The sequence below is a fragment of the Mycolicibacterium sphagni genome, assembly GCF_002250655.1.
Taxonomy (GTDB): Bacteria; Actinomycetota; Actinomycetes; order Mycobacteriales; family Mycobacteriaceae; genus Mycobacterium; species Mycobacterium sphagni.
In genome coordinates this window covers 173,015-230,685 of record NZ_NOZR01000007.1, presented here as the reverse complement: position 1 = coordinate 230,685, position 57,671 = coordinate 173,015, and the positions used below count along the sequence as shown (strand labels likewise).

Here is a 57,671-nt window from a genome sequence, read left to right as displayed (position 1 = left end):
GTGCGGCAAGCAATTGCCTACTGTGCGGATCCGTCGTGGTCAGATTTTCCAGGTCGACCCTCGCGCCGCCGTAGCCACGCCCGATACCCGTCTTGCCACCGTCGGCGCGGGTCACCGGTCCGATCAGTTTGACCGGCCCCAGCAGGTTGCGCACCGTCCGCGCCATCTCCGGCCGGGGGCCGGCGATCAGCTTGGTGACCAGTTCGGTGGCCAGTTGGTCCGCGTCGGCCACCGCGACATAGCGCGGATCGGGAACGACGGTCTTGCCGGTCGGATCGACGAAATACAGGGTGTTGCGTTTGTAAGTGGCCTGGAACTGTTGCCAATCCAAGAACACCCCGTTGGGCAACTTGTCGATTCGCCACCCATCCGGGGTCTGCGCCAGCTCTATCGTTCCGGGGTTGGGGAGCTGGCCCCCGGCGGTCTCGAACACCCCGACATCGGACAGCGACCCCAGCATGTCGGCCTTCATGGTGACCGAAACCCGGTCGGGAGTGCGGGTTTCCACGAACACGACGTTATCGATCAGCAGCGCGCTGCCCTGGTCGTCCCAACTGCTGGACGCCGACGCGGTGAGGAATTGGCGAGCGGCCAGATGCCGGTTAGCCGGATCGGCGGTGGCCTTGAGGAATTCGCGCAACAACTGGTCGGGATCCATGCCCGGCGTGGGCTTGGGCAAGCTCTTGGGTTGTGGTCGTTCGACGGTCCCGATCGCCTGCGGCGCCGAGGAATTAGGCACACCAGCACATCCGCCGAGGAAGACCGCGACCAGTCCGGCCACCAGCACCGCCAGCAACTGGCGTCTCACACGCTCTCCCCCGCCGGTTCGCGCTGTCGAACCTGGCGTTGGTCTTTGCGGCCGTCAACACGTTCTGCCGCAATCGGTCTCAGCGGCAACGGGCTGGTAGTGACCTTGTGCCCGCGCACCAGAGGTAACGTCAGCCGGAAGCAGGCCCCCTTACCGGGCTCGCCCCACGCTTCCAGCCGGCCTTGGTGCAGCCGGGCGTCCTCGATGCTGATCGCCAGACCCAGGCCGGTCCCGCCGGAGCGGCGCACGCGCGAGGGGTCCGAGCGCCAGAACCGGCTGAACACCAGCTTCTCCTCGCCGGGGCGCAGCCCGACGCCGTAGTCGCGCACCGTCACCGCGACGGTGTCCTCGTCGGCGGCCATCCGGATTCGCACCGGCTTGTGTTCGGCGTGGTCGATCGCGTTGGCGATCAGGTTGCGCAGGATGCGTTCCACGCGGCGAGCGTCGACCTCGGCGATGACCTCGTGATCGGGCAGATTCACCATAAGCTCGATACCGGCCTCGTCGGCCAGGTGACCCACACTGCCCAGCGCGCTGTTGACCGTCGAGCGCAGATCGACTGCCTCCACCGAGAGTTCGGCGACGCCGGCGTCGTGGCGGGAAATCTCCAGCAGGTCGTTGAGCAGCGTCTCGAACCGGTCGAGTTCGTTGACCATCAACTCGGTAGAGCGGCGCAGCGCGGGGTCCAACTCTTCGGAGTGGTCGTGAATCAGATCAGCCGCCATCCGCACCGTGGTCAGCGGCGTGCGCAGCTCATGGCTGACGTCGGAGGTGAACCGGCGCTGCAGATTGCCGAACTCCTCGAGCTGAGTGATCTGTCGCTGCAGGCTTTCGGCCATGTCGTTGAACGACACCGCCAGCCGCGCCATGTCGTCCTCACCGCGCACCGGCATCCGCTCCGAGAGATGGCCCTCGGCAAAGCGTTCGGCGATCCGCGATGCCGAACGCACCGGCAGCACCACCTGCCGCGACACCAGCAGCGCGATCCCGGCCAGCAACACCAGCAGCACCAGCCCACCGGTGGCCATCGTGCTGCGCACCAGCGTGATCGTGTTCTCCTCGCTGTTGAGCGGGAAGATCAGATACAGCTCGAGATTCGGGATGTGCGACTGTGTCGGCGTACCGATCAGCAAGGCCGGCCCCGTGAAGCTGTCGGTGTGCACCGTCGAATACTGGTAGCTGACCTGACCCGCTTTGACGAAGTCGCGCAAGGACTTCGGGATCTGGTCCACCGGCCCGGCAGCCGTGGCCGCCCGCGGTCCGTCGCCGGGCACCACCAACACCACGTCGAACGTGCCGGCCAGCGCCGCCCCCGACGACTGGCCGGTCTTGGAGATCAGTGTGTTGCGGGCCAGCTGCAGGCTGCTGTCCAGCGACCGTGCCTCTTCACCGCTCACGGTGCCGCTGACGGTATTACGAGCCCGGTCCAGTTCCTCGGTCGCCGCGTGGACCTTGACGTCGAGTACCCGATTGGTGATCTGACTGGTGAGTACGAAGCCGAGCACCAAGATGACCGATGCCGACAGCCCCAGCGTCAGCACAACAACCCGCAACTGCAGTGAGCGACGCCAGATCAAGCCCAGCGCTCGACTCAGCGCGCTCAAGCCGCGCACCAGAGGACCCGATCGTCCCCACGGGCCGCGCTGTTTCGAACCGACTCGGATCATGTGCGCCGCTCCTCGTCAGCGCGCAGCGCTGCATCGTCGCGGACGCAATTCACGAGCGGCGCTCCTCCTCGGAGCCTCGAACGATCACGGGGGTCCGGCCTTGTAACCCACTCCTCGAACGGTGAGCACCACCTGCGGGTTCTCCGGATCCTTCTCAACCTTGGCCCGCAACCGCTGGACATGCACGTTCACCAAACGAGTGTCCGCGGGGTGGCGATATCCCCACACCTGTTCGAGCAGCACATCTCGAGTAAACACCTGCCGCGGTTTGCGTGCCAGCGCCACCAGAAGGTCGAACTCCAGCGGCGTCAGGGAAATCTGTTCGCCCTCGCGGGTGACCTTGTGGGCCGGCACGTCGATGTCGATGTCGGCGATCGAGAGCATCTCGGCCGGCTCGTCCTCGTTGCGCCGCAGGCGGGCACGCACGCGCGCCACCAACTCCTTGGGCTTGAACGGTTTCATCACGTAGTCGTCGGCGCCCGACTCCAGGCCCAACACCACGTCCACCGTGTCGGTCTTGGCGGTCAGCATGACGATCGGCACGCCGGAGTCCGCCCGCAGAACCCGGCACACATCGATGCCGTTCATGCCGGGCAGCATGAGGTCCAGCAACACCAGATCCGGGCGCAACTCACGCACGGCCGTCAACGCCTGCGAGCCGTCGCCGATGACCGCGGTGTCGAAACCCTCGCCACGCAAAACAATGGTGAGCATCTCGGCCAGCGATGGGTCGTCGTCGACTACGAGAATCCTTTGCCTCATGGTGTCCATGGTGTCACCGAATTGGGACAAACCCCGGCTACCACACGGGCGAGTTGCGACATTTCCGCTGCGTGGGGGTGCCCTAACGGGTCAGCGAGGCCGCCAAGGCGGCCGGATCGACGTCTGGAGCGACGATTGACCAGGGTCCGCCCCAATTCGCAGCACCCAGTTCGGCGTACACCGCGCCGGTACGCCGTTGCAGTCCGTCGTCGCGCTCGTAGGCGTCACGGGCCCGGTCGGCCTCCTGCTCGGCTCGCTGCTTGGCGCGCTGCGCGGCCAGCTCCACCGAAGCGTCGAGCAAGATCTGCCGATCCGGCTTCGGCAGGCCGAACCGTCCGTATTCGAGGTCACCGACCCAGGACACCGCCTCACCCGAGGCGTCCTGATGCAGGCGGGCCGCACTGTAGGCGGCATTTGAGGCGACGTAGCGATCGAGGATGACCACGTTGAACTCGCGGCCCAACTCGGCGATCTGATCCTTGGCCCCGGCCCGGTCAAGCGCGAACAGCGTCGCCATCGCATATACCGAGTCGGCCAGGTCGCCGTGCTGACCGTGCAGCGCCTCGCTGGCGAGGTCGGCGTGGACCGATTGGCCGTAGCGCGGGAACGCGAGCGTCGTGACCGACTTGCCGTCGGTCTCGAAGGCGCGCTGCAGACCGACCGTCAGCGTCCGCTTGCCCGCCCCGTCGAGTCCCTCGATGACGATCAGCACGCGGGCAGCCTAACGGGTCACAGGCAGGGTCTAGCGGCTGAACGTGACGAGGTTCTGGTCGAGCACCATCTCGTCGGTGTGTTCGGTGCGGGTGGCGTCGGCCACCAGTGCGAGCGGTATCCCGGTGGCTTCCGCGGCGTCGAAGGCCCCGGTGCTGGCCACTTGACCGGTGGTCGTGAATGTGTCGTACAGGTAGGGCAATCCCTGCGCGGCCAGCGGCGACGGCCCGTCCATGACATGCAGGTGTAAGTGCGGCGCAACGGAATTGCCGGAGTTGCCGACCAGACCGATCACGTCACCGCGCTTGACTCGCTCCCCGACTTTGGGTCGCACACTGCCGGGCTGCATGTGGGCGTAGTTGACGTAGAAGCCGTTACCGATGTCGAGAACGACGAAATTGCCGTCCGCTTCGTCGACCCCGATGTTCGCGGGGTACGTGCCGGGGGTCTGCTCGGGCAGATCGTTGCGCGTGCCGACGACGGTGCCGTCGGCCACGGCGTAGACCTCCTTGCCGAAGATCTGGTAGCTCTTGGGATCTTTCGGGTCACCAGTGAAGATCCGGTTCTGCGCGTCGGCCTGTTCGAAGTCGACGGCGTAGCGCTGCGCCAGATAGAGCTGACCGTTGATCGGCAAAACCGCGCGGGTGTGCCGCGGCGCATCGCAGCAGCCGTCGGCACCGATATAGCGCTCCCCCGCCAGCGGCGCCGACAACACCGGCAACGTGCGCCGGTCCACCGTGGTGGGCGCCAACTGTTCGGTCACTTGGGCGCTGCCCGGCGGCAATGCGGCCGCGGTCACCTGGACGCGATGCGTCAGCTGTTGCGGGACGAGCTTCTCGTCGGCCAACGGCACATGGATGAACACCATGGCCGCCTGGCCGGGTTGCAACACGTTGGTCGGCTGCTTCGCACCCGCCGGATACACCCGGTGCTCCAGCGACCCGGTGTCGAGCTCGCCGATCTGCTTGCCGCTGGCTGCGTCGAGCGCAGCGACGTCGCGGATCGTCAGTTCACCGCTGGTGAAGTTGGTGACCCACAGCTCGTAGACGAGGTGGGTGAGCCCGTCGGATCCCTTGAACGGGATCGGTGCGAACGGCACCGAGCCGACCAACGGTGTCATCTGCGCGACAGCGGGCGGCACCGGCGAACTCTGCGTGGAAACGCCTTTGTCAGCGCCACAACCTGCAGCAACAACCACCGCGGACAGCGCTGCGACAGCCCCGAGTCTGCGCACAGATCACGATCTCACGCGAGAACGCGATCTGCGCGCCGACTCGATTTTGACTAGTAGCGGTAGTGCTCCGGCTTGTACGGGCCGTCGACGTCGACGCCGATGTACTCCGCCTGCTCCTTGGTGAGCTTGGTCAGTGTGCCGCCAAGAGCCTCGACGTGGATACGAGCGACCTTCTCGTCCAGGTGCTTGGCCAGCCGGTAGACCTCGTTGTCGTACTCGTCGTTCTTGGTCCACAGCTCGATCTGGGCGATCACCTGGTTGGAGAAGCTGTTGCTCATCACGAACGACGGGTGCCCGGTCGCGTTGCCCAGGTTCAGCAGCCGGCCTTCGGACAGCACGATGATCGACTTGCCGGAGTCACCGAACACCCACTCGTCGACCTGCGGCTTGATGTTGATCCGCGTGGCACCCGAACGTTCCAGGCGCGCCATCTCGATCTCGTCGTCGAAGTGACCGATGTTCCCCAGAATCGCCTGGTGCTTCATCGCTTTCATGTGTTCGAGGGTGATGATGCCCTGGTTACCGGTTGCGGTGATGACGATGTCCGCCCAGCCGATCGCCTCGTCGACGGACTTGACCTCGAAGCCGTCCATCAGCGCCTGCAACGCGTTGATCGGGTCGATCTCGGTGACCGCGACGCGGGCGCCCTGAGCCTTGAGCGCCTCGGCGCAGCCCTTGCCGACGTCCCCGTAGCCACACACCAGGGCGGCCTTGCCGCCGATCAGGACATCGGTGCCGCGGTTGATGCCGTCGATCAGCGAGTGCCGGGTGCCGTACTTGTTGTCGAACTTGCTCTTGGTCACCGAGTCGTTGACGTTGATGGCCGGGAACGCGAGTTCACCCGCGGCGGCGAACTGGTATAGCCGCAGCACACCCGTCGTGGTCTCTTCCGTCACGCCCTGAACCGACTCGGCGATCTTGGTCCACTTGTCCTTCTCGGTCTCGTAGCGCGCCCGGACCAGAGCCATGAAGACCTTCCACTCGTCGGAGGCGTCTTCTTCCGTGGGCGGAACCACGCCGGCCTTCTCGTACTGCGCGCCGCGCAGCACCAGCATGGTGGCGTCGCCGCCGTCATCGAGGATCATGTTCGCGGGCTCGCCCGGCCAGGTGAGCATCTGCTCGGCGGCCCACCAGTACTCCTCCAGCGTCTCGCCCTTCCAGGCGAAGATCGGGACGCCCTTGGGCTCCTCGACGGTGCCGTGCGGGCCGACTACGGTCGCGGCCGCCGCATGGTCCTGGGTGGAGAAGATGTTGCACGACGCCCAGCGCACCTCAGCACCGAGCGCGACCAGCGTCTCGATGAGCACCGCGGTCTGCACCGTCATGTGCAGCGAGCCGGAGATCCGCGCACCCTTGAGCGGCAGCACATCGGCGTACTCGCGGCGCAGCGACATCAATCCGGGCATTTCGTGCTCAGCCAGCCGGATCTCCTTGCGGCCGAACTCGGCCAAACTCAGATCGGCGACTTTGAAGTCGATGCCATTGCGAACATCGACGGTCAGGTCAGACATAAAGAGCCCCATTTCGTTCGTCATTGCCTTCTACACGCGCAGACACGCGTTGGCGACACCCTCAGCCTGCGGGCTCGCGGGACAGGCGCTCGAAGCGCTCTGACAGCTAAGGAATATCGATAACACCGTATCGTTCGGCAAACGGCGTCATCAATCGGGCCAGGTCTAGGGCCACATCGTGGTCGGCCTCGGGCGGCATCGAGACGTAACTCATGGCCAGCCGCACGATCGCCCGGGCCAGCACACCCGAGTCCTCTTCGCTGGCGCTGACCCAGCTGTGCATGAAGGCCTCGGTCAGGCGCGCCGAGGCGCGGGTGATGATCGGCGCGCTGTCGGTGGTGATCATCTGCAGCAGGTCGGGTTTGGCCACACCGGTCAGCAACGAGATGACCAGCGGATCAGCGGCCGACTCGGTGAAGAACACCCGGAAACCCTCGGTGAACGCGGCCAGCACATTGCCGACATTGGAGGTGATCGCGTCGTCGATGGCATCCACCAGGCGGTCGGCCAGCCGCAGCGCATAGCCCTGCGCCAGGCCCTGGCGGGAGCCGAACTCGTTGTAGATGGTCTGGCGGCTGATCCCGGCGGTGCGCGCGACATCGGTCAGCGTGATCGTCGACCAGTCCTTGGTCAGCAGCTCTTCGCGCATCGCGTCGAGAACCGAGTCTCGCAGCAGCGCACGAGAGGCCTCGGGATAGGGAACCCGAGGCCTCTTCACATGCGCGACTGTAGTGGTCACGGCCTCGCGACTTCCACCATCTCGAAGTCCGACTTCGCGGCGCCGCAGTCCGGGCAGCTCCAGTCCTCCGGGATGTCGTCCCACCGGGTGCCGGGAGCGATGCCGTCCTCCGGCCAGCCTTTGGCCTCGTCGTACTCGAACCCGCACTGCACGCAGACGAACAGTTTGTAGGCAGTCATTTCATGGCTCCCATTTCTTCGAAGTCGACCTTCTCTCGGACGCCACAATCGGGGCAGCACCAGTCCTCGGGGACCTCAGCCCACGCGGTTCCGGGCGGAAACCCTTCCCGTGCAGCACCTTTCGCCTCGTCGTACACGTAGTCGCAGACCGGGCACTTGTGGGCGCTCATGCGGGCACCCCATACCGGGCCAAGATCTTCGCCCGCCGGCGCGGATCGATGTTCACCTTGGTGATGTCACCGTTGTAGTGCTCGAGCACCCGGTGGTCCATCATCCGGCGCCACACCCACGGGAGATACGTCACGCCGATCAAAGTCGCGTAACCACTGGGCAATTCGGGAGCTTCATCCATACTGCGCAGCGTCTGGTAACGCCGGGTCGGGTTGGCGTGGTGGTCGCTGTGCCGCTGCAGGTGGTACAGGAACAGGTTGGTCACCAGGTGATCGGAGTTCCAGCTGTGCTGCGGCGAGCACCGCTCGTAGCGGCCTCCTGCGGTCTTCTGGCGCAGCAGTCCGTAGTGCTCGAGGTAGTTCACCGACTCCAGCATCGAGAACCCGAACACCGCCTGGATGATCAGGAAGGGAATGACCGCCGGGCCGAACAGCGCGATGAGCGCGCCCCACAGGACCACTGACATCAACCAGGCGTTGAGCACGTCGTTGCCCAGCCAGGTTCGCGGATCCCACGGGCTTCGGCCGAGGCGGCGAATGCGGGCCGCCTCGAGCTTGAGAGCGGAACGGGCACTGCCGAACACGCTGCGCGGCAAGAACTCCCAGAAAGTCTCACCGAAACGGGCCGAAGCGGGATCCTCCGGGGTGGCGACCCGGACGTGGTGGCCACGATTGTGCTCGATATAGAAGTGACCGTAGAAGGTCTGGGCCAGGCTGATCTTCGACAGCCACCGCTCAAGTGACTCCTTCTTGTGTCCCAACTCGTGGGCGGTGTTGATGCCGGTGCCACCGAGCACACCCACCGACAGGGCCAGCCCGATCTTGGCGAACCAGCCGAGTCCACCCTCGTAGCCGAGCCAGCTCAGATTCGACGCGGTGAACATGTAGGCGCCGAAGATCACGCTGACGAATTGGAACGGCAGGAACGCGTACGTGCAATAGCGGTAGTACTTGTCGTTCTCCAGGTACTCCATCATCCCGTCAGGCGGGTTCTGGCCGTCGCGGCCAAACTTCAGGTCGAGCGACGGCAACAGCACATAGATCAGGAAAGGCCCGACCCAGAAGAAGGCCTCCGACGCCGCGGTCCACCCCAACTGGTTGAGACCCCAGATGATCGGCAGCACCACGAACAGTGCGGTCGGCGCGATCAGCCCCATCAGCCACAGGTAGCGCTTCTTGTCCCGCCATTGCGCGGCGGACGGCACGGGCGTGAAGCCGTTGTTCAGCTGTGACGTCATGACAGATACCTCCGTAGTCCGTTGATGGCTTGACTATAGAGATGAATTTGTCGGGTGTCTAGACAAACAACATTGTTTTGTAAATCAGAGGGCGCGCTCCGCCTCACGTTGGGCAAGCACCGAGTGACGGCGCCCGTAGAGCAGGTAGAACGCCACCCCGATGACCATCCACACTCCGAACCTGATCCAGGTCAGAGCGGTGAGGTTGAGCATCAGCCAGCCACAGGCGGCGATCGACAGGATGGGAAGCAGCGGCACCCACGGCGCCCGGAAACCGCGTTCCAGGTCCGGGCGGGTGCGGCGCAGCACGATCACACCGGCCGATACCAGGATGAACGCGAACAACGTGCCGACGTTGACCATCTCCTCGAGCTTGGAGATCGGGAAGACCGTCGCCGCTGCCGCGGTGAGAACACCGACCAGAACAGTAATCCGCACCGGTGTGCCATGGCTGCCGGTCTGGGCCAGCTCGCGCGGGAGCAGCCCGTCGCGGGCCATGGCGAACAACACCCTCGACAGCCCCAGAATCAGCACCATGACCACCGTCGTCAGGCCGGCCAGCGCCCCGATCGAGATCACCTTGGCCGCCCAGCCCACCCCGTTGAGCTCGAACGCGGTGGCGAGGTTGGGGTGGCCGTCCTGCCCTTTGTCCCGCAGGTCGGCGTAGCTGACCATGCCCGACAGCACGATCGACACCGATACGTAGAGCACCGTGACGATCGCCAGCGACGCGAGGATGCCCCGCGCGACGTCGCGTTGCGGGTTCTTGGTCTCCTCGGCTGTCGTGGCCACCACGTCGAAGCCAATGAACGCGAAGAACACGATGGAGGCGCCGGCCAGCAGGCCGTACCAGCCGTAGTGACTGCTTTCGGCGCCGGTGAGCAGGGAGAAGACCGACTGGTTGATGCCCGTTCCGGACCCACCCCTACCCACTTCCGACGGTGGGATGAACGGGGAGAAGTTGGCAGCTTTGACGTAAAACGCCCCGACGATGACGACCAGGACGACGACCGCGACCTTGATGGCGGTGATTACCGCGGAGACGTTCGCCGACAACTTCGTGCCCAGCGCCAGAAGCGTGGTGACCACCGCGACGATGAGCAGGGCGCCCCAGTCCAACTCCAACGGTCCGATGCTTACGACTCCGCCGGAGAACCCGAAGACGGTCCCCAGGTAACTCGACCAGCCCTTGGCCACCACAGCAGCCCCCACCGCGAACTCCAGGATCAGATCCCAACCGATGATCCATGCCGTCAACTCACCGAACGTCGCGTAGGAGAAGGTATAGGCGCTGCCCGCCACCGGCAGCGTCGAAGCGAACTCGGCGTAGCACAGCGCGGCCAGACCACACGTCACCGCGGCGATGATGAACGAGACCGAGAGGGCCGGGCCGGTGATGTTGCCGAAGGTCGACGCGGTGACAGTGAAAATGCCGGCACCGACGACGACGGACACGCCGAATACCGTCAGGTCCCAATAGGCGGCGGTAAGGCATTCCTCCACGGGAGGGCTTGCGACAGCTCTCCTTACCCTGGAGATGCCATGAAAACAGCCGTCTACCTGCGCCAATCGGTCGACAAAGACAACGACGAACTGGCCGTCACCAGGCAGCGTGAAGCCTGCCTAAAGCTGTGTAAGCAGCGCGGATTGACGCCCGTCGAATACGTCGACAATGACACCAGCGCATCGAGTCGCAAGCCACGACCCGCGTACGCGCGGATGCTGGCCGACGTTAGCGCCGGTCAGGTTGACGTGATTGTGTGCTGGCACCCCGACCGGTTGTACCGACAGCTGCGGGACCTTGAAGACTTGATTGATCTCGGTGTGCCCATCCACACCGTGAGCGGGGATCTGGACCTGACGACCGATATGGGCCGCACAGTTGCGCGCATCCTCGGTAGCGTCAACCGGGGCGAAGTCGAACGAAAATCAGCCCGCCAGATTGCCGCATTCCAGCAGATGGCCGAGATGGGCAAGGGCTGGGGACCACGCCAGTTCGGATACGACGGCAACCACGACCATCCCGCGCTGATCCCACGGGAAGCAGACGCCTTACGTCAGGCATACCTCGATGTAATGCGCGGCGACTCGCTGCTGTCCATCTGCAAGCGGTGGGACAAAGCAGGGTTGCCCACCACCTTGGGTAAGCCGTGGAACAGCGTCACGCTCAAGCGTCTGTTGCTAAATCCACGCAACATCGGCAAGCGGGCTTACCGGGGCGAAATCGTTGGCGATGGGGACTGGCCCGCCATCATCGATGTGGACACCTGGAAAGCGGTAAAGCTTCATCTCACTGCGCCCGGGCGGCATCGTGGTCAGTCGACGGTACGAATCCGGCTGTTGGGGTCGTTGATGCGCTGCGGTAGCTGCGGCCAGAAACTCATCTCGGGTATGAACAACAAACGCCCGGTGTACAAGTGCAAGAATCCGTTGTGCTACAAGGTGTCCCGACGCATCGATGAGATTGATGAGTACGTGGTGACTCTGATCCTGGCGCACCTAGCCAACGTCGGCAATTGGGTTGCGGAGAACGAAGCGGACCGGGAGGAGGCTAAGCAGCTTCATGGAGAGGCAGCAGTCATCCGCGCCCGGATTGATGCTCTTGGCATCGATTACGCCGAAGGGAATCTGACTGGCCCGCAGATGCGGGTGGCATCCGAGCGGCTAGAAGCGAAGCTGAACGATGTTGAGGACCGGATGCAGCGGATAGCGCGATCACACCTCTTTGAGGGCTTAGCGGGCGTTACAGATCTGAAGAAGGTTTGGGATGGGTTGTCCCTGTCCCGGCGTCGGAACATCATCCACGCGCTATGCCGCAACATCACCATTGAGTCGGTCGGCAAGGGCGGGATGCAGGGAAGGGATGAGGGTTTCGGTGTCCGTATCAACTGGCGTGAGGCCGATCAGATTCCCGATGTGCCGCAGTTGAGCCGTTGACAGCTTCGGGGCGGCTGCCACTTCCTGTTGGATCCGTTTCAGGGCTGCATCACTAAGAGTCACACGGCCAAGTATCTGGAGTTCTGTCGCAAGCCCTGGTTCCTCAACCGCACCTATCCCTTTTCGCTGTCCCTTTCCCTGCCTCTTTACCTCTACCTCTCCCTGCACCTATACCTAGCACCTATCTAGCGCCTTGACCTGCAGGTATAACGCACCTGTCACGCTCCATGTCACGCATGGATGCCGCCTAACGGCGGGGCCGGGAAGGGCTTGAGAGGCTCATAACAGTCCCGGTTAAAGTCAGATTTGCCAACGAACAACTAAACCGATCGGGAACATCCTCGTGATATCATAGGTATATAGGGGAATGTGTTGATTCCGTTTACCTAATTGCGCACAAGTCTGAATTCTGTTGGCGCGCACTGTTATTAACCAACCATAAGGTGTTCGATATGTCTGCTCGCCTTGCGCAGCTACTCACCACCGCCGACATGACGAGGCTCTTCGGCGTTCATCGCCGCACCATTTACAACTGGCGGAGGTCCGGAATCATCCCAGCCCCCAAACGAATTGGGCACTACCTCTATTGGCAGCAAGCCGATGTATTGGCGTTCCTACAGAATCGGGGTGCCTCGTGATTCGCACCGTTGCCGTCAACCTTGACTCGAACCCGGCGCGTTGGCTTAGCGACCAAAGGGTTCAACGGCACCTCCCTCCAGAGTATCTACTGGCTTACGTCAACCTCACCCACTATGCCCACCAGCTCACCGCTACTACCGGAAGTGCGTACGTAAACGGTGAATTCAGCTTCTCTACCGCGCTTAAGCGTGTTCAGCACCTGACCGAGGATGCGCTCGGCGCGATGTTGGAGGCGGATCTAGCCCTCGAATTAGACGGTGACTTGTGGCGTGTTGAGTACCTGACTCCCCAGACTTTGCATTCTGATCTGCAGGAACGTGCTGACCACTACGAGCATCAGGCACAAGCGCGGAAAGCTAAGCGTGATAAGAAGACTGCCGATGCAGACCGCGCACAGCAGAAGCGAGAGAATGCGGCGGAGCGGCAGCGCCGTCACCGTAAGACCGATGTCGTAGCAATCGGCGCGGAAGCTCACTCGCGGCGCGGCGAGGCCCTTGCTCATAGCGGAGCGTATTCGGGCTCACAAAACGAACAGGACCCGTGGGCATGACCATTACTGCGAATCCTCCGATGGCGACACGAGTGCCAACCCTCAGCGACGATGACCGATACATGTTGGCACTCTGGCTTATTCGTGCCTATTTGCTCAGTGATGAGTGGGAAGCCGACTTCCATATCGCCTGGATCCAGACGCAATCGGGACTGAGTGACGAGGCGTTCGCGCCTGCAGCCCACGAGGCATGGAAGTCTGCGCAGGGTTGGCGGTCGGCAGGCCGCGTAGGCGAAGCCATCGCCCTCATTGACGAGCAATTGACGACGCCATGAATTACATCCTCCCGCATCACCTGTCCGCACAGACGCTCGATGTCCTGCCCTGCGATATCGCAGTCGAAACGTGCGGCGGGCTCATCGACCTCTACGCGGACGTAAACACACCTACGTGGCATCGATGGCGGTTGACTGTAGACACCGCATTCGAGCTGTATTACCGCCTTGCACAACACCTGCCGACACCTCAACTGGAACGGGATCACTCATGAGCGAAGTAGTAGACATCGAGATTCCGGTTGTTCGTCCGATCGGTATCGGGGGTTTCGTCGGCAGGTGGAACGACCACGCTGACGCTGTTCTCACGCTGCTCCTGGAGGATGGCGACGCCGTGCACATCGCGCTTGAAGACGAACTGCTGGCCGCTGTCGAGTCCAAAGCCATTGAACTAAGGGCCGCGAAGATCGAAACCGCCGAGCTGCTGATGGAACTCGGGCTTTACCGCGAGGGCTAGATGCTCCCATGTCTTGTGTGTGGGGAATTGTCCGAACGCTCCCGCTGTCCCGACCACCGCATCCCTGACACCCGCAACAGGGGCAGGCGCGGGCGTGACAAGGGCTGGGACCGCATTTCCAGGCACGCCCGCACACTTCAGCCGTTTTGTTCGGACGAGTCGTTAGGCGGATGCTCAGGGCCTCTGCAGGCCGATCATCGACTCTCAGGGTGGGTGAGGCATTCCAAGGGTCTGCCGCTGCGTCTCGGCATCGATGTGGACGTGGTGTGTCGAAAGCACAACAACGACCGAGGCTCAGCCCGCCCGGGTATCACCACCCGTGCCGACTGACGTTTGCTGCACGCCGCTCGATGCAAGCCCAGAGTTTGCTGGGATTCGCGCATGTCAGGACAAAGTCTGACCGAAGAGACTGCGCAACAGTGCGATACGCATAACCCCAGCTCAGACCGCATGCCGACTTCACGTCCCACGCTGAACTACCTGTAACCATCCCTGCATCACCGCAGGTGGGGGGTGGAGGTTAGTGCCACCCGTCCCGGACTCCGGCCGCCCATGCGCGCAGCCCAATAATTGCACCTTTCGCGCACTTCCTATGTTTGCTGGATAGCTCAATAGAGGTTAGCCCTGATGCCTGTTTCTCGTGGCCCGAAGGCCAAGGTGTCTGTGGAGCCGTTGCCGTGGCGTCCTCGTGGTAGCGAGTCGGAGCGCTTCGTGCAGTTCTGCCGGAAGTTCTTGATTGTTCCGAATGGTCACGGTGCCGGTAAGCCGCTGGTGATTCGTGAATGGCAACGGGAGCTTGTGGCGAGTGTGTTGGACGATCCGGTGCCACGTGTGGCGGGCTGGCTGATCGCGCGCGGTAACGGAAAGAGTTCGCTTGCAGCCGCATTGGCGGTGTACAAGCTGTTCACCAGCGATATGGGCGGATCGATTGTGTGCTGTGCCCGCAATCAGTCCCAGGCGCAGATTCTGTTTCGTATCGCTCGTTCGTTTGTCGAGACTTCACCGGAGTTGTTGGCCCGCTGCCAGGTTGGGCGGGAACTCCTGTATGTGCCGCGTAATCGCACAGACTTCGAATGCCTGGTGAGTGAGCCTGAATCGCTGGCTGGCCGGAACTATTCCTTTTGCATCGTGGATGAATTGGGCGTCACACCAAGGGAAACCGTTGACGTGCTGATGACCGCCCAAGGGAAGCGGCCTGAGTCCACACTTTTGGGAATCGGGACGCCTCCGCCGGATGGCGTCGACAGCGTGATGGTTGAGTGGCGCGAACTGGCCGGGGAAACCGGTGAAGAGTTGATCACCTGGCGCGAGTTCACCGCCGACGGATTCGATCACCACGACTTGTTTTGTGAGCATTGCATCCGGCTGGCCTCGCCCGCCTACGGGGATTTCCTTGCGATGGATGTTCTCCGCAGGGATGCGAAACTAGTTGGGCCGGTTAGGTTTCGGCGTGACCGTTTGTGCCAGTTTGTCTCGGGTAACGAGAACCCCTTTATCTCACAGGATATTTGGGACAGCTTGTCGACGGGCGAGGGCATTCCCGATGGTGCTGATGTTGTCGTTGCCCTGGATGGTTCGCATAGTCGCGACTGTACCGCGCTGTTGATCGGCACCGTTTCCAGCGAACCGCATTTCGACACGCTGCAGGTCTGGGCTAAACCACCCGATTCCCCCGGCTGGCGAGTGCCTGTTCTGGAGGTGGAGGACGCCATTCGGACGGCGCGTCACCGTTGGAACGTGCGCGAGCTCACCGCAGACCCATTCCGATGGAACCGGACATTGCAGATTCTCGCGTCAGAAGGCATGACCGTATCGGAATTCCCTTGGAGTCCATCACGAATCACTCAGGCCACGACTGACCTTTACTCGGCTGCCGCCAATGGCCGCATGTCGCATAGTGGTGAGAAGACCCTGACCAATCACGTCATGGCAGCGACGGTAATCGATTCCCCTGACGGTGGTTTGAGGATTTCGAAGGTCGCTCCCTCTCGACGTAACGCCCCGAAGGTGGACTTGTGTTCCTGCCTGGTGATGGCGCATTCGCGAGCTACTTGGTTGGCCTCCAGGCCGAAGAAACGAAAGCGAGGGTTTAGCTTCTGATGGCTACCCCTGACATTCTGGCTGAACACCTCCAGGCCCTTGACGCACCGCAGCAGCGGTATGCGCAGCTTCGGGCCTACCATGAGGGGCGTTCACCGCTGGCATTCCTAAGCCCGTCGGCCAAAGAGGCCCTGAAGGACTTTGATCGTATCTCGGTCAACGTGGTGGCGGCGTCGATTCTTGCTGTGCAGGAACGTATCCGAGTGGTTGGTTTTCAGGGTGCGGACGTTTATCCGTTGTGGCTGGACTTGAACCTGGACCAGCGTATCCCGCGTGTCATCACTGACGCGTTGCTCTACGGCGCGGGATATGTTGGTGTTTGGGCTGATTCGCGAGGCAATCCGCGAGCGACGATTGAAAGCCCGCTGACGACTGTGGTTGTTCGTGATCCGGTGACGGATGAGATTCTGTCGGCGTGCAAGCGGATCCGCACCAAGACGACCACAGAGGCATGGTTGTACGAACACGACACCATCCGACATTTCCGCGCCGACAATGCGGGTGCGATGATCGCCGGTTTCGAACTTGTTGAACAGCTCGATAATCCGTTGGGGACTCCACCTGTTGCGGTCATCGGCCACGAGGCAGACCGAAGCTATGTCGCTGACCTTGTCGACGGTGGCATTCAGGACGGCATCAATAAGGTCTACCTCGATGGCCTGATTGCTTCCGAGGCTGCTTCACGTCCTCGCCGTTGGGTGACGGGCCTTGAAGTTGATGAGCGTCCTGTACTTGATGATGCAGGCCAGCTGGTGATCGGGGACGACGGCGAACCGTTGATGGAACCGATGAATCCATTCACCGAGACTGAAAACAAGATCATGCTCGCTGAGCCTGATACCGCCCGTATTGGGCAGCTGGCGGCTACCGACTTGGCAGCGTTCCGCAGCGCAACCCGCACGATGCTTGCCGCCGTCGAGATCGTGACCGGCATCCCGGCTCATTACTGGGGACAACTGTCAGAGGCCGCGCAGCCGACAAGTGCCGATTCGCAACGTGCCAGCGAGGCCGCGTTGGTGTCGAGGGTTGAGGCAAAGCACCTTGCGTATGGTCCCGGCCTGGAGAGGGTCGGCCAGTTGTTGGTAGCCGTTCGTGATGGCGTCAACCCCGAGGACGTACGAGTCCGTGTGCGGTTCGCACCGGCTGATACCCGCAGCGAGGCTCAGGAAGCAGATGCAGTGACCAAACTTCACGCCGAAGGGGTCATCAGCACGGCGGGTGCCCTGCGCCGCATGGGTTACACAGAAGACGAGATTGAGGCTGAGCGGGTCGCTATCCGTGCCGAGGCCCTTGACCGGCTGGGTGTCGGTTTGAGCGCCCCACGGGTCAGTGAGGCCCCAGAAACGACCGCCGCGTGAGCGCAGCCGACGAGCTACAGGCAGCCCTTGAGGGCCTATCGGACGCCACCAGGCGATCAGCCCTCGTGGTTTATGCGGCTGTCTTCCGTAGGGAACAAACCCGCGAGGATGGCGCACTGGCGATTGCGGGTCTGATCAACCGGTCGAACGCTGAAGGTGTCGGGCTCGCGGACGTGTTCGTTGCCCGTCAACTTGAGGAGCTATCCGGCCAGCCGGTGCCCTCTGTCGGGCTTCTCCCTGTGGATGACTCCGAACGTCTGCTGAAGGCCGCTCACACCGTGCTTGACGATCCTGATCCGACGAGCCGACTGGAACGACTGGCAGGCAACGAACCGTTGGAAACCGCACAACAGGCGGTGAGCGAAGCACTGGTCCGTCAACAGCGACGGATTGAACGGCGCACCGGTAAGTACGTCGGTTGGGTGCGGCAGATGAACGCCAATGCCTGCCAGCGGTGTGTGAACTGGGCGCAGGACGGCAGGGTGTGGCCCGCCAACTATCGAATGCCGACACACAAGGGCTGTAACTGTGTTGAGCGGATTGTGATTTCGGAGAAGCGTCCGAAGCCGGTCCGTCAGAAGGGGAAGCAAAATGAGCGAACAGACTGACACTGAAGTCACAGACGTGGAGACGGGTGACTCCGAAGTGATCGATGATGCCGATACGTTTCCGGCGCACGTCGTTAGGGATCTGCGGGAGAAGAACGGTCGGTACCGTACCCGCGCCCATGACGCCGAGCAGCGCGCAGACACCGCCGAAACACGAGCCACTGAGTTGGCGCAGCGCTTGCACACCGCTTTGGTTGAACAGACCGGGCGGCTACAGGATTCTTCCGATTTGCCCTTTAGCGCTGAGCATTTGGACGACACGGAGGCGTTGGTAGCTGCATTGGACGCGTTGCTGGAAGCTAAGCCGCACTTGAAGTCCCGCAAGGTAGCGGGCAACGCCGGGTTTGGCGTTCAGGGCGAGGAGTCTCAGCAGGTGACTTTGGAGTCAATTCTTCAGCAGTACGTCTGAGCAGGGGCCTTCGGGCTTATAATGAGAGTGTAGGCAATGGCCTTGCGCCGCAGCCGATTCACTTCGGGTCTTTGCACCCCCACACACTGGTCTTGCACCGGTTGGACCGAATCCATTTGTGGTGTAAGGACTTTCAATCGTGGCTATTCAGACCACTTCTTCGACTATCACACAGAGTGTAGTCCAGCAGCTAATCACTAATCCGCTTGAGCAGCAGTCGACTTGGCTGAGTTCAGGCGTTCCTATCATCGATTCGAGCGGGCCTGTTGTGTTGCCGCTCATCACCCCGAGTCACACCCCGGCGTACGTCGCCGAAGGTGACCTGATCCCGGACAACGCCGTGAACTGGGCGTACGTCACGGGTATGCCATTGGACCGTGCAGGCCTCAAGGGCTGGTACCCGATCACCAAGGAAGCTATCCGCACCAGCGCGGTCAAGGGCCTTGACAATGTGATCACACAGCGCGTTCTCATCGATATCGCATCGAAGGCCGACCTGAGCTTCTATGTCGGTCACGGCGACGGTGTGAGCGCGGTGCAGAAGATCACCGTTACCGCAGCAGGCGGAACATTCACCGTCACGTACAAGGGCCAGACAACTTCCGGCCTTGCTTTCGACGCTGCTGCGTCGGCTGTGCAGACTGCGATTCGTGGTTTGTCCACTGTCGGTTCGGGCAACGTCACCGTAACCGGCTCGGCGGGTGGCCCCTACACTGTCACTTTCGCTGGCGCACTGGCACACTCGCAGGTTGACGACCTGGTGGTGAACGGTGCCAGCTTGACCGGTACCGGCGCGAATGTAACCGTTGAGGTTGTCAAGGTCGGTATCGAACCGGACGGCATCACCGGCATTTTCAACCAGGCCGGTACGCAGCAGGCCGAATACGACACATCGGATTTGGATTCGCTGCTGGATGCCGTCGCCGTCGCGAAGGCCTCGAACGTCAGCCCGAACCGCTGGTATGTGAACCCGGTCGATTTCGTGGAGCTCCGTAAGATCCACAAGGGCACTGGGGATGTCAGCTATGTGCTTGACCCGGACCCGCACCAGGGAACCGTTTTCACACTGTTCGGCATCCCGGTGACGGAAAGCAATTTCGTTCCGCAGGGCAAGGCCGCGCTCGGTGATACCCAGTTCGCGAAGGTCATCCGTGACACTGACGCCGAGGTGTTCGTGACTGAGCATGCGTTGGCGCAGCGTTACGCCCTGGCTATCCGGGTTGCCTTGCGTATGGACTTGGTTGTGACACAGCCACGCGCGTGGGTGATCCTGAGCGAGTCGTAATTGTGGATACGCCAACGGTATCTGACTTGGCGGCACTCTTGAACCGCACGGTGGACAATGCTCAGGGTGCTGTGGTGTTGTCCATCGTGCAGTCAATGGCGGAGTCCTACACCCGCTCAGTTGGCTTCACAAACGGTGTGCCGAATCCTGCAATCCGCGCGGTCATCCTGACAGCCGCAGCCCGACTGCTGAGCAATAGTCGCGGCCTGCTGTTTGATGAGGCCGAAGGCCCGTCGTCGGTTTCGTACCGTTCGGCGTTCTCGGGCTGGACGCTTGCAGAGCAGGCTGTACTCAATAGGTACAGGGTGCGGGCACTGTGAGGACAGCACGGGTTTACCGGCGTGAGCTGGATTGGGCTGGCAGCCCCGTCAGCTCAGATCCTGATGACGACTACCTTGGTGATGTCGCAGGTGTGATCGTCGGAGGCCCAGCCCCGCAACCTGTTTCGGGATTCGCCGAGGTGGTTTCCACTGAGGGCATGATTGGCATCCCGCGTGCCCAGGATTCGGGAATTATTGTGGAGCAGCATGACCGACTCGTCATCGACGGCGTTACGCATGCGGTGACTGGTCCGCGTCAGTGGGACTTCCCCCATCAGCTCACGGGAACTGCACGTGCCCGTTACTGGGTTCAGGTTGAGGCCGTGCACGGCTAAGAGCAACACCGTGTCGGGAACTCCAGACCTGGGACGGTGGGGGCATGCCGCAACTCGTGCCCCAACAACTTCATAAGCGTGTCGCGCTGTATTCGTTGGCTTGAGCGGCGCGGCGCTGGGGGGACACCCCCGCAGTACGACCCCGGTTCCTTCCGATTCTCCTCGGAACGTTGAGCCGGGGTCGTCTGCCGTCTAGACCTGAGTCATGCGACTCAGCGCCGCCAACCCCTCGGCCTCGACAGCCTTGAACCAGCGCGGTCGGTAGGCCTCACGCTCGGCTTCGTCCATCCCAGCCCACACACCGACGACAGGGTTGACCATCGCCCAGTCCCGACACTTTTCGAGTACAGGGCAGCCGCGACAGATGAGGCGCGCGCGGGCTTTATCGGCGGGGCTGTCGGAGATGAACTGCATGGGGTTGTGGTCGGCGCAGGCGGATTGCTGCCGCCAATGAGCCTCGGTTTCAGTTGTCATGGCTGACGAAACTAATGCATTCGAAAACTGCTGTCTAGCAACACTTTTTAAGTGTCCACTTGCATAAGAACGTCTTCATTCGAAAGGGCACTTATAACGGAAGTGGCTTGACCAGGCGAAATGTGTTGATAGCGCGCTAGATGCGGGAGTACCGTTTCGGCACATGAGCCAGAGGAGCCGTCGAGAAGGCAGTCCGTCTGTCGCACGTGCCGATCCGCAATACCGCGAAGCACTGGCACGGCGATTTAGGTTGCTCACCAAAGCGTGCGCAGCGTTCGACGCGGGCGATGACGATCAGATAGTCATCCTCGCGGGACTTTTACGCCTGATGTTGACTGACGAGCTCATCGACAAGGTGACCCCGCTCAAGGAGATCGAATTCTCCGATTCGGCTGAACACTTCGAGGACGCCCGAACGGTGCGCGGCTATGGATACGGCATAACTCGAATCATGGTCTACGCGGACGGGCAGAGCGGTGGCCGAATTGTGGCCCCGCTGGGAGGCCCTTTCCGCGATAGCGAGCCGCCGACTCTGCCCTTTGAACGGTGGTGGGCGATCGACCACGCCGTGTACCCGACGAACGGGCCGTTTCTCACACGGGAGTACATCGTGTACGAGATGGCGAATACTGACGGCATTCACGTCGATGGGCTTCTTGATGAGAATTACGAGGCGCTCACCCAGGACAACCATGGCTTCAAATACAACGATCACCCGATCACGGGAAACCTGGCGACCGCCGCGATACGGCAGATCGCTTGGGAGACGCAACACACGCTGCACCGTGCCTTGCCTGAGCTCTGCGGCTCTGACTTCCCGGAGGCTTCACCCTGCGGTCCCGCCGATAGCTATTGGCGCGTCGCTGCGAACGTCGATGATGGTGGCGTCTGAAACCGCGTCCACTCCGTGCTGATCTAACGCGTTGACGTGCCCAAACGCACTGGTTGACGTATGCTCAGCGGCTGTCAGCAAGGAGTGCCCCAGACCGGCCTAGAGATCCCACCAGGTCAGATTCTTGCGGAGCCGGGTGCCCGGCTCTTCGGTATCGAGGATCGATCGCTCCACCGACTTGGTCCGCCAGGTTCGGGTCATCTCCATTACCCGGTAGTACCCCGGTTAGCCGATGTTGCAGCAGGGTACGAGGGTCAGCATGGGTCAACCCCGAAATCACAACCATGCGATCGTCATCGGGGCGAGCATCGCCGGGCTCTGCGCCGCTCGGGTCTTGTCCGACCATTACCAGCAGGTGACGGTGTACGACCGCGACGCACTGCCCGAGACCCCGGCCCACCGCAGCGCCGTGCCACAGGACCGTCATGTGCACATCCTCATGGCGAGGGGCGCGAATGAGTTCGAGCGACTGTTTCCCGGGCTGCTCGACGGCATGGTCGCCGCCGGAGTGGCCAAACTGGACAACCGGCCCGACTGCATCCACTTCGGCGCCGCCGGCCACGTGCTCGGCACCGGACACACCTTGCGCCACGGGTTCACCGCGTACGTGCCCAGCCGCAAGCAGCTGGAGTGGCAGATCCGCCGGCACGCCGCCGCCGTGCCCAACGTGCGGATTGTGCACCGCGACGTCGACGCGCCTCGGTTCGACGGCAAACGCCAGGCTGTCACCGGCGTACTGCTCTCCAGGCCCGGCGACCGGGAGTTCATTCCCGCCGACCTCGTCATCGACGCCTCCGGGCGCGGCACCCGGCTACCCGCTTGGCTCCGCGAGTGGGGATACCCACGTCCAGAGGAGCAGACCATCGACGTCGGAATCAGCTATGCCACACAACAGTTGCGGATTCCTGACGGACTGATCACCGAGAAGGTCGTCGTAGCGGGTGTGTCGCGGACACAGCAGGCCGGGTTGGGCATGCTGTTCTACGAGGACGGCACGTGGGGACTGACCACCTTCACAGTTGCGCACGCCAGCGCCCCCCAGACCTTCGCCGAGATGTGCACGGTCGCCGACCAGGTTCTGCCCGCGCGGATGGCCGCGGCGATCCGGCGTGCTGAACCGTTGGGCAACATTGCATTTCACCGCTATCCAGTGAGCCGTTGGCGTCGCTACGACAAGCTTCAGCGCTTCCCCGCCGGGATCCTGCCCTTCGGCGACGCGGTCGTGAGTTTCAACCCGACATACGGCCAGGGCATGACGATGACCGCGATCCAGGCCGGCCACCTGCGCCGGCTGTTGGCGTCCCAGACCCGACACCTTGCCTACGACCTTGGCCGCGCAACCGCCAAGACCACGTATCCGGTCTGGACGATGAACGCGATCGGCGACTTGACCCTGCATGGCAGCGAGGGCCCAGCCCCGTGGTGGTATCGCCGGGTGGGAGCACTGTTCGACCAGTTTTTGGGCGCCGCGGAGACCGATCCCGTTCTGGCGGAATGGTTTCTGCGCCGCTTCAGCCTACTCGACAGCCTCTATATGGTGCCGCCCGCGAGCATCATCGGCCGTGCGATTCGACACAATCTTTCGGCGTGGCGGGTACAGCGGCACGCTATGTCGCCGCTGCGCGATCCAGATCCGGTTCTAGATATATGACCTGGGCGGCAGGCACCACCGCGCGTACCGCCGCTTCGGCGTGATCGATGGTGGCGGCGACCGTGGCCAGGTCGGTCCCGGCGGCCAGCGCGATCTTGGCTCCGACGAGCATCTCCTCGGGGCCCAGGTATTGAGTGCGCAGGTGAATGACCCGGTCGACATTGGAGGTCTGTTCCAACGCGGTCCGGATCGCCCGACATTCGTCGGCGGTCGCACCCTCACCGATCAGCAGGCTGTGCATCTCGATCATCAGGATGACGGCGATGACGCCAAGCAGCACACCGATTGCGACCGTACCGATACCGTCCCAGACCGGGTTGCCGGTCAGAATCGTCAAACCCACGCCGGTGAGCGCGAATACCAGCCCGATCAACGCACCGGTGTCTTCGAGCAACACCACCGGCAACTCGGGGCTCCGAGAGCGGCGGATGAACTGCCACCAGGTGCTGTTGTTGCCCTTCAGCGGGCGTGATTCCGCCATTGCGGTGCGAAAGCTGTAGGACTCCAACCCGATTGCCACCGCAAGGATCACGACCGCCACTATCGGCGACGTGAGCGACTCCGGGTGGCCGATCTTGTGATACCCCTCGTACAGAGCGAAGATCGAGCCGAGCGTGAACAGCACCAGAGCGACGACGAACGAATAGAAGTAGCGGCTACGGCCGTAGCCGAACTGGTGCAGGCTGTCAGGCTGCCTGCGCGCCTCGCGCTGACCGAGCAGCAGCAGACCCTGATTGGACGTGTCGGCCACCGAGTGCACCGCCTCGGCCAGCATCGAGGAGCTGCCGGTGATGGCGAACCCGATGAACTTCGCGGCCGCGATACCCGCGTTGGCGGCCAGTGCCGCCAGAATCGCCTTGGTACTGCCCTCGGTCGACACCCGTTGTCCTCCTTGGCCTGAGCCCGTCAGAGGCCAACCGTAGCCCGAAACAGCTTGGACGGCTCAGTCGCCTCCAGCCGGATCGGACCGTCGTCGGCAGCCACCCAGGCCGCGGACCCACGGTCGAGTACGACCACATCGGACTTGGCACGCACCACCACCGAGCCCTCCGTGCAGACCAAGATCTGCGGGCCGTCGTGGCGCGACGGAGCATCGATCTCGTGGCCCAGGTTGCCCTCGTCGAGTATGAGGACACACGTGGCGAACTCCACCGCCGTTGTGTCGTACACAAGCTCGATACCCTCACGGTGGGTGGGGGTACGCAGCGTCGCCTCATCGGCGGGGGTGAAGTCCAAGACCCTCAGCAGCTCAGGCACATCGACGTGCTTCGGGGTGAGACCACCCCGAAGCACGTTGTCGGAGTTGGCCATTACTTCCATACCGACACCGTGGATATAGCTGTGCAGATTGCCCGCGGACAGGAACAGGGCTTCGCCCGGGGCGAGGGTGATCCGGTTGAGCAACATGGCCGCAAGCACGCCGGCGTCACCGGGATAGCGCTCCCCCAACTCGAGCAGTGTCTTGGCCTCGTTGGCGAATTCCGTTGCACCGGAACGCACGTAGGCTACCGCACCGTCGAGGACAGCGGGGATCCGCACGTCCAGGTCAGGTTGAGGAGCGGTGATCCAGGTGGTGAACAGGGCGCGCAGGCCGTCGGCATCGGACTGACCGCCGAGCAACCCGATGAACGGGTCCAGGTCCGACACGGCCAGCGCGCGCATCAGCTCGATCGTTCGGGCTACCGGCCGGAACCCGCCGAGCGCGTCGAATTGGCTCAGCGCGACCAGCAATTCGGGCTTGTGATTGCGGTCGCGGTAGTTGCGGTTGGGTGCATTGAGCGCTACACCCTGGCGATCCTCCCGCACGTACCCCTCGATCGCCTGCTCGCTACTGGGGTGAGCCTGCAGCGAAAGCGGCTCCTCGGCAGCAAGCACCTTGACCAGAAACGGCAGCACGTCACCAAAGCGGCTCCGCACCGCAGGCCCCAGCTGACCGTCGGGATCGGCCTGCACGGCATCGAGCAAGGACTTCTCGCCGTCCGGGGTTTCCAGCCAGGCCGGATCTGCCGGATGAGCACCGAGCCACAGTTCAGCCTCTGGATGCGCCGTCGGCGAAGGCCGCCCGGTGAACTCCGCTATGGCCGTTCGCGACCCCCACGCGTAGGTGCGTGTCGCCCCTCGTAGCAATTCCACTGGGAAGTTATCCCCCCACCAATCTCAAATAAACCGCGGCCATCTGCAGCCGCACCGCCAGCGTCGCGAGCTGTTGTTCGGCCCGCCCGCTCGGGACGGAAACAGCTCCCGCCTCCCCGATGTCCTCGACCCCAACCAGGTCCACATCGTCTAGTCCGATGACCCGCGCGGCGACCACCGGGCGTTCGGCCTCCAGGGTCAGCGCCAGCACCCTCGGGCCCCGGGCCAACGGCCCGTCCAGCTCCTCGTCGTGGAACAGCGCATCCACCGGGTCGCCGAATTGAGTTGTCACGCCCGCGCGTAACGCCACGAGAACGTCGGACAGCCCGGCTGCCGCGGCGGCCTTGCCGGCCACGCGCAGCAGCACAGCCGCGGCGTGCCGAGCCAGCGCGAGGGTGGCCGGACCGTCACCGGCCAGCACCACCTCCCGACCGGACATCCGCTCCGCCAACGCCTTGGCCGGGTTGGTGACCACTTCGCGGCCTACGCTGTTGCGCAAGGCCTCGGCATCGAGTTCGTCGGCCAACGTAGCCAGATTGGTCTGCAACGCCGGATCGACGGCCTGCAGCGCGGCCAGCCCGGCCGCCAGGTAGCGAGTCAGCCCGAATTCGTCGGGGGCCCACAACCGCGGCTCCAGCACCGCGGCGCGGCCGGCCGTGGCGTCACGAAGCGGTCCTTCATACGGTGCCGCGACAACGACCCGCGCACCCCGCCGCACCGCCGTCGCTGCGGCGGTCACGAGCGCCGGATCTCCGGCGTCGTCGCCGGCGACAACCAGCAGGTCGAGCGGCCCTATCCAGGGCGGGGTTTCGGCAGCGACCACAATCGGCTCGCCCGCGGCGCCACCCAGCGTGGCAGCCAGTATCGCGCCCGCGCTCTCGGCCGCACCGCGGCCGCCAACCCAGATCACCGTGCGCGGCCGATGGCCGTCGGCCACCTGTGCCAACTCGCCTTCGTCGATCGCGGCCGCGGTGGCGCGCACCTGAGCGCCGGCCATCGCCGCGGCTCGCAGCAGCCCGTCGCGGTCGGCCTCGAGCAGGCCCTCGGTGTCGTCGAGGTCGATGGTGGCGTGCACAGCGCTCACGTCGCCTCGGTCGGTTGAGCCGCAATGTCCTCGGACACTCGGCGCACAATCTCGTCGATCTCGCCGGCACTGCGCGCTTCGACATTCAGGCGTAGCAGCGGCTCGGTGTTCGAGGTGCGCAGGTTGAACCAGGCGCCCTCACCGAGATCGACCGTCACTCCGTCCAAGTGATCCAGCGAAACAACCTGGGTACCAAAGTCGTTCAGGACGGACTCGACACAGGCCGGGGCGTCCAGCACCCGAAAGTTGATCTCGCCGGAGGCCTCGTAGCGCTGATAGTTGGCCATCAGCTCCGACAACGGGCGGTCCTGCTCACCCAGCGCGGCCAGCACGTGCAGCGCGGCCAGCATGCCGGAGTCGGCCCCCCAGAAGTCCCGGAAGTAGTAGTGCGCGGAATGCTCGCCGCCGAAGATGGCGCCGGTATCGGCCATCAGCGCCTTGATGTAGGAGTGCCCGACGCGCGAGCGCACCGGCATACCGCCGCGCTCGATAACCAGCTCGGGTACGGCACGGGAGGTGATCAGGTTGTGGATCACCGTCGCGCCGATCTCCCTGCTGAGCTCGCGACCGGCCACCAGTGCGGTGACCGCCGACGGCGAGACGGGCCCGCCCCGCTCATCGACGACGAAACAACGGTCGGCGTCCCCATCGAACGCCAGCCCTATGTCAGCGCCGGTATCGACCACGAACTTCTGCAGATCAACCAGGTTGGACGGCTCGAGCGGATTGGCTTCGTGGTTGGGGAACGATCCGTCGAGCTCGAAGTACAGCGGCAACACTGTCAGCGCCTCGACGGGCCCCAAAACCGCGGGCGTGGTGTGCCCGGCCATGCCGTTGCCGGCATCGACGGCCACTCGCAGCGGCCGCAACTCGGCCATGTCCACCAGCGAGCGCAGGAACTGGCCGTAGTCGTCCAGCACATCCTGATCGCGAATCTGCCCGCACGGGCCGTCATAGCCCGGCACGCCGGCGATCACCTCGTCGCGGATCACCGCAAGACCGGTGTCCTCGCCAACAGGCTTGGCGCCGGCCCGGCACAACTTGATGCCGTTGTAGGCGGCGGGATTGTGGCTGGCGGTGAACATCGCGCCCGCGCAGCCCAGAAACCCGGAGGCGAAATACAGCTGATCGGTCGAGGCCAGCCCGATGCGCACCACGTCGAGGCCCTGTGCGGCGACACCCTCGGCGAAGGCCTTGGCCAGGGCCGGTGAGCTCTCGCGCATGTCGTAGCCGATCGCCACCCTGTCGCCGCCCTCTCCCCGGATAAGGCGGGCGAACGCCGAGGCGACGTCGGTGACGAAGTCCTCGTCGATCTCCTGACCGACCAGTCCGCGGACGTCATAAGCCTTGATCACACGGCGGACCGCGTCGGCGGGCCTGGACATGGCTGATCTCCTGACCGAGAGGGACTCTTGGCCGTCAGCCTATCTGCTTCGACGCCCCCGTACGGGCGGCTATCGCGTCAGTCTGTCGGGTCCGGCAGTACCCGCAGGTGCCCACGCCGACGCCCGGCGGTGGTCGGGCGATGCGACGCCGAGGGCATCATCGGAGTTCCGGTCGCGGGCGCGTGCGCGGCACCGCTGGGATCGGAGAAGCCAGCCATCGGCGGGCGGGCCGAAACCGTCTCACGACCCTCTCGAACCGCGTCGGCCAAGGCGATGAGGTCGTCGTCGTCGACAAACTCCGGCAGCGGCCCGGCATGGCGAACCAGGTCCCAGCCGAGCGGCGCGGTGATCCGGTTGGCATGGCCGGCGCAGAGGTCCCACGAATGCGGTTCGCGAGAGGTCGCCAGCGGGCCGACGACGGCGGTGGAGTCGGAGTAGACGAACGTCAGCGTCGCCACCGCATAATGGGGGCACCCAGGCCGGCAGCAGCGACGAGGAACATTCACGTTCGTGAGGCTATCGCGGTTCATTCAGAGGTGACCCGCGGACACGCGCAGCCGCCAACGCGCCGATTCCCAACCGTTACGATCACTCTCGTGGCCGATTCCCGCAGCTCCCGGCGAAGTGGTCGGTCCGGCGGCGGCCAGGGATCGCGCCGGGGACGCGAGATGCGGGGGCCATTGCTACCGCCGACGGTTCCGGGCTGGCGCAGCCGCGCCGAGCGGTTCGACATGGCGGTGCTGGAAGCCTACGAGCCGATCGAACGGCGTTGGCAGCAACGGCTCACCGGTCTGGATGTCGCAGTCGACGAGATCCCGCGCATAGCGCCGAAGGATCCGGACAGTGTGCAGTGGCCGGCCGAAGTGGTCGCCGACGGTCCCATCGCACTGGCCCGCCTGATCCCGGCCGGGGTCGACGTTCGCGGTAACTCCACGCGGGCCCGAATAGTGCTGTTTCGCAAGCCAATCGAGCGGCGGGCCAAGGACTCGATCGATCTGACGGACCTACTGCACGAGATTCTGGTGGCGCAAGTCGCCACCTATCTCGGGGTCGAGCCGTCAGTCATCGACCCAAATATGGAAGAGGATTAGACGCGCGTCGGCGCGTTAGATGATGCCGCGCTTGAGGCGACGACGCTCCCGCTCGGAGAGGCCGCCCCAGATGCCGAAGCGCTCATCGTGAGCCAGAGCGTAGTCGAGGCACGCATCGCGTACTTCGCAGCCCAAGCAGATGCGCTTGGCTTCGCGGGTGGAACCACCCTTTTCAGGGAAGAACGCTTCGGGGTCGGTCTGCGCGCACAGCGCGCGTTCCTGCCACTGGTCTTCGTCTTCGGCCGAATCCGGCGTCGCATCGATGATCGGTTCTGGCACCAAACTCAAGTGAGCGCGTGCCATTACCCCCATCGTCTGCGATCCGGGAATGGACTGCGGCAACCCCATTGCGCCGATTACGTGCTCATAGGACATTTCCGCCTCCTTTACCTGGGTTCGTAGATCTCTGCATGTCGCCCACTATTGAAGTGTGCCCAACTCTATTCGAACACTTGGTCGAATCACGGTCTGGGACACCGAAACCGGCAGGTCCGACCGGGAAATGACACTGATGTGATTAGACACGGCTGCGCCTGCCCGGTCAAGCGATTGAACCGAAATTAATACCATTTTCCTTGGACAATTCGGCGAGTCGATGCCCCGGCGTGTCTTGGTAGTGACGCGATCGTGACCGCGTGCGCCACCGAAAGGCCCGACCGCCTAGTGTCGGTCGGTGTGAAGATCACCGTTCTGGTCGGCGGCGTCGGAGGTGCGCGCTTCCTGTTGGGCGTGCAGCGACTGCTCGGTCTCGGACAGTTCGCCGGCCAGATATCCGCAGCCACAGGCGATCTTGATCACGCTCTGACGGCCGTGGTCAACATCGGCGACGACGCGTGGATGCACGGCGTGCGCATCTGCCCAGACCTCGACACCTGCATGTACACCTTAGGTGGAGGTATCGATCCCGAGCGCGGCTGGGGACATCGCAACGAGACCTGGAATGCCAAAGAGGAATTGGCCGCCTACGGAGTGCAACCGGATTGGTTCGGGTTGGGCGACCGGGATTTGGCGACGCATTTGGTGCGAAGTCAAATGCTGCGGGCCGGATATCCCCTTTCCCAGGTGACCGAGGCGTTGTGCCACCGCTGGACGCCGGGCGCCACGCTCCTGCCGGCCAGCGACGACCGCTGCGAAACCCATGTCGTCATCGACGATCCCGACACCGGTGACCGCAAAGCCATTCACTTCCAGGAGTGGTGGGTGCGCTACCGTGCTCAGGTCTCCACCCACAGCTTTGCCTTCGTCGGATCCGAAAACGCCACTGCCGGGCCCGGTGTCGTCGATGCCATCACCGATGCCGACGTCGTCATGCTGGCACCGTCGAATCCGGTGGTCAGCATCGGCGCGATCCTGGCCGTGCCGGGCCTCCGCGCGGCACTGCGCTCAACACCCGCGCCGATCATCGGCTACTCCCCCATCATCGGCGGAAAGCCGTTGCGGGGCATGGCCGACGAATGCCTCACGGTAATCGGCGTCGAAACCTCCTCGCAGGCGGTCGCCCGTCACTACGGCGCACGCTCGGGCACCGGGATCCTGGACTACTGGTTGATCTCCGAGGGCGATCAGGCCGAAGTGCCCGGCGTGACGGTGAGTTCGATACCGCTGCTGATGTCCGACCCGTCGGCCACCGCCGAGATGGTGCGCGCCGGGCTGGAACTGGCCGGTGTGACGCTGTGACTCTCGGCTCAGGTCCGACGGCGCCACCGAGCGGCGACCACGGGAGCGCGGCTCCCGTCGAAATCCTGCCCGTGCCCGGGCTTCCGGAGTTCCGTCCCGGCGACGATCTCGGTGCAGCGCTGGCCACCGCCGCCCCGTGGCTGCGCGACGGCGACATTGTCGTGGTCACCAGCAAGGTGATGTCCAAGTGCGAAGGCCGCATCGTGGCAGCACCATCCGATCCCGACGAGCGAGATGCACTGCGCCGCAAACTCATCGACGCCGAGGCGGTGCGGGTGCTGGCCCGCAAGGGTAAGACGTTGATCACCGAGAACCGCAACGGCATCGTGCAGGCGGCCGCCGGGGTCGACGGCTCCAACGTCGGGGCAACCGAATTGGCACTCCTGCCGATCGACCCCGATGGCAGTGCGCTGGCGTTGCGGACCGCACTGCGCGAGCGCCTCGGCGTGAATGTCGCCGTGCTCGTCACAGACACGATGGGCCGCGCCTGGCGTAACGGCCAGACCGACGCCGCGATCGGTGCCTCGGGGCTACCGGTGTTGTACGGGTACGCCGGTGCCGTCGACAGGCACGGCAACGAACTCCTCGTCACCGAGGTGGCCGTCGCCGACGAAATCGCCGCCGCCGCCGACCTCGTCAAGGGCAAGCTGACCGCGGTGCCCGTCGCGGTGGTCCGCGGCCTCGACCTCGACGATGACGGGTCCACTGCGGCGGGACTGCTGCGCGGCGGCGAGGACGACCTGTTCTGGCTGGGCACCGCGGAGTCGATCGAGCTCGGCCGCCAGCAGGCGCAGCTGCTGCGCCGGTCGGTGCGCCACTTCGCGCCCGAGCCGGTCGACGCCGAGCTCATCGAGGCTGCCGTCGCCGAGGCGCTCACCGCGCCGGCCCCACACCACACCCGGCCTGTGCGGTTCGTCTGGCTGGCCGACCGTGACCGTCGCACCGCGCTGCTGGACCGGATGAAGGACGCCTGGCGTGCCGATCTGACCGCCGACGGCAAACCGGCCGATGCCGTCGAGCGGCGTATCGCCCGCGGGCAGATCCTCTATGACGCGCCGGAGGTCGTCATCCCGTTTCTAGTGCCCGAAGGCGCGCACAGTTACCCGGACCCGGCACGCACCGCTGCCGAGCACACGATGTTCACCGTCGCGGTCGGCGCGGCGGTACAGGGGCTTCTGGTAGCGCTGGCCGTCCGCGGGGTGGGCAGCTGCTGGATCGGCTCAACCATCTTCGCCGCCGAGCTGGTCCGCGAAACCCTCGATCTGCCACCGGATTGGGAGCCGCTGGGCGCCGTCGCGATCGGCTATCCCGTCGACCCGCCACAGCCCCGAGATCCGGGACCGGTCGGCGATCTGCTGGTGCGGCGGTGACGTACTCGGGTGTGCGGGACTCGGCGATCGAGCTGCTGACCCAGTGGGACGCCCCCGACGCCGGCCAGGACGCGTTGCGTCAAGCCGTCCTGGCTTTCCTGTACGCGCGCAGCGACGCATGTGAACGCGCCTGCGTCCCAGGCCATATCACCGCATCAGCGTTGGTGGTCTCCGACTCCGGCGATCAGGTGCTGCTGACCCTGCATCCGCGGCTGGGCCGCTGGGTGCAGCTCGGCGGGCACTGCGAGCCCGACGACACCGATATCGTCGCCGCGGCGATGCGGGAGGCGACCGAGGAGTCCGGTATCGACGGCTTGCGCATCGATGCGGCGCTGGGCGCCATCCATGTCCATGCGCTCACGTGCTCACTGGGCGTCCCCACCCGCCATCTGGATCTGCAGTTCATCGCCCGCGCGCCGATGGACGCCGTCATCGCGATCAGTGACGAATCGCTGGATCTGCGGTGGTGGCCGGTCGACGCACTACCCGAAGGCATCGACGACGCGGTGGCCCATCTGGTGGCGGTCGGCCGCTCGCGGACTTAAATGTCCGAGGAGTAACGGATTCCGCAGTCCGGGAGGACCACTCCGGGCCAGACCCGGGCTCCGCGCAGCAGTTCGCAGCGCGCGCCGACGTTGGCGCCGTCGCCGATGATGGCGTCGCGCAGCAGCGCGCGCGGCCCGATGCGCGCCCCCGCGCCGATGATCGAGCGCTCCACCACCGAACCTGCCTCGATACGCGCCCCGTCGAAGATGATCGCGCCGTCGAGGCGAACCCCCGGCCCGATCTCGGCGCCGCGGCCCACGACCGTCCCGCCGACGAGTACCGCCCCGGGCGACACCGAGGCCCCGTCGTGCACCAGGCTTTCCCCGCGCCGCCCGCCGAGCGCAGGCGAGGGCGCCAATCCGCGGACCAGGTCTGCCGAGCCGCGCACGAAATCTTCCGGTGTGCCCATGTCGCGCCAGTAGCTGGAGTCCACGTAACCGCATACCTTGACGCCGTCGGCCAGCAGCGCCGGGAACACTTCCCGCTCCACCGACACCTCGCGCCCGCGCGGGATCTGTTCGACGATCTCGCGCTTGAAGATGTAGGTGCCGGCGTTGATCTGGTCGGACGGCGGGTCTTCAGTCTTCTCCAGGAACGCCTCCACGCGACCGTCGGGATCGGTGGGCACACACCCGAACGCGCGCGGGTCGCTTACTCGCACCAGATGCAGGGTCAGGTCGGCCTGCGACTCGTGGTGGCTGGTCAGCATCTGCCGCAGGTCCATGCCGGACAGCACGTCTCCGTTGAACACCATCACGGTGTCGTTGCGCAGCTTCGGCACCACATTGGCGATGCCACCGCCGGTGCCCATCGGATGTTCCTCGACGACGTATTCGATCTGTAGACCGAGCTTGGAACCATCGCCGAATTCGCTCTCGAACGTCGCGGCCTTGAACGACGTACCGAGGATCACGTGCTCGATGCCGGCCTCGGCGATCCGGGACAGCAGGTGAGTCAGGAAGGGCAGGCCCGCGGTGGGCAGCATCGGTTTGGCAGCCGACACCGTCAGCGGCCGTAGCCGTGTGCCCTTTCCGCCGACGAGCACCACTGCATCGACTTTGGAGGGATCAACTTCACTCACCGGGCCCCCTACTTTCTCGCCAGCTCCCGCCGGGATTTCCGTACCGCGGCGCGGGATCGCACTTTGAGCGCGCCCTTCATAGTCCATCGAAGGGGCGCCCGCCACCAGCCAAAATGACGGTCGGATAGATAAATGTAGGTGCTTTCGTGATGTGCGCGCAGGTTGGTGGCCGGATCCCGGCCGGTCGAATGGCCCTTGTCGTGCAGGATCTCCGCCGACGGCACATACACGTTGAGCCAGCCTGCCCCGCCCAGCCGGTCACCCAGATCGACGTCCTCCATGTACATGAAGAAGCGCTCGTCGAAGCCCCCGACCTGGTCGAATGCCGCGCGGCGCACCAACAGACAGGATCCGGACAACCAACCCACCGGCCGCTCGGTGGGCTCGCGATACTCCTGGCGGTAGGCCCGCGTCCACGGGTTCTTCTTCCAGACGAATCCGACGACGGCGTGCATACCGCCGCGAAGCAGGCTGGGCAGATGGCGGGCCGACGGGTAGACCGAGCCGTCCGGGTCTCGGATCAGCGGCCCCAACGTCCCCGCGCGCGGCCAGCGCTCAGCGGCTGCGAGCAATTCGTCGATGCTGTTCGGACCCCACACCACGTCGGGGTTGGCCACGATCACGAACTCGTCGTCGCCCGGCGCGGTGGCCACCCCGCGGTTGGCGGCACTGCCGTAGCCGAGGTTCCCGCCGGTGCGCAGCAGCTGGGTGCCGGGATAACGCTCGACCGCCTCCTCGGGTGCTCCATCGGTGGAGCCGTTGTCGGCCAACACCACCGCCAGCGGGCGGTCGGTGGCCACGGTCAACGACGACAGGAAGCGATCCAGATGCGAGCCCGGGGAGTACGTCACCGTCACCACGGTCAGGGGGCGGCTCGACGTCACGGCGTAGAGGGTAACTGTCCGTCGTCGACGGGTCGGGCAAGCGCCTCGGCCAACGCCGCGCGCCACGGCCGTAGCGGGGTCAACCCGGCTCGCACCGACATCGCCGTCGCCAGTGCCGAATACGCCGGGCGCGGCGCCCGCCGCGCTGACTGAGCCGCACTGACCGGCCGCACCCGTTGCGGGTCTGCTCCCAGCTCTTCGAAAACCGCCCTGGCCTGCTCGTACCGGCTGCAAGCACCCTCGTTGGCGACGTGCAGGATCGGCTCCCGAATGTGCCCCTCGCCGATTTCGAACAGCGCATCGACCAAGTCTTTGACGTAGGTGGGCGAACCCGTCTGGTCGTCCACCGCATCGACGGTGCCGTCGCCGGCGGCCGCCCGCCGCAGCGCGGCCACCACGTCATTGCCGGCGCCGCCGGTGTACACCCAGGAGGTGCGCACGATGCGGGCGTCAGGCATGGCCGCGAGCACGGCCAACTCGCCGGCGAGCTTGGTACGCCCGTAGACGCCGAGCGGCGCGACATCGTCGCCCACCTCGTAGGGGTGCCGTTGGGCACCGTCGAAGACGTAGTCGGTGGAAATGTGCACCAGTTGCGCGCCGACCCGGGCGCAGGCGTGCGCGAGGTTCTCGGGTCCGGTCGCGTTGACGGCATAAGCGGTATCGGGGTCGGCTTCGGCGGCGTCGACGCCTGCGATCGCCGCGCAGTTGACGACCAGGTCCCCTTCGGCGATGAACCGCTCGGCTGCAAGCGGGTCGGCAATATCCCACTGCTGATGGGTCAACGCGCTGATGGGCCGTCCCCGGCGCACCGCCTCACCTGCAAGAAACCGCCCGACCTGGCCGCCTGCCCCGCTGATCACGATCCTTTCCGCCACGAATACGAGTCTGGCACGCCGGTTTCAGCTACCCGGCTTGCGCCCATCTCGCCAGTAGCCTGGGCTGATGCCTGCTGACACCGAAGCGAGGTCCGTGACGGGCGCCCGGCCGGTGGCCCGCACCGTGCTCGCGCTCATCGCCGTCGCGGTGATGGTGAGCACAGGTGTCGCATGGGGCAAGATCCGGTCCTTCGAAAACGGCATCTTCCACATGAGCACCGCGGCGCTCGGCGGCGGCGAGCCCGACGGCGCTATCGACATCCTGCTGGTCGGCATGGACAGCCGCACCGACGCCCACGGCAACCCGTTGTCCCAAGACGAGCTGGCAACCCTGCACGCGGGCGACGACGTGTCGACGAACACCGACACGATCATCTTGGTGCGCATCCCCAACAACGGGAAGTCCGCGACCGCGATCTCGATCCCGCGCGACTCCTACGTAAAGGCGCCCGGCCTGGACAAGACGAAGATCAACGGCGTCTACGGCCAGGTCAAGCTGGAGAAGATGAAGGAGCTGGTCGAGCAGCAAGGCATGGACCCGGCAGAAGCCGAACCCAAAGCCACCGAGGCCGGCCGCGAAGCACTGATCAAGACCGTCGCCGACCTGACCGGCGTCACCGTCGACCATTACGCCGAGATCGGGCTGCTCGGGTTCTCGCTGATCACCGACGCGCTCGGCGGCGTGGATGTGTGCCTGAAAGATGCTGTCTACGAACCGCTTTCCGGTGCCGACTTCCCCGCCGGCTGGCAGAAGCTGAACGGCCCGCAAGCGCTGAGCTTCGTGCGCCAGCGTCACGATCTGCCCCGCGGCGATCTGGACCGCGTGGTCCGCCAGCAGGTGGTGATGGCTTCCCTGGCGCACCAGGTGATTTCGGGTAAGACCCTGACCAGTCCGTCGACACTGAACAAGCTGCAGGACGCGATCCAGCGCACGATGGTGATCTCGTCGGGCTGGGACATCATGGATTTCATCAAGCAGCTCGAGGGTCTCGCCGGCGGCAACGTGGCGTTCGCGACGATCCCGGTGCTCGACGAGGCCGGCTGGAGCGACGACGGCATGCAGTCGGTGGTCCGGGTCGATCCGTCACAGGTACATGATTTTGTGGACGGCCTGCTGCACGACCAGGACGAGGGCAAGACCGAGAAGATCGCCTACTCGCCGGACAAGACAAAGGCTGACGTCGTCAACGACACCGACATCAACGGGCTGGCGGCTGCGGTGTCGGACGTGCTGAGCGCCAAGGGCTTTGGCGCGGGCGACATCGGCAACAACGACAAAGAGCACGTGACGCGCAGTCAGGTGCAGGCGGCCAAGGAGGACGACCCGGGCGCCCAGGCCATCGCCAAGGAGCTTGGCGGACTGCCCGTGGTGGCCGTCGATGCGATTCCGGCGGGTACCGTGCGGGTGGTGCTGTCCAGTGACTACAGCGGGCCCGGTTCGGGTCTGGAAGGCTCGCGGCAATCAACGTCTGCGGCGGCCGTCGAGCAGGCAGCCGGCCAATCCGGTGATGGCACAGCTCCCCCGCCTTCGCCGATCATCACCGCGGGGTCCGATGACCCCCAGTGCGTCAACTGATGGCCAATCTGGCTGCGGCGGTGCTGGATCCGCTGCTGAAAGCTGACCCGATGGGCCCGCGAATCACTTACTACGACGACGCGACGGGTGAGCGCATCGAGTTGTCGTCAGTGACGCTGGCCAATTGGGCGGCGAAGACGGCCAACCTGTTGCGCGACGAACTCGGCGCCGGGCCGGGCACCCGGGTTGCAGTACTGCTGCCGGCGCACTGGCAGACGGCAGCGGTGTTGTTGGGCGTGTGGTGGATCGGCGCTGAGGTCGTGCTGGCAGGGGCAGGAGCCGCTGGGCCGGCGACATCAGATACGGCCGATATCGCGTTATGCACGCGTGAGCGACTGGACGAGGCCGACGAAGCGGTCGCCGGCGGTGAGGTCGCGGTGCTGTCGCTTGATCCGTTCGGCAAGCCCGCCAGCGAACTCCCCATCGGCGTAACCGACTATGCGACCGCGGTGCGGGTGCACGGCGACCAGTTCATCACCGAATCCCGCCCGGGTCCGGCGCTGGCCGGAAGGTCAGCCGACGAGGTGCTGACCGCCGCTGCCGGATCCGCCGAAGCCATGGGTCTGACTGCAACGGATCGGGTGATGTCGTCGTTGCCGTGGTCAACCCCTGATGAGCTCGTGGCCAACCTGCTCGCGGTGTTCGTCGTGGGCGCGTCGCTGGTTCAGGTGGCAAATCCCGACCCGGCCGCGCTCGAGCGACGCCGGACCACCGAAAAGGTCACCCGCGACCTCGGCTGAGCATCGTCAACCGGTAAGTTGCGGCACCCGAACTGCTCGCCACCGGGCAGTAGGCTGCCTGCGTGAGCCGCACACCGCTGAATCTCTCGTCCCTGTCTGATCTTGCGGTGCGTCGCGTCGACGTGGTGGACACGACCGGTTCGACGAACGCCGACCTGTTGGCCCGCCATGCCGCGGGCGAGGACATCCGTGGCGCAGTGCTGCTCGCCGAGCACCAGAGCGCCGGACGTGGCCGCCATGGCCGCAGCTGGTCGGCGCCGCCCCGCTCACAGATCGCCCTGTCGATCGGCGTCGGCGCCGACGGCGTCGACCCCGAGGGCTGGGGCTGGCTTCCGCTGCTCACCGGCGTGGCGCTGGTCGACGCGGTGCGCGCAGGCACCGGCATCGAAGCAGGATTGAAGTGGCCCAACGACGTCCTGGTGGGCACCGGCAAGCTCGCCGGCATCCTGGCCGAAGTCGCCGCCCCCGATCCGGTGATCGTGGTGGGGCTCGGCCTGAACGTCACCCTCACCGCCGAGGAGGCACCGGATCCCCGCGCCACCTCATTGCAGATGCTGGGTGCGGAGATGCTCGACCGCGATGCTCTCGTCACGGCGATCCTGCGCGAACTAACCACCCGCATCGCGGAGTGGCAAGCCGCGAGGGGCCCCGATCAGCGCCTCACCGAGGACTATCGGCAACGCAGCCTCACCCTGGGCAGCCACGTGCGCGCCCTCCTACCCGGCGGCAGTGAAATCACCGGCACCGCGGTCGATATCGACGTCCTGGGCCGGTTGAGCATCGATACCGGCGCCGAGGTGGCGACGGTCTCGGCGGGCGATATCACCCACCTGAGACCCGCGGACTAGCGCAGCAGCGCGCGTGACATCACGACGCGCTGAATCTGGTTGGTGCCCTCGTAGATCTGAGTGATCTTGGCATCACGCATCATTCGCTCCACCGGGAAGTCCACGGTGTAGCCGGCGCCGCCGAACAACTGCACGGCGTCGGTGGTCACCTCCATGGCGACATCGGAGGCAAAGCACTTCGAGGCCGCCGAGATGAAGCCGAGATTCGGCTCACCGCGCTCGGCACGGGCGGCCGCCGAGTACACCATCAGCCGAGCCGCCTCGACCTTCATCGCCATGTCGGCGAGCATGAACTGCACACCCTGGAAATCAGAGATCGAGGTGCCGAACTGCTTGCGGTCCTTGGTGTATGCGATCGCCGCATCGAGCGCGCCCTGGGCGATACCAACGGCTTGGGCGCCGATGGTCGGGCGGGTGTGGTCGAGTGTGGCCAACGCCGTCTTGAACCCGGTGCCCGGCTCTCCGACGATCCGGTCACCTGGGATGCGGCAGTTCTCGAAGTACAGCTCGGTGGTCGGCGAGCCCTTGATCCCGAGCTTGCGCTCCTTGGGACCGATCGTGAAGCCCTCGTCGTCGATGTGGACCATGAACGCCGAAATGCCGTTGGCGCCCTTGTCAGGATCTGTCACCGCCATCACCGTGTACCAGGATGACTTGCCGCCGTTGGTGATCCAGGCCTTGGCGCCGTTGAGGATCCAGTCGTCGCCGTCGGCCTTGGCGCGGGTCCTCATGGAGGCCGCATCACTGCCGGCCTCCCGCTCGGAGAGGGCATAGGACGCCATCGCTTCGCCGGAGGCGATCGACGGCAGCACCTTCTGCTTGAGTTCCTCCGAGCCGCGCAGGATCAACCCCATGGTGCCCAGCTTGTTCACGGCAGGGATCAGCGACGCCGACGCATCGACCCGCGCGACCTCCTCGATGACGATGCACGCCGCCACCGAATCGGCACCCTGACCGCCGTACTCCTCCGGCACATGCACCGCGTTGAAGCCCGACGCGTTCAGCGCATCCAGGGCCTCCTGCGGGAAGCGCGAGTTCTCATCGCACTCCGCCGCGTAGGGTGCGATCTCTTTTTCCGCCAGCGCCCGAATCGCAGCACGCAGTTCGTCGTGCTCCTCGGGCAGCTTGAAAACGTCGAAATCCGGATTTCCCGCCATCACAGCCTCCTTGCTACTCGCCGGTAACTTTAACTCGGGTCGTCACTCACCGAGTAATCGCTCCCGCAGCGCTCGATCCTTCTCCAGGACCTGGGCTTCCAGGTCGTCTTGAAAGCTCTCCATGCGCTTGCGCAACGCCACGTCCGAGGCAGCCAAAATGCGCACCGCCAACAACCCGGCGTTGCGTGCGCCGCCGATCGAGACCGTGGCCACCGGCACACCGGCGGGCATCTGCACGATGGACAGCAGCGAATCCAGTCCATCGAGCTTGGCCAGCGGCACCGGTACCCCGATCACCGGCAGCGGTGTGGCTGAGGCCACCATTCCCGGCAGATGGGCTGCCCCGCCTGCGCCGGCGATGATCACCTGGATGTCGCGACCGGCCGCGCCGCGTGCGTAGTCGAGCATCCGGCCCGGTGTGCGATGCGCCGACACCACGCCGACCTCGAACGGCACCTCGAATTCGGCCAGCGCCTCGGCGGCGGCTTCCATTACCGGCCAGTCGCTGTCCGACCCCATGATCAAGCCGACCAGAGGAGTGCTGCTAGGCATGCCCGTCCCATCCGTCCGTCCACTCTGCGTGCGATAACCAGTGTGCCGCTCGTTCGGCCCGTTCACGTACCCGATTCACGTCAGAATCGGCGTCGCCCACGATATTGACGTGGCCCACCTTGCGACCTGGGCGTTCACCCTTGCCGTACAGGTGGACTTTCGCCTCCGGAATCCGGCCGAACAGGTGATGCAACCGCTCGTCGACACCCATCGCCGGGGTCTGCGCCGCACCCAGTACGTTCGCCATTACCGTCACGGGCGCGATCGGCCGGGTATCGCCCAACGGATAGTCCAGGACGGCCCGCAGATGCTGTTCGAATTGGCTGGTCACCGCGCCATCCATGGTCCAGTGCCCGGAATTGTGCGGCCGCATGGCCAGCTCGTTGACCAGCAGCGTGCCCGCGGTCGTCTCGAACAGCTCGACGGCCAGCACGCCGACCACCCCGAGTTCGGCGGCCAGCCGCAGCCCGAGCTGCTCGGCCTCCCCCGCCAGCTTGTCGGACAATCCGGGCGCGGGCGCCACGACGGTGACGCAAATCCCGTCGCGCTGGACCGTCTCCACGATCGGCCAGGCCGCGCCTTGACCGAACGGCGAGCGGGCCACCAGCGCCGATAGCTCACGACGCATCGACACACGCTCCTCGAGCAGCACAGGCACGTTGTCGGCCAGGTACCCCGCGACCACTTCACGGGCATGGGCCAGATCCCGAGTGAGCACCACACCACGGCCGTCGTAGCCACCGCGCACGGTCTTGACGACCACCGGCCCGCCGACGGCAGCGGCGAACGCGTCGACGTCGTCGACGCCAGACACCGCGGCAAACCGCGGGATCGGTGCGCCCAGCGCCTCCAGCTTGCGCCGCATCACCAGCTTGTCCTGGGCGTGCACCAGGGCCTCCGGCGGCGGCGCCACCGTCACACCGTCGGCAACCAGCGCGTCGAGCAGCTCGGTCGGCACGTGTTCGTGGTCGAAGGTCAGCGCGGCGGCACCCTGGGCCGCCCGGCGCAGCGCATCCAGGTCGGTGTGGGAGCCGATCACCACGTCGGGAGCCACCTGGGCAGCCGGATCGTCGGGGCTGACGGCCAGCACCCGCAGGCTCTGACCGAGGGCGATCGCGGCCTGGTGGGTCATCCGGGCCAGCTGCCCGCCGCCGACCATGGCGACGATAGGGGGTCTGGGGCTGTTCGACACGGCCATCATGGTGTCAGACCTGCACGAGTACGCACACCTGCGGTTACTTCCGTAGACTTGCTGATTGTGTCTTTTGCAGATGCCACGATCGCTCGGCTACCCCGACCGATGCGGCCCTTTGCCGAGCGGCATCACGAGCTCATCAAGTTCGCGATCGTCGGTGCAACGACGTTCATCATCGACTCCGCGATCTTCTACACGCTGAAACTGACCATCCTCGAGCCCAAGCCGGTTACCGCCAAGGTGATCTCGGGCATCGTCGCGGTGATCGCCTCCTACGTGCTTAACCGCGAGTGGAGCTTCCGCAACCGCGGCGGCCGCGAGCGTCACCACGAAGCGTTGCTGTTCTTCGCGGTCAGCGGCGTCGGTGTGCTGCTGAGCATGGCCCCGCTGTGGTTCTCCAGCTATGTGCTCGAACTGCGCGTTCCGCACGTGACACTGACTGTCGAGAACATCGCCGACTTCGCCTCGGCATACGTCCTGGGCAACCTGCTGCAGATGGCGTTCCGCTTCTGGGCGTTCCGGCGCTGGGTGTTCCCCGACGAATTCGGCCCCGCCCACGACAAAGCGCTGGAATCCACCCTCACCGGCGGCGGCATCGCCGAGGCGCTTGAGGACGAGTACGAAGCCGGCGGCACCGTCACCCCGCTGCGGCGCCGTCGGGGCGCACGTCAGCTCGGCGACTCCTCCGAGCCCAGGGTGTCGAAAACTTCGTGATACAGCAGTGAATGCACCCGTTCCACGCGGGGAATATCGTGGAATTCAAGGGGATCTTGGCTCGCCGACTCGATGATCAGCGTGCCGGTGCGCAGCATGCGATCAAGCAGACCGTGCCGGAACTCCACACTGTTGATGCGCGCCAACGGGATATCGATGCCCGACCGGGTCAGGAGTCCGTGGCGGAACATCACCCGCCGGTCGGTGATCACGAAATGCGTTGTGAGCCAATTCAAGAACTTCCACAGGGTCAGCCAGCCGACCAGGATCAACCAGATCGCCGCGATGACGCCGAAGAGCACCTTCTTGGCGGTGACATCCCAGTTGGTGTTGTTGACGAGAGCGGCCACGAACGACGCTGCGAGGGTAGCGATCAGCAGCACCAGGATCGGACCGACCAGTCGCTTCCAGTGGGGGTGCCGGTGGAGCACAACCTGCTCGTTGGCGGCCAGCACATTCTCGGGGTATCCCACGCCGGAACCCTACCTAGTTGCCCGCTTGGCTGGGAGGCTTCAGATACTGGATGCAGTCGGCCTCGGTGCGCCCGGTCTGGACCATGCAGACGCCGACCGCGGGATCACCGCTCTGTCCAACGTCCGGCGCGGGGATGTCACCGGGATTCAGCGACCACAGGTAGCGGTCGGTTTCGGCGAGGCGCTCACAGTAGGTGACCGAACCGTCGGCGGCGACGCCGTTGCCGCTGCCGGGCTGACACGGAGTTGCGATAAGTGTCGTTCCGGCTACGGCCTGTGGTGGTTGCGAGGGCGACGCAGGCAGCGCGGACTCGACCGATGAGGATGTCGCGGCAGCGTCGGTCGCCGAAGGCGTCGACGTCGTAGTCGCGGAAATCTGTTCGGTTGCAGTTTGTTTGGCCGCGTCCCGCGACAGCTGCACCCAGATGTCGGCGCCTGCGCCGGCGAGCAGCGCCACGGTGACCAATCCCGCGGCCAGCCCTACCCACGTCTCGGCCAGCCGGCCCGCCCCCTTGCTGTACGGATCAGTGCCGAGGCTGCCGATATCGGCGATTCGGTCGGTCCATTTGATCCCGTCCCAGTAACGGCACTGGTGCCGCCCGGTCGGGTCGAAGGACCAGCGTGCGGTCGACGCCATCGGCTCGACGTCGGATGGTGCCGCCAGCGGCGCACCACACTCTCCGCAGAATCGTTGATAGTGCGCGTTGGGATGGCCGGCCAAGCAGACGACCACCCCCGGCTCGAGGAGGACACCGCATTCGCCGCAGAAGTAGTTGCCGTCCGGATTCTCATGGCCGTTGACACAGATCACCTCGGATCTGCTGTCACGGGCATGAGCACCCATGTTCTGATTGCCCCTTCCCGAACAATTCTGGCAAACACAGCGACGTCGCCTGGCCGCATATCACGCCATTTACTGCGGGTCGCTGATCCCGTCCTGCAACCAAAAAGTTACCTGAACAAACCGCGCATACGCCGACGCCACGCGCGGTGTCGGTCTCTTACTCCGCGACCCAGCTAATGCGGGTGTCGCGCCGGCGCGACTTACGAGACGAACGTGACCATATGGACCACCGCGACCGTGACCGCACCGATAGCCGTACACAATGCCTGCAGCCGCAGGAACGCGGTGGTGTGGTCGGGCCGCCGAGACCCTCCTTCGGGTATCCCCCGTTCACGCCGGTAGCCGGCCAGCAGGAACAGCAAGCCTGAGGCGACGAACAACGCGATGGCGATCATCGGTCACGCCCCAAGCTGATAAAAGGAGCCTCGGGCCGTTTGAGCACCACGATGCCGCCTGAGTCGTAAACGGTCTGATAACCCTTCTCCGTACGAAGAAGATCGATCGCCTTGTCCGCCGTCGCGCGACTGACTCCGAGGCTGTAGCGGATGAAATTCTCATCCTGTTGGGTGTTCGAAAAATAATCGACTGCGGGCTTGGCTGTGCAGTCAGCCAGCTTCTCGGCGGAGACAAAGCACCGGTCCTCCAATTCGAAGGTTCTCGGCACCCCGTAGAGCGCGCCTTGTCCCCAATAACCCAACCCGGAATTGCGAAGTTGGTCGACCAGTTGGCCGGCGATCTCCGCCTCATGCGGCGTCGTTCGTTCAAATGAGATGTTCAGGCCGCGGTTGGCCGTCACCAGCAGAGCCAGGACGAACAACACGCACCACGAAGTCGCAGCAGTCAGACGGCGCAACGCGTTTCGACTGGTGCGCGGACGCAAGAGCGGCATGACCGACAGCGCCGCCAGCGGTGAGAGTACCGGCGAGGCGTACAGGAAGGCCCGAATCGCCACCTCACCGCCGTAGCTTTGCAGCAAGACGAGGGTGAACGGAGCCAGCGCGACGGCGGCCGCCAGCACAGGCCTGCTCCCCCGCATCCGGCGTAATCGGAGCCAACCTATACCTGCCATACCCATCAGCACCAAGGCAGCGACAATGCGGAGCAATTGCATACGGCTATAGACGGGATCGCCCGTAATCTTTTCCGACACACTGGAATTCAGATTCTGATCGACGCCACCGATGTCGGCGATAACCTGGCCGAGGTGGCCCTGCCAGTAGGGGTAAGCCCCGTAGCAGAACCACGCGATGAACAGGACGGTCGCAACTAGCCACAGCAGGTTGTAGCGAGTCACCCCGCAGATCGAGAAGATCAGCAGCGCGCCGATCGAGGCCAGTGGTGTCAGCTGGTGTTCCACGACCATGGCGGCCAGGATCACCACCAGCACCAGTTCCATCGCCAGAGTCGAGGACCCGTCGCACCCCGGCACCCGGCCTGGCACCCGCATCCACGCGGTCGTCAGGCGCTTGAACCGGTCACCGGGAATCCGTGGAACGTTGGAAGTCCGCAGCTGCCAGAACAACACCGCGAGGATCGTGGCGTAGAACTGCATCGCAACGGCCTGCGGTGCGAAGTAATCCTGCTGGTACCAGTTGAACAGGATCAGCATCGTCACGCCCAACCAGGCGATTCGCCGGCTCCCGGTAATGGCCAAACCGACCGCGTGGACCGGAAACATCAGGCATACGCCCATCACCAACGACGCGCTGACGAGCAGAATCCCGGAATCGTCCAGCCCAGTGGTGGTAACAAGGTTGGCTCCTGCCGAGAAGAACCCCGCCCAACTTATCCTGGCGTCGACGGGCGGGGGCAGACCGCCCAGTTGCACCATCCAGTTCGTGATCATGCGATGCACATAGGCCGTCACGAACGGCGCCGTGCCCATCGACCACGCGACTGGCATGGTGATGTAGGTGATCAGTACGACATTGGAGGCCGCTATCACCGGGCGGTCCAGGGCGGCACGCCGGTACTCGATCACCAGCAGCACACACAGCAGCGCCATGCCGGCGAAGTAGTCCAGTCCAAGTGCGCCGATGAGCCCGAGGCTGCCCGCCGTTTCCACGTTGAGCCGGTGGACCGCGGAGAAGAACAGAAGTACCACCACGAGGAGCAGGCTCACGCTGATCCCGCGATTGCCGGTTGACGCCACGGAGCGTCGCATCCAGCGCAGCATCGCCGAGAGGCGGGCCTCGGCCGCGTTCGGCGCGCGGCTGAGTTCCTGGTTTTCGCGATGCCATCGAAGCGTGAGGACGCCAGTCGCCACGCCGCCGGCCGCCAGCACGGTGTACTGCACCAGATACGGCTGGTGCAGAGATCCCGCATAATTCAATTGGGCCAGAAGCACATTGACAGCCAGCGACACCGAGACCGCAACACTTGTGAAGACTCCGTTGGTCGGCATACGCAGCAGCGCGGCGATGGGAAGACCGGGCATTGTCAGCACCGCGAGCACGCCGACGACCGCACGGACCGCCGGGGGCAACACGCCCGCGGCGCCGAAGGCCGAGAGCACGGTGACCGTGTACGAGGCGAAAATCACCAAAACCGACGCGGCGATGACGAGCGGCGCCCAGACCGGTAGTTCCCGGCTGGCAAGAAGTTGCCTTGCCGCACGCGCCCTCGATCCCCCCGGCGGCGCCGGGGAACTTTCGAGGCGAAGTAACACTGGGTTCAGCCTACCGATTAGCTGTTACGGGTTCTGACATCACGAAGCACCCGCATAGGACCAGATCGAAACCCAGTCGACCTGCAGATGTCCGCTGTCGGTCCCGTTCCCGTCGGTTTCGACTTGCAGTTGCCAGCGCATCGGCTTGCTCGGGACGTACTTGGTGCTGTCGAGCACGAGGACGTCATCGAGGTAGAACCGGACGTGGCCCGGTAGCCATTCGACGGTGTAGACGTGCCAGCCGGTGAATGCCACGCCGGTATTGACGCCGTCCTGGCCGCCCGCCGCCCGAGCGTAGTGGGCATAAGCGTTCGATGTGGACGACAGTGCTCCTTCCGGGAAGTCCTCTTCACCATCGTTGGGCCACAGCTCGGATTGGGGCCATAGCAGGAATGCAATGTGGTATTCGCTCAGCGTCGGGGTGTCGACTTTCAGTCGAGCCGAGTAGCGGCCATACGTCTGATATTGGGTGCCGTTGGGCAGGACTGGCGACGGGTTGGCGCCGGCCGGCTGGCCGTTGACGTTGTGCAGATAGAAGTCCAAAACGCCGTTGGACACACTGAGCACCTGATCGGCACGATACGGACGGTGTTGATAGGTGTCGGTGTAGGTCTGCGGATAAGTGAGCCACTGCTGACCGTTTGCGCCCACATAGACGACTTTGTTCGGGTCCGACGGGTTGGCCCAACTACCCAGCGCGGCGTCGAGGGTGAAGTCGTCGGCGAAGATGTGCGTCCAGCCAGGAAGATTCGCCACCGGCGCGGTGGTCAGAATGTCGGGGCTGGTGCTCGCCGAGGCCGCCACGATGCTGACGGTGTCGACGTAGAGCACTCGTGAGCAGCCGAGCCACAACGGGTTGGTGAGCGAGACTCCGATCGTGTGGGAGCCCGCCGCGATCGGCGCGGTAGCGGTGTAATCGGTCCACACGGACGCTGTGACCGAGCTCGTGCCGACGTTGACCCCATCGACCGACACCCTTCCTATCGGGGCGCCAAAACACTGCTGCGCCTTGGCCCGAACCACCACCCGGACCGAATCCGGAATGGTCAGCGTGGTGGCGATGGTCACCGCACCGGTCAGGGCGATAGCTTTGCCTCCCGATGCCGTCGCGTCGGAGTAGACCGTGGTCCCCTTACCTGCCGTGACGGACATCGACTCCGCATCGATGGCGGTAACGGCAGCAGCTCGGGCCGGCGGTGCCACCACGACCAGAACCCCACCCCACGCGACTGCGACTGCCGAGACAATTGCCGAGCAGGACCGGAACATGTGGCTCCATCGCGATATAAGGCACCTTCAACTCGAGGGCAGGCAAAGTCACAATATTCTCAGCAACACCATTCTTCACACAGTGCTCACTTATCACTTTGGTAACAACTCATTCGTGGTGGGTTACACGGCCGGTCCGAAGCCGCACGATATGTGCACCGCATCCGTATGAAGACAGCAGGGCAGTTCTCTCCGTGATTGCACTGCGAACGAGCTCGGTACAAACAAGGGACCGGAATATGAGGTCGAATTCAGCCGTCACGTCGCCGCGAGATACGGCCGGTCCCGAGGAACGGATTGGGGTACTGATTCCGGTGGCCGAGTATGGTTCGAGTTGTATGCAACACCGGAACTGCAGATGTGGGCACGACCGTCCGGCGCATGACCATTACCGACGCGGGACGGACTGTGGCCTGTGCGGATGCGACCGCTACCGCCGAGAAGTCCCAACGGGCTTCGTGCAGCGATGGATGGTCAGCCTGCGGCGAGGCGGGAAGCCCGCGCAGTAGCCCGACTGGATCAGGCGAGCGTTCGGTAGACTGGCTGTATTCGCCGCCGCGACCGGTGTTTCCAGACCTTGGTCGATATCGCGGATTCGAGTGACCAAGGAAGCACATGCCCGTCCGAATATCACGCGCCTGCCGCGTTGCGATTTCGTTGATCGGTGCTACGTCAGTGACGTTGGGGTTGACCGTCGCATCAGCCGCTCACCTGCACTCGATCGCCGATGCCGATACCGGCAACGGCGGGTGCCCCCACACCGCTGCGGCCGCCTATGGTTGGGGCGAACCCAGTCGCACCGACTCATTCGCTGACCCTGCGACACTGGGTGAGTGGTCGATTTACGACGGGCCCGGCCACAATGACAACGGTCGTCGCACGCCGGCTGCGGTGTCGGTGGCCGACGGAAAGCTGAACATCACCGGAGACGCCGAAGGGAATTCTGGCGGTATGGCTTGGTTACCCGGGCAACTGCACGGTCGGTGGGAGGCGTGTGTGAAGTCTTCGCCGTCGGGTCCGGGATATCACGCGCTCCTGCTGCTGTGGCCAGACGCAGAGAATTGGCCCGTCGGTGGCGAAGTCGACTTCATGGAGATCGCCGATCCGACCCGGCAATCGGTCGAAGGCTGGCTGCACTACGGCCCGGACGACGAGCGCGAATCGGGTTTGGTGAATGTGGATTCAACCCAGTGGCATAGCTGGGCGGTCGAGTGGACACCCGAGCGGATCGCAATGTTCGTCGATGGCGTTCAGTGGTGGGAGACCACCGACCCCGCACATCTACCGCCTGGACCGATGCATCTGTGCATCCAACTGGACAATTTCGGCGATGACCTCGGCGGTGGCGCCAATATGGCGGTCGATTGGGTTCGCCAATACTCCCTCTAGAGCTCGGATTGTGTAAAGACCCGAAAGTGCCCGTCCCACACGGAAAGCCCCAAACATCCTCGCGCGACGGCCTATTGCCAGCCTGCCGACGTGGTGATCGCCGGACCTCGCTTGGTGTAAGCGGCCTCTGCGCGCCGGCTCAGCCCCGCCAAGCGGATGTCGCCGCCGTAATGTCTTAGCACGCGATAATCCATGATCCGCCGCCACAACGGCGGGATCAGAGCGATGAGCATCATGCTGCCGTAACCCGCAGGCAGCTGAGGCGCCTCCGCGCGATGGCGCAGCGCTTGGTAGGGCCGCAACGGGTTGGCGTGATGGTCGGAATGTCGCTGTAGGTGAAAGAGGAAGACATTGGCGACCATTGTGTCGCTGTTCCAACTGTGCTCGGGCCGTACCTGTTCGTAACGGCCGTTGGGCAGCTTTTGCCTTCGCAGCCCGTAATGCTCCATGTAGTTCACCGTCTCCAGCAGACACACACCCACAATCGCCTGCCCCAACAACCAAGGAAGCACCGCCGCTCCGAACCAGAGCACGAGACCCGAGAAGAGCGCGGCGCTCATCACCCATGCGTTGAGCACGCCATTGCGCAGCGTCCACCGAGAGCGGCCTCGGCGAGCCAACCGTCGCGCCTCGATACGCCACGCCGAGACGGCGCTGCCCACGACCGACCGCGGAATGAACGCATAAAGACTCTCCCCGAGACGTGAGCTTGCCGGGTCTTCCGGCGTGGCGACGCGGACATGGTGACCGCGGTTGTGCTCCACGAAGAAGTGCCCGTAGCAGCTCTGGGCAAGAGCGATCTTGGCGAGTCGCCGTTCAGAGCCCGCTCGAGTGTGGCCGAGTTGGTGGGCAACGTTGATGGCGCAGCCCCCGACGAATCCGACCGTGATCATCAGGCCGACCTTGTCCCACGGGCCCATCGTCAGCCAGCCACCGCCCGCCCAGAGCCAGCAGGCAAACACCAGCGACAGGTATTGGCAGGGCAGATAAAGGTATGTCGCCCAACGATAGAAGGGGTCGGCTTCCAGCCAGGCTAAGGAATCGTCGGACGGGCCGTCCGAATCGGCGCCTACCAGATGGTCCATGGCCGGCATGACCACGAACGTGATTAGCGCGCCGCACCACCAGAACGCCCCCTCGCCGGTCAGATCGGCACCCAGCCAGGACAGACCGACGAGTCCCGGCACGATCGTCCCTAGTAGCCAGAGATGACGCTTCGGATCGCGCCAGTGCGGCGCCGCGGTGCTACTGCGCTCGTTCAGCCAGCCGTTGGCGGGGGCAACTGAAGGCATAGCTCTTTATTTACCCGCCAAGGGCCCATACTGCAAACTCAAGTTCCATTGCCGTACGTGCGTGTCGCCGTCATCACCTGAATGCGCGGGACGGCGCCGTCCCTCCCACCGCGACATTTCCAGCAACTAGCCAAGAAGCGCCGAAGAGGCGCAGCCCCGCTGCAGTTTCCCAGGCGGCGAGGAGCTATTGGATTTGGATGCCGACGCCATGAGTTCGACATCACTTCCGGATCGCCAGCATTAGACGGATGCAATTTGCTTTCATACGATGAGCAACGGTCCTAAAGCCCCGTCTGCCCCCCGCTGGTGCCGCCGAGTCGGCGGGGGCTGGGCGGTCGACGTAAGGAGACGCGTGGAACTCCCAACTCCGCCAGAAACGGCGCTGGGGAGAGTTGCGCGCGCCAGGCGAGCACCATGACGGCCATTTCCCGAAGGCATTTCCTGGGTGTCATGGCGATCGGCGGCGGCGCCGGCGCCGCCGCGCTGGCACAGCTCACTATGGATCGGCGGCCCGCCCACCGGTCGCACTACTCGGCCATCGTCATCGGCAGCGGTTATGGCGGGGGTGTGTCGGCTCTGCGCCTCGGCCAGGCCGGGGTGGACACGTTGATCCTGGAGCGCGGCAGACTCTGGGATACCCCAGACTACGACGGCAAGCGGTTCACCCGGATGCTGCCTCCCGACACCCGAGCCGGCTGGTTCAGCGCTGTCGCGCCCAGTCTGGTGCCGTCGTTCCAGGGCGTCTCCATCGAGGCGGTCGCCGAGCACGTCGCCTCCCCGGAACCGGTTCAAGCGGGAATTTGCGAAAAGACCGACTTCGGCGCCCACACCGTATTTCGCGGAGCCTGCGTGGGCGGTGGATCGATGATCAACGCCGCCATCGCAGCCGTGCCGACGCCCAAGCAGGTGCGCGAGGCCTTCCCGGACATCGACCCGACTGAGTTCCTCGGCACGTACATCGGACGCGCCAGGACCATGCTTCAGATCAGCTACCGCGACATGGGATGGTTCGAGCAGACGCCGTGCATGCAGTTCGCCCGGGTTGGGCGCCAGTATGCCGCCGCGGCCGGTTACGGCGTGGACTACAACGGCAGCGCCTATTCGTTCGACTATCTCCGGCGGGAGGAGGCGGGCGAGGTTCCGCGTTCGGCGCTCAACTTCGAGCAGCAGTACGGCAACAACTACGGACGGGTGGGCAGCGTCGATCAGACATACCTCAGGACGGCGCTGGCCACTGGCAGAGTCACCCTCAAGGCGCTCACCGAGGTGACCGACATCCGCCGCGAACCGTCAGGAGAGTGGGTCGTCTCCACCCGTGAGATCGACCGGTGGGGAAAAGAACTGCACCGCGACGAGATCGGTTGCGATCAGCTCTATCTCGCTGCCGGGGTGCTGGGTACGACCAAACTGCTGTTGCGGGCCAGGGAGACGGGCGCGCTGCCCGACTTAAGTGAGGACGTCGGCCGGGGATACGGCAACAACGGTGACATCATGGTCGGACACATGCTCAAGGACGAGGACCCGGCCGGCACCGACCAGTCTCTGATGGGCCTGATCAACGTCGACGGCCGGGACGACCCGGACAACCCCGTCTATGCGAGCATCTTCGCTATCCCGCTTCCCGTCGAGACCCACGCGCTGGGCTACTACGTCATGGTCAAGACCGCGGACCGGGCCGAGATCAGCTATGACCCCAGTGCGGACTCCGTCGACATCGACTGGCCTCAGCACTACACCGATCATCTAATCCAACGGGCCGGAGCGGTCTTCGACAAGATCACCCGCACCAATGGGGTGGGCTACCGGGACGACCTGTTCAACGGGAACGTGTTTGCCCCCAACACCGTTCACCCGATGGGTGGCTGTGTCCGCGGGATCGCGACCGACCTGTACGGAAGAGTCAGGCACTACGACAAGCTGTACGTCAATGACGCGTCACTGCTCCCCGGTTACCTGGGCTGCAATCCGTTCCTGTCGATCACCGCACTCGCCGAACGCAATATCGAAGCCATTCTGCAAAACCGTCGGTGATGCCGATGCGCGCCTGCCAGTCATCGCGTTTCGACCTGCCCGTGCCGCCGATCACCGATGCACTCAGGTGACCGTCGGTCTACTTCCGCCAGCCAAGCCAGCCGCCGTCGCGTCGACGCGGACGTGTCGAAGCCAGCCGATCACCAACGGTAGCAACATCACCGCCGGGATCGCCTCGGCCGTAAGGTATGCCCAGCCGACACCGACCAAGCCGAGATGCGGTGTTATCAGCAGCGTCCCCGCGACCACGGTCACCGCGGAAATGCAGCGGGTTACGACCATCAGCTTGAGTTTGCGACGCACTCGGGCGAAACCCTCGTAGATCGCGCTTATCGCGGAGAGCGGCACGAAGACCGCTGCCAGAGTGAGCAATCCGCTCCCCTGTGCCCGGTAGTCAGCCCCGATCATGCCGAGCACGAACGGCCCGACCAGGACCAGTCCCAACGCGCCGGCGACAGACACCACCACCATCATCTGGACCATCCGGGTGGAGAGCGCCGCAACCCTGCCGGGGTGGGTTGCCACCTCGGCGACGAACGGACTCATGACCAGGTGGACCGCGAAGTAGAGCGCATTGATGATCGCCCAGGTCACGGCGAAGTGCGCGTTTGACGCCGCGCCGAACCGGCTGACGATGATCAGCGGTACGACCAGCGGCCCGATGATCCACAGGCTCGTGATCCCGAAGGACGAGCCGACATAGGACAGCAGTTGGGAGCGGACCGGAAGTTCAGCGCTCTGGCGGAACTGCTCGTGGGTCCGCCACCGGCGACGCATCGCAGCCAGCACGAACAGGGTTCCGACGGCTGCGGTCGCACCCCACGCCAGCACGATCGAGGCTCCGCTGCCCGTCCATACCAGGCAGAACAGGATCGCCAGTTTCGCGATGGCATGGACCAGATTCTTCACAGCCGACCACTTCGTCACCCCGAGGCCGACCGCGGTCTTGTCCAGGAGGGTGAAAACCGCCAGCACCATGACCAGCAGCGGATAGCAGAACATTGCCCATTTGGACTCGAAGAGTTCCTCACGTGGGCCGAACGCCACCAGTGCCGCCCCAGCGAGGAGGGCCGTACCGGCCACAATCAGGTAGCCCCACTTGATCAGGGAGCCGGCGCGCTCGCCGGCCAGCGGCAGGAACCGTTCGTAGATGGTGTCGATGCTCAGCATCGACAGCATGGACAACATCAGGGCCGAGGTGATCAACGCGGCCGCCACACCGACCTCGCTTGCCGGATATAGCCGGCCGGCCGCACCCCAGAAAACCAGACCCAGGACTCCGGTCAGGAGACTGGAGATGATGAGTGAAACAGAATTGACCGTCATGTTGCGCCCAGCAGCGGGCGCCGCCGACTCCCCGGCCTGCTCTGGGGATGCGAGATCGCTGGCAGTCACGACCCAGCGCCCCGCACGCGTGGCGTGACTAGGTACGCCCAGATCCCCTTGAGTACGTAACGCCACGTTCCGTTGCCGATATCCTGCGGCAGATCATCCGCCACCGCAGCAGATGGCGTGGCGCTTTGGGACGCCGACCGCAGATGACGAACCAACGCCGATCCCTGACGGACAACAGTCTTCGCCGCAAGCATCGCCATTGCCGGATCCGAGGCGACCTTAGCCAGCCAAGCTCCCAAACCCAGGCCGTAGCCGCGCGTTTGCGCACGCAGGTCGTCGGCCGTCGAGCGATGCCGATGCCAGGCGATCGCCGCGGGTTCGTTGACGAGCTGCCGGCCCGAGCGCAGGATCCGGAAGAACATATCGATGTCTTCACCACCGCTGGCAGGCGTGCCCGCACCGAGACGTTCGTCAAAGCCTCCGACGCTCAGCGCGACGCGTCGGTCGACGGCAAAGTTGGCGCCGGTTCCGTAGTGTCGGACCTCGAACGGAAACAGCGGGACGTCCTTGGGCGCCTGCGACCATTCGAAGACCCGCACGTCGGCCGACTCAGACCAGCTGACCCGATTCTCGAAATACGCCTGCGCCGGTGTCCGCAGTTCGCCGGCGGGCACCATGCCGGACACACACGCCACAGAGTCGCCGTAGCCAAAGCCCCTGACAAGGATGTTCAGCCAGTCCCGGTCCACGACGACGTCGTCGTCGACGAAGGCCACGACGTCCGCGGTGGCTGCCAGCAAACCGGCGTTCCTGGCTCGCGAGAGACCCGGTACCGGTTCGGTTATCAATCGCACCCGCGGGTCGGCGAGGCCGGTGACGAACTCGCGCGTGGCGTCACTGCTCGGCGCATTGTCGACAACGAGCACACCGAAATCGGGATGGTTCGAGGCAAGGATTGATGCCAGTGCGGATTTGAGCATGTCGGTACGATCACGGGTGCACACAATTACCGTGACGTGTGCGACTTCTGTCGGACCGGTCTTGGCCTGAGCCGACACCGATCGGGTTAGTGAATACTGTTGGGCAACAACTTGATCCCGCAGATCGCTGAACGCGACCTCACTGTCGTTGACGGCAAGATCGACGAATCCGACCGCCCGTTCCCGGCCACGCACTAGCAGGCGTGCACGCGAGAAACCTTCAGCGTTCTGCAGGCGGCACACCGCGGGCCTCCCCGAGCTGACGCTGGCCTGGCTGGCGGAATCGACCGCGTCGAGCCACACTTCGCCGATCCAGATAGCACCGCTCCAGCTCGGCGGCATCGGGTTGTGCAGGACCGGAGCAAGAGTCAAACAAGGGAAGTCAGTGCCGCTCACGTTGCCCTCCTGAACAAGCGACGGCGGAACTTGGCCCGAACGAAACCGATCGTGGTTGCCGCCAGACCCAGGCAGATCACCGCAGCACGGGTCAGCCCATCCCATGTCATCGACATCAACTCCCGCACCACCGCCATCGGCAGCACACGGCTGACATAGGAACGTTCGCTGCTCAATCCGTCTGCGGCCCCTGCGAGTTCGGTGACGACGGCCTTCGACAAGCCCTCGTGGTAGCACCGACGAACGAAGTATCGAAGGGTCGTGCGATCTTCGGAAACATGATGCTTGACGCGGATATCCGGATCGAACAGGACCTGGTTTGAGGCCTCGTGCGCCCGGACACGGATGAAAAGTTCGGTCTCTTCGCAGCCCACTGGAGTGGCTCCGACCCGGCCCACTTCCGATCGGAATCCACCGACTTTATCGACGAGCGAGCGGCGCAGTGACATGTTGCACCCGATTGGATTGCGTACCTGGGCAAGTCGAGTCGGTTGGCCGGTATAGCTGCAGCCGACGACCCAATCGAATTCCGTTGGCAGCCAGGCCGGCCGAGCATCCGGCCACACCGGGCGGGCGTATCCGCCGACGCCCACGACGGTGCCGTCTCGATAGTGGCTCATCAATTTGTCAGCCCAGCCCGGCTCTGCGGCCGCGTCGTCGTCGAGGAACGCGACCACTTCACCGCCCGCGGCGCGAACACCGGTGTTACGAGCTCCCGACAACCCGCGGACATCGCGGTTGGGTATCACCTGAACCCGATCATCCGAGTGGAAGTGTTGCCCAACCAAAGCCAGGAGTTCATCACAGTGGTCAATCACGATGATCAACTCCACTGGGGTGCGGCTGCCAGCCAGCACCGACTCCACCGCTTCGCGAAGCCACAGCCACCGTGCCGGGGTGTAGGCACAAATCACCACGGAGAGCACCTCGGCAGCCGCGGCTGCCGAGGTTCGCTCAGTTGACGAGAGACTCAGTTCGTGTGCCATCGCCACCCAAGTCGCAGCCGCTGCCGGAATGCACGAAGACTACTCAATTTGAACAGCACCGTCCGCTTGAGAAGAACGTCGTAACGGTTGATTTTGCCGACCAGCCGGTCGACGTGAGGAACCCTCCAGTAGGGATCATCGACGATCCTGCGGGTAAGGCTGTCTTGCTGGGCCAGTTGGGTGCGCGCGGATATCGAGGCTGTCAGCGAGCCACCCTGGATCCGATACGCCGCCAGGGTCTCCGGCATGCCGTAGAAGTGACCAATCCGCAACAGCCGGGTCCACAGATCCATGTCCAGCGTGAAGAGGGAGGGCCCGCGGAAGCCACCACATCGGTCGAAGTCGGCGCGCCGGAACATGACTGAGACGGGCGCTCCGACGGGGTTCTTGGCGCTGCGTACGATCCTGCGGATCACCTGTTCGCCAGTTTGGCGCCCGAGGATGCCCCGCAGGCCCCTGGCCGCAAACAACAGTGCGCCCGCGTCGTCGATGAAATCGGTCCGGCTGGCCACCAGTGCGATGTCCGGATTGCTCTCCAGCACCGCCGCCTGCGCGGCGACGCAATTGCGTCGCAGGGTGTCGTCAGCACTGATGACCTTGACGAACTCCCCGCGGCTCAGCTTCACCGCAAGGTTGTGGTTGTCCTCGGCCGGCAAGGTGGTGCGGTTGGTGATCACTCGAACGCGGCTGTCGGTGATTTCGTCGAGGATCAGTCGCGTTTCGTCGGTGCTGTTGTTGTCGACGACGACGATCTCCATGTCAGAGAAATCCTGCGCCAACACGCTGTCGATAGTCGCGCGTAAGAAACGCCCGGCCTGAAAGGCTGGGATACACAGAGACACTTTCGGTCTCGCAAGCTCTACCCCTTGCGCGACTTCCGTCTCTGACGAGATGGCTTTCCCCACAATCGATCACCCCTGGCTTCAAGCGTGTCGCACATCTGGCAGAGACTCACCCTGCAGCTCGGCGTCCAATAGATACCGCGAGCCGGCCGTGACGTTGAGGCTGCGCCCGTGAGCGCCCCGCTTCCAACCACGTCGACGCGCCTGCCGGAACTCCTGCAAAATTGTCCACAAGATCCGCAGACCATCTTTGACGGCGTTCAAGTTGCTGGCACCGTGGATCCGATCGAGCTCGAAGCTGCTCACCTCGGCAATCTGCATCCCGCTGGCGGCTACCCGGACGTTGATCAACGACTCGATCTCGAAGCCGTCCCCCCATTGCGGGCGTTCGATCTCCAGATCGGGTAAGTCCATCACCTCGAGGCAGTCACTCCAAAATGCGTTGTACCCGTAGCACAAGTCGGTGTACTTGGTCGCGAATAATGTGTTGACCAGCGCGTTGAGTCCCCAGTTGCCGATGCGCCGGAGGCGGGTGATGTCGCTGCTCCCGCCACCCTGCACGAAGCGTGAGCCTTTGGCGAAGTCCTTCCCCGAGATCAGCGCCCCGACGAAGCGTGGAATCTCCGCAGGATCGGTGCTGCCGTCGGCGTCGATCATGACGATGATGTCGCCGGAAGCAGCGGCGAAACCACATGCCAGGGCGTTTCCCTTTCCCTTGCGGGTCTGCTCGAGGTGGACGCCGCTGGGCCACAGTTCGCGGGCCACCGCTGCGGTGTTGTCCAGCGAGCCTCCGTCGACGAACACGACCTCATCGATGTCGTGAGGCAACCGAGAGGCGAGATAAGCGAGATTGCGCTCCTCGTTCAGCGCGGGAATGACGACCGAGATCTTCGGTCGCCGCACAGGATGCGACATCACGTCCCAGATGCCGACAACATTGCTCATGGAT

The 57,671-nt window shown here is 64.5% G+C and carries 58 protein-coding genes and 1 pseudogene (1 of these 59 cut by a window edge); 22 read left to right on the top strand and 37 right to left on the bottom strand.

The genetic code is table 11. The annotated features are described in order from the left end of the window. The 11 genes and pseudogenes from lpqB to CG716_RS11095 form a co-directional block, all read right to left on the bottom strand. A protein-coding gene (gene lpqB / locus CG716_RS11145; RefSeq protein ID WP_094479393.1) for an MtrAB system accessory lipoprotein LpqB crosses the window boundary here: on the bottom strand, positions 1-808 show its beginning. Its footprint begins 959 nt before the window's first position; only the first 808 of its 1,767 coding nucleotides appear in the window; it begins with the start codon at positions 806-808; its stop codon lies off the left edge, out of view. Further along, entirely contained in the window at positions 805-2,475 is a 1,671-nt protein-coding gene (gene mtrB / locus CG716_RS11140; protein WP_275988576.1) for an MtrAB system histidine kinase MtrB, read from the bottom strand. Before mtrB ends, lpqB begins: the two co-directional genes overlap by 4 nt. 84 nt (positions 2,476-2,559) lie before the next feature. Next, entirely contained in the window at positions 2,560-3,246 is a 687-nt protein-coding gene (gene mtrA / locus CG716_RS11135; RefSeq protein ID WP_071947075.1) for a two-component system response regulator MtrA, read from the bottom strand. Between the two features lie 73 nt (positions 3,247-3,319). Further along, positions 3,320-3,949: a dTMP kinase gene (locus CG716_RS11130; RefSeq protein ID WP_094479391.1), complete on the bottom strand. Its 630-nt coding sequence runs from the start codon at positions 3,947-3,949 to the stop codon at positions 3,320-3,322. A gap of 30 nt (positions 3,950-3,979) precedes the next feature. Then, complete coding sequence (locus tag CG716_RS11125) at positions 3,980-5,089, bottom strand: M23 family metallopeptidase (protein WP_234817800.1); 1,110 nt, start codon at positions 5,087-5,089, stop codon at positions 3,980-3,982. Between the two features lie 143 nt (positions 5,090-5,232). Beyond that, positions 5,233-6,693, bottom strand: a complete 1,461-nt coding sequence (ahcY, locus tag CG716_RS11120; RefSeq protein ID WP_094479453.1) for an adenosylhomocysteinase — start codon at positions 6,691-6,693, stop codon at positions 5,233-5,235. 106 nt (positions 6,694-6,799) lie between these two features. Next, positions 6,800-7,432 (bottom strand): TetR family transcriptional regulator AlkX, encoded by a 633-nt coding sequence (alkX, locus tag CG716_RS11115; RefSeq protein ID WP_094479387.1) that lies wholly within the window; start codon positions 7,430-7,432, stop codon positions 6,800-6,802. Then, positions 7,429-7,611 (bottom strand): rubredoxin, encoded by a 183-nt coding sequence (locus CG716_RS11110; protein ID WP_094479385.1) that lies wholly within the window; start codon positions 7,609-7,611, stop codon positions 7,429-7,431. Before CG716_RS11110 ends, alkX begins: the two co-directional genes overlap by 4 nt. Next, the gene (locus CG716_RS11105) at positions 7,608-7,781 is read right to left on the bottom strand and encodes a rubredoxin (protein WP_094479383.1); all 174 of its coding nucleotides are present in this window, start codon (positions 7,779-7,781) and stop codon (positions 7,608-7,610) included. The genes CG716_RS11110 and CG716_RS11105 overlap by 4 nt, the downstream gene beginning before the upstream one ends. After that, the gene (locus CG716_RS11100; protein ID WP_094479381.1) at positions 7,778-9,019 is read right to left on the bottom strand and encodes an alkane 1-monooxygenase; all 1,242 of its coding nucleotides are present in this window, start codon (positions 9,017-9,019) and stop codon (positions 7,778-7,780) included. Before CG716_RS11100 ends, CG716_RS11105 begins: the two co-directional genes overlap by 4 nt. A gap of 84 nt (positions 9,020-9,103) precedes the next feature. After that, positions 9,104-10,498 (bottom strand): annotated as a pseudogene (locus tag CG716_RS11095) (amino acid permease); the annotation flags it as partial. A 63-nt stretch (positions 10,499-10,561) separates the two neighbouring features. Here CG716_RS11095 and CG716_RS11085 point away from each other — a divergent pair. Both CG716_RS11085 and CG716_RS11080 read left to right on the top strand, forming a co-directional pair. Further along, the gene (locus CG716_RS11085) at positions 10,562-11,956 is read left to right on the top strand and encodes a recombinase family protein (RefSeq protein WP_133066919.1); all 1,395 of its coding nucleotides are present in this window, start codon (positions 10,562-10,564) and stop codon (positions 11,954-11,956) included. 452 nt (positions 11,957-12,408) lie between these two features. Beyond that, positions 12,409-12,594, top strand: a complete 186-nt coding sequence (locus CG716_RS11080) for a helix-turn-helix transcriptional regulator (RefSeq protein ID WP_094479377.1) — start codon at positions 12,409-12,411, stop codon at positions 12,592-12,594. Positions 12,595-12,845: 251 nt separating this feature from the next. Here the strand turns inward: CG716_RS11080 and CG716_RS11075 are convergent, their stop codons facing one another. Next, a complete protein-coding gene (locus tag CG716_RS11075; protein ID WP_094479375.1) occupies positions 12,846-13,097 on the bottom strand; it encodes a hypothetical protein in 252 nt (83 codons plus the stop codon). A 38-nt stretch (positions 13,098-13,135) separates the two neighbouring features. Between CG716_RS11075 and CG716_RS11070 the strand changes: the two genes are divergently transcribed. From CG716_RS11070 to CG716_RS11030, 8 genes are all read left to right on the top strand, one after another. After that, the gene (locus tag CG716_RS11070) at positions 13,136-13,420 is read left to right on the top strand and encodes a hypothetical protein (protein ID WP_133066918.1); all 285 of its coding nucleotides are present in this window, start codon (positions 13,136-13,138) and stop codon (positions 13,418-13,420) included. A 211-nt stretch (positions 13,421-13,631) separates the two neighbouring features. Beyond that, entirely contained in the window at positions 13,632-13,877 is a 246-nt protein-coding gene (locus CG716_RS11060; RefSeq protein ID WP_094479369.1) for a hypothetical protein, read from the top strand. 627 nt (positions 13,878-14,504) lie between these two features. After that, positions 14,505-15,977 carry a terminase large subunit domain-containing protein gene (locus CG716_RS11055; RefSeq protein ID WP_094479367.1) on the top strand — a complete coding sequence of 491 codons (1,473 nt, stop codon included), beginning with the start codon at positions 14,505-14,507 and terminating at the stop codon, positions 15,975-15,977. Continuing rightward, entirely contained in the window at positions 15,977-17,335 is a 1,359-nt protein-coding gene (locus CG716_RS11050) for a phage portal protein (RefSeq protein WP_094479365.1), read from the top strand. Before CG716_RS11055 ends, CG716_RS11050 begins: the two co-directional genes overlap by 1 nt. Continuing rightward, positions 17,332-17,943, top strand: coding sequence for a hypothetical protein (locus tag CG716_RS11045; protein WP_133066917.1), 612 nt, complete (start codon positions 17,332-17,334; stop codon positions 17,941-17,943). Before CG716_RS11050 ends, CG716_RS11045 begins: the two co-directional genes overlap by 4 nt. After that, positions 17,927-18,352, top strand: a complete 426-nt coding sequence (locus tag CG716_RS11040; protein WP_094479361.1) for a hypothetical protein — start codon at positions 17,927-17,929, stop codon at positions 18,350-18,352. Before CG716_RS11045 ends, CG716_RS11040 begins: the two co-directional genes overlap by 17 nt. Positions 18,353-18,491: 139 nt before the next feature. Beyond that, on the top strand, positions 18,492-19,637 hold the full coding sequence (locus CG716_RS11035; protein ID WP_133066916.1) for a phage major capsid protein: 1,146 nt from the start codon (positions 18,492-18,494) through the stop codon (positions 19,635-19,637). Between the two features lie 26 nt (positions 19,638-19,663). Then, positions 19,664-19,957: a hypothetical protein gene (locus CG716_RS11030; protein WP_234817799.1), complete on the top strand. Its 294-nt coding sequence runs from the start codon at positions 19,664-19,666 to the stop codon at positions 19,955-19,957. Positions 19,958-20,010: 53 nt separating this feature from the next. On the opposite strand, the gene CG716_RS30155 is transcribed toward CG716_RS11030, so the two are convergent. Both CG716_RS30155 and CG716_RS11020 read right to left on the bottom strand, forming a co-directional pair. Then, positions 20,011-20,232 carry a hypothetical protein gene (locus tag CG716_RS30155; protein WP_165774099.1) on the bottom strand — a complete coding sequence of 74 codons (222 nt, stop codon included), beginning with the start codon at positions 20,230-20,232 and terminating at the stop codon, positions 20,011-20,013. Between the two features lie 252 nt (positions 20,233-20,484). After that, positions 20,485-20,766 carry a WhiB family transcriptional regulator gene (locus CG716_RS11020; RefSeq protein WP_094479353.1) on the bottom strand — a complete coding sequence of 94 codons (282 nt, stop codon included), beginning with the start codon at positions 20,764-20,766 and terminating at the stop codon, positions 20,485-20,487. 250 nt (positions 20,767-21,016) lie between these two features. On the opposite strand from CG716_RS11020, the gene CG716_RS11015 reads away from it, so the two are divergent. Next, positions 21,017-21,658: a hypothetical protein gene (locus tag CG716_RS11015; RefSeq protein ID WP_094479351.1), complete on the top strand. Its 642-nt coding sequence runs from the start codon at positions 21,017-21,019 to the stop codon at positions 21,656-21,658. 259 nt (positions 21,659-21,917) lie between these two features. Beyond that, a complete protein-coding gene (locus tag CG716_RS11010; protein ID WP_094479349.1) occupies positions 21,918-23,309 on the top strand; it encodes an FAD-dependent oxidoreductase in 1,392 nt (463 codons plus the stop codon). Here the strand turns inward: CG716_RS11010 and CG716_RS11005 are convergent. The 5 genes from CG716_RS11005 to CG716_RS10985 form a co-directional block, all read right to left on the bottom strand. Beyond that, entirely contained in the window at positions 23,266-24,189 is a 924-nt protein-coding gene (locus tag CG716_RS11005; RefSeq protein WP_094479347.1) for a cation diffusion facilitator family transporter, read from the bottom strand. The two genes, CG716_RS11010 and CG716_RS11005, sit on opposite strands and share 44 nt — an antisense overlap. Positions 24,190-24,215: 26 nt before the next feature. Next, positions 24,216-25,442: a mannose-6-phosphate isomerase, class I gene (gene manA, locus CG716_RS11000; protein WP_094479345.1), complete on the bottom strand. Its 1,227-nt coding sequence runs from the start codon at positions 25,440-25,442 to the stop codon at positions 24,216-24,218. Between the two features lie 7 nt (positions 25,443-25,449). Continuing rightward, positions 25,450-26,517: a TobH protein gene (locus CG716_RS10995; protein ID WP_165774104.1), complete on the bottom strand. Its 1,068-nt coding sequence runs from the start codon at positions 26,515-26,517 to the stop codon at positions 25,450-25,452. A 5-nt stretch (positions 26,518-26,522) separates the two neighbouring features. Continuing rightward, positions 26,523-27,911 (bottom strand): phosphomannomutase/phosphoglucomutase, encoded by a 1,389-nt coding sequence (locus CG716_RS10990; protein ID WP_094479341.1) that lies wholly within the window; start codon positions 27,909-27,911, stop codon positions 26,523-26,525. A 77-nt stretch (positions 27,912-27,988) separates the two neighbouring features. Next, a complete protein-coding gene (locus tag CG716_RS10985) occupies positions 27,989-28,417 on the bottom strand; it encodes a DUF3499 domain-containing protein (RefSeq protein ID WP_207760634.1) in 429 nt (142 codons plus the stop codon). A gap of 162 nt (positions 28,418-28,579) precedes the next feature. Between CG716_RS10985 and CG716_RS10980 the strand changes: the two genes are divergently transcribed. Then, complete coding sequence (locus tag CG716_RS10980) at positions 28,580-29,002, top strand: metallopeptidase family protein (protein ID WP_165774098.1); 423 nt, start codon at positions 28,580-28,582, stop codon at positions 29,000-29,002. A 15-nt stretch (positions 29,003-29,017) separates the two neighbouring features. Here CG716_RS10980 and CG716_RS10975 read toward each other — a convergent pair whose 3' ends face one another. Next, complete coding sequence (locus tag CG716_RS10975) at positions 29,018-29,377, bottom strand: WhiB family transcriptional regulator (RefSeq protein ID WP_094479335.1); 360 nt, start codon at positions 29,375-29,377, stop codon at positions 29,018-29,020. 300 nt (positions 29,378-29,677) lie between these two features. On the opposite strand from CG716_RS10975, the gene cofD reads away from it, so the two are divergent. From cofD to CG716_RS10960, 3 genes are read left to right on the top strand one after another with little or no spacing between them, the layout of a single operon-like run. Continuing rightward, complete coding sequence (cofD, locus tag CG716_RS10970) at positions 29,678-30,679, top strand: 2-phospho-L-lactate transferase (protein ID WP_094479447.1); 1,002 nt, start codon at positions 29,678-29,680, stop codon at positions 30,677-30,679. Then, complete coding sequence (locus CG716_RS10965) at positions 30,676-32,049, top strand: coenzyme F420-0:L-glutamate ligase (protein WP_094479333.1); 1,374 nt, start codon at positions 30,676-30,678, stop codon at positions 32,047-32,049. Before cofD ends, CG716_RS10965 begins: the two co-directional genes overlap by 4 nt. Beyond that, positions 32,046-32,594: an NUDIX hydrolase gene (locus CG716_RS10960; protein ID WP_094479331.1), complete on the top strand. Its 549-nt coding sequence runs from the start codon at positions 32,046-32,048 to the stop codon at positions 32,592-32,594. Before CG716_RS10965 ends, CG716_RS10960 begins: the two co-directional genes overlap by 4 nt. Here the strand turns inward: CG716_RS10960 and manB are convergent. From manB to rfbD, 3 genes are read right to left on the bottom strand one after another with little or no spacing between them, the layout of a single operon-like run. Then, positions 32,591-33,676: a mannose-1-phosphate guanylyltransferase ManB gene (manB, locus tag CG716_RS10955; RefSeq protein ID WP_094479329.1), complete on the bottom strand. Its 1,086-nt coding sequence runs from the start codon at positions 33,674-33,676 to the stop codon at positions 32,591-32,593. The two genes, CG716_RS10960 and manB, sit on opposite strands and share 4 nt — an antisense overlap. Positions 33,677-33,684: 8 nt before the next feature. Further along, the gene (locus CG716_RS10950; RefSeq protein ID WP_234817798.1) at positions 33,685-34,560 is read right to left on the bottom strand and encodes a glycosyltransferase family 2 protein; all 876 of its coding nucleotides are present in this window, start codon (positions 34,558-34,560) and stop codon (positions 33,685-33,687) included. Then, positions 34,557-35,435 (bottom strand): dTDP-4-dehydrorhamnose reductase, encoded by an 879-nt coding sequence (rfbD, locus tag CG716_RS10945; protein WP_165774097.1) that lies wholly within the window; start codon positions 35,433-35,435, stop codon positions 34,557-34,559. The genes CG716_RS10950 and rfbD overlap by 4 nt, the downstream gene beginning before the upstream one ends. A 151-nt stretch (positions 35,436-35,586) precedes the next feature. Between rfbD and CG716_RS10940 the strand changes: the two genes are divergently transcribed. The 3 genes from CG716_RS10940 (at position 35,587) to CG716_RS10930 (ending at position 38,599) form a co-directional block, all read left to right on the top strand. Beyond that, a complete protein-coding gene (locus CG716_RS10940) occupies positions 35,587-37,011 on the top strand; it encodes an LCP family protein (protein ID WP_165774103.1) in 1,425 nt (474 codons plus the stop codon). Beyond that, complete coding sequence (locus CG716_RS10935) at positions 37,011-37,751, top strand: TIGR03089 family protein (protein ID WP_094479325.1); 741 nt, start codon at positions 37,011-37,013, stop codon at positions 37,749-37,751. The genes CG716_RS10940 and CG716_RS10935 overlap by 1 nt, the downstream gene beginning before the upstream one ends. A 62-nt stretch (positions 37,752-37,813) precedes the next feature. Continuing rightward, positions 37,814-38,599, top strand: coding sequence for a biotin--[acetyl-CoA-carboxylase] ligase (locus tag CG716_RS10930; RefSeq protein WP_094479323.1), 786 nt, complete (start codon positions 37,814-37,816; stop codon positions 38,597-38,599). Here CG716_RS10930 and CG716_RS10925 read toward each other — a convergent pair. From CG716_RS10925 to CG716_RS10915, 3 genes are read right to left on the bottom strand one after another with little or no spacing between them, the layout of a single operon-like run. Further along, positions 38,596-39,756, bottom strand: a complete 1,161-nt coding sequence (locus tag CG716_RS10925; protein WP_094479321.1) for an acyl-CoA dehydrogenase — start codon at positions 39,754-39,756, stop codon at positions 38,596-38,598. The two genes, CG716_RS10930 and CG716_RS10925, sit on opposite strands and share 4 nt — an antisense overlap. 42 nt (positions 39,757-39,798) lie before the next feature. Next, a complete protein-coding gene (gene purE / locus CG716_RS10920) occupies positions 39,799-40,308 on the bottom strand; it encodes a 5-(carboxyamino)imidazole ribonucleotide mutase (RefSeq protein WP_094479319.1) in 510 nt (169 codons plus the stop codon). Next, positions 40,301-41,509 (bottom strand): 5-(carboxyamino)imidazole ribonucleotide synthase, encoded by a 1,209-nt coding sequence (locus tag CG716_RS10915; protein WP_094479317.1) that lies wholly within the window; start codon positions 41,507-41,509, stop codon positions 40,301-40,303. Before CG716_RS10915 ends, purE begins: the two co-directional genes overlap by 8 nt. Positions 41,510-41,566: 57 nt before the next feature. On the opposite strand from CG716_RS10915, the gene CG716_RS10910 reads away from it, so the two are divergent. After that, positions 41,567-42,217: a GtrA family protein gene (locus tag CG716_RS10910; protein ID WP_094479315.1), complete on the top strand. Its 651-nt coding sequence runs from the start codon at positions 41,567-41,569 to the stop codon at positions 42,215-42,217. Here CG716_RS10910 and CG716_RS10905 read toward each other — a convergent pair. The 5 genes from CG716_RS10905 to CG716_RS10885 form a co-directional block, all read right to left on the bottom strand. Then, positions 42,172-42,690, bottom strand: a complete 519-nt coding sequence (locus CG716_RS10905; RefSeq protein ID WP_094479313.1) for a PH domain-containing protein — start codon at positions 42,688-42,690, stop codon at positions 42,172-42,174. The two genes, CG716_RS10910 and CG716_RS10905, sit on opposite strands and share 46 nt — an antisense overlap. 13 nt (positions 42,691-42,703) lie before the next feature. After that, positions 42,704-43,534, bottom strand: coding sequence for a zinc ribbon domain-containing protein (locus CG716_RS10900; RefSeq protein WP_094479311.1), 831 nt, complete (start codon positions 43,532-43,534; stop codon positions 42,704-42,706). Between the two features lie 200 nt (positions 43,535-43,734). Further along, positions 43,735-43,929, bottom strand: coding sequence for a hypothetical protein (locus CG716_RS10895; RefSeq protein WP_094479309.1), 195 nt, complete (start codon positions 43,927-43,929; stop codon positions 43,735-43,737). Further along, the gene (locus CG716_RS10890; RefSeq protein ID WP_133066915.1) at positions 43,926-46,202 is read right to left on the bottom strand and encodes a hypothetical protein; all 2,277 of its coding nucleotides are present in this window, start codon (positions 46,200-46,202) and stop codon (positions 43,926-43,928) included. The genes CG716_RS10895 and CG716_RS10890 overlap by 4 nt, the downstream gene beginning before the upstream one ends. A gap of 39 nt (positions 46,203-46,241) precedes the next feature. Continuing rightward, a complete protein-coding gene (locus CG716_RS10885; protein ID WP_094479306.1) occupies positions 46,242-47,471 on the bottom strand; it encodes a carbohydrate-binding domain-containing protein in 1,230 nt (409 codons plus the stop codon). A gap of 675 nt (positions 47,472-48,146) precedes the next feature. Here CG716_RS10885 and CG716_RS10880 point away from each other — a divergent pair. Then, positions 48,147-48,860, top strand: coding sequence for a glycoside hydrolase family 16 protein (locus CG716_RS10880; protein ID WP_234817797.1), 714 nt, complete (start codon positions 48,147-48,149; stop codon positions 48,858-48,860). A 71-nt stretch (positions 48,861-48,931) separates the two neighbouring features. Here the strand turns inward: CG716_RS10880 and CG716_RS10875 are convergent, their stop codons facing one another. Next, entirely contained in the window at positions 48,932-50,152 is a 1,221-nt protein-coding gene (locus tag CG716_RS10875; protein WP_094479303.1) for an alkane 1-monooxygenase, read from the bottom strand. A gap of 414 nt (positions 50,153-50,566) precedes the next feature. Here CG716_RS10875 and CG716_RS10870 point away from each other — a divergent pair, with 414 nt between their 5' ends. After that, positions 50,567-52,183 carry a GMC oxidoreductase gene (locus tag CG716_RS10870; RefSeq protein WP_094479301.1) on the top strand — a complete coding sequence of 539 codons (1,617 nt, stop codon included), beginning with the start codon at positions 50,567-50,569 and terminating at the stop codon, positions 52,181-52,183. Positions 52,184-52,246: 63 nt separating this feature from the next. Here the strand turns inward: CG716_RS10870 and CG716_RS10865 are convergent, their stop codons facing one another. The 5 genes from CG716_RS10865 to CG716_RS10845 form a co-directional block, all read right to left on the bottom strand. Continuing rightward, positions 52,247-53,578 (bottom strand): lipopolysaccharide biosynthesis protein, encoded by a 1,332-nt coding sequence (locus CG716_RS10865; RefSeq protein WP_234817796.1) that lies wholly within the window; start codon positions 53,576-53,578, stop codon positions 52,247-52,249. After that, entirely contained in the window at positions 53,575-54,894 is a 1,320-nt protein-coding gene (locus CG716_RS10860; protein WP_234817795.1) for a glycosyltransferase family 2 protein, read from the bottom strand. The genes CG716_RS10865 and CG716_RS10860 overlap by 4 nt, the downstream gene beginning before the upstream one ends. Then, positions 54,891-55,880 (bottom strand): glycosyltransferase family 2 protein, encoded by a 990-nt coding sequence (locus CG716_RS10855; RefSeq protein WP_094479442.1) that lies wholly within the window; start codon positions 55,878-55,880, stop codon positions 54,891-54,893. Before CG716_RS10855 ends, CG716_RS10860 begins: the two co-directional genes overlap by 4 nt. Continuing rightward, complete coding sequence (locus CG716_RS10850) at positions 55,865-56,722, bottom strand: glycosyltransferase (RefSeq protein WP_234817807.1); 858 nt, start codon at positions 56,720-56,722, stop codon at positions 55,865-55,867. Before CG716_RS10850 ends, CG716_RS10855 begins: the two co-directional genes overlap by 16 nt. A gap of 81 nt (positions 56,723-56,803) precedes the next feature. Next, positions 56,804-57,667 (bottom strand): glycosyltransferase family 2 protein, encoded by an 864-nt coding sequence (locus CG716_RS10845; protein ID WP_094479295.1) that lies wholly within the window; start codon positions 57,665-57,667, stop codon positions 56,804-56,806. Positions 57,668-57,671 lie beyond the last annotated feature (4 nt).

Bases quoted from the DNA above. Each gene is read 5' to 3' on its own strand.
- mtrB (WP_275988576.1), bottom strand. From the start codon at position 2,475: ATGATCCGAGTCGGTTCGAAACAGCGCGGCCCGTGGGGACGATCGGGT.
- mtrA (WP_071947075.1), bottom strand. From the start codon at position 3,246: ATGGACACCATGAGGCAAAGGATTCTCGTAGTCGACGACGACCCATCG.
- ahcY (WP_094479453.1), bottom strand. From the start codon at position 6,693: ATGTCTGACCTGACCGTCGATGTTCGCAATGGCATCGACTTCAAAGTC.
- CG716_RS11110 (WP_094479385.1), bottom strand. From the start codon at position 7,611: ATGACTGCCTACAAACTGTTCGTCTGCGTGCAGTGCGGGTTCGAGTAC.
- CG716_RS11105 (WP_094479383.1), bottom strand. From the start codon at position 7,781: ATGAGCGCCCACAAGTGCCCGGTCTGCGACTACGTGTACGACGAGGCG.
- CG716_RS11100 (WP_094479381.1), bottom strand. From the start codon at position 9,019: ATGACGTCACAGCTGAACAACGGCTTCACGCCCGTGCCGTCCGCCGCG.
- CG716_RS11085 (WP_133066919.1), top strand. From the start codon at position 10,562: ATGAAAACAGCCGTCTACCTGCGCCAATCGGTCGACAAAGACAACGAC.
- CG716_RS11080 (WP_094479377.1), top strand. From the start codon at position 12,409: ATGTCTGCTCGCCTTGCGCAGCTACTCACCACCGCCGACATGACGAGG.
- CG716_RS11075 (WP_094479375.1), bottom strand. From the start codon at position 13,097: ATGAGCAAGGGCCTCGCCGCGCCGCGAGTGAGCTTCCGCGCCGATTGC.
- CG716_RS11060 (WP_094479369.1), top strand. From the start codon at position 13,632: ATGAGCGAAGTAGTAGACATCGAGATTCCGGTTGTTCGTCCGATCGGT.
- CG716_RS11055 (WP_094479367.1), top strand. From the start codon at position 14,505: ATGCCTGTTTCTCGTGGCCCGAAGGCCAAGGTGTCTGTGGAGCCGTTG.
- CG716_RS11050 (WP_094479365.1), top strand. From the start codon at position 15,977: ATGGCTACCCCTGACATTCTGGCTGAACACCTCCAGGCCCTTGACGCA.
- CG716_RS11040 (WP_094479361.1), top strand. From the start codon at position 17,927: ATGAGCGAACAGACTGACACTGAAGTCACAGACGTGGAGACGGGTGAC.
- CG716_RS30155 (WP_165774099.1), bottom strand. From the start codon at position 20,232: ATGGGGGAAGTCCCACTGACGCGGACCAGTCACCGCATGCGTAACGCC.
- CG716_RS11020 (WP_094479353.1), bottom strand. From the start codon at position 20,766: ATGACAACTGAAACCGAGGCTCATTGGCGGCAGCAATCCGCCTGCGCC.
- CG716_RS11010 (WP_094479349.1), top strand. From the start codon at position 21,918: ATGGGTCAACCCCGAAATCACAACCATGCGATCGTCATCGGGGCGAGC.
- CG716_RS10990 (WP_094479341.1), bottom strand. From the start codon at position 27,911: ATGTCCAGGCCCGCCGACGCGGTCCGCCGTGTGATCAAGGCTTATGAC.
- CG716_RS10980 (WP_165774098.1), top strand. From the start codon at position 28,580: ATGCGGGGGCCATTGCTACCGCCGACGGTTCCGGGCTGGCGCAGCCGC.
- CG716_RS10975 (WP_094479335.1), bottom strand. From the start codon at position 29,377: ATGTCCTATGAGCACGTAATCGGCGCAATGGGGTTGCCGCAGTCCATT.
- CG716_RS10940 (WP_165774103.1), top strand. From the start codon at position 35,587: ATGGTGAGCACAGGTGTCGCATGGGGCAAGATCCGGTCCTTCGAAAAC.
- CG716_RS10935 (WP_094479325.1), top strand. From the start codon at position 37,011: ATGGCCAATCTGGCTGCGGCGGTGCTGGATCCGCTGCTGAAAGCTGAC.
- CG716_RS10925 (WP_094479321.1), bottom strand. From the start codon at position 39,756: ATGGCGGGAAATCCGGATTTCGACGTTTTCAAGCTGCCCGAGGAGCAC.
- purE (WP_094479319.1), bottom strand. From the start codon at position 40,308: ATGCCTAGCAGCACTCCTCTGGTCGGCTTGATCATGGGGTCGGACAGC.
- CG716_RS10915 (WP_094479317.1), bottom strand. From the start codon at position 41,509: ATGATGGCCGTGTCGAACAGCCCCAGACCCCCTATCGTCGCCATGGTC.
- CG716_RS10900 (WP_094479311.1), bottom strand. From the start codon at position 43,534: ATGGGTGCTCATGCCCGTGACAGCAGATCCGAGGTGATCTGTGTCAAC.
- CG716_RS10895 (WP_094479309.1), bottom strand. From the start codon at position 43,929: ATGATCGCCATCGCGTTGTTCGTCGCCTCAGGCTTGCTGTTCCTGCTG.
- CG716_RS10885 (WP_094479306.1), bottom strand. From the start codon at position 47,471: ATGTTCCGGTCCTGCTCGGCAATTGTCTCGGCAGTCGCAGTCGCGTGG.
- CG716_RS10875 (WP_094479303.1), bottom strand. From the start codon at position 50,152: ATGCCTTCAGTTGCCCCCGCCAACGGCTGGCTGAACGAGCGCAGTAGC.
- CG716_RS10870 (WP_094479301.1), top strand. From the start codon at position 50,567: ATGACGGCCATTTCCCGAAGGCATTTCCTGGGTGTCATGGCGATCGGC.
- CG716_RS10855 (WP_094479442.1), bottom strand. From the start codon at position 55,880: ATGGCACACGAACTGAGTCTCTCGTCAACTGAGCGAACCTCGGCAGCC.
- CG716_RS10845 (WP_094479295.1), bottom strand. From the start codon at position 57,667: ATGAGCAATGTTGTCGGCATCTGGGACGTGATGTCGCATCCTGTGCGG.